Source organism: Streptomyces sp. NPDC054887 (assembly GCF_053610585.1).
Genome location: NZ_JBSGYQ010000009.1, coordinates 57,078 through 112,673 on the forward strand (window position 1 = coordinate 57,078; position 55,596 = coordinate 112,673).

Annotated in this window: 55 protein-coding genes and 2 riboswitches (2 of these 57 running past the window's edge); of the genes, 29 read left to right on the plus strand and 26 right to left on the minus strand. The window is 72.5% G+C overall.

Annotated elements, in window-relative coordinates; genetic code table 11:
• Both ACWGH0_RS07380 and ACWGH0_RS07385 read left to right on the plus strand, forming a co-directional pair.
• Positions 1-41, plus strand: partial view of a futalosine hydrolase gene (locus ACWGH0_RS07380; protein ID WP_453403185.1) — the final stretch only. Its footprint begins 628 nt before the window's first position; only the last 41 of its 669 coding nucleotides appear in the window; its start codon lies beyond the left edge, outside the window; its stop codon occupies positions 39-41.
• Positions 31-879: a 1,4-dihydroxy-6-naphthoate synthase gene (locus ACWGH0_RS07385; RefSeq protein WP_453403260.1), complete on the plus strand. Its 849-nt coding sequence runs from the start codon at positions 31-33 to the stop codon at positions 877-879. The genes ACWGH0_RS07380 and ACWGH0_RS07385 overlap by 11 nt, the downstream gene beginning before the upstream one ends.
• Before the next feature lie 21 nt (positions 880-900).
• On the opposite strand, the gene ACWGH0_RS07390 is transcribed toward ACWGH0_RS07385, so the two are convergent.
• Positions 901-1,284 carry a cold-shock protein gene (locus tag ACWGH0_RS07390; RefSeq protein ID WP_453403186.1) on the minus strand — a complete coding sequence of 128 codons (384 nt, stop codon included), beginning with the start codon at positions 1,282-1,284 and terminating at the stop codon, positions 901-903.
• Between the two features lie 190 nt (positions 1,285-1,474).
• On the opposite strand from ACWGH0_RS07390, the gene ACWGH0_RS07395 reads away from it, so the two are divergent.
• Positions 1,475-1,729, plus strand: coding sequence for a hypothetical protein (locus ACWGH0_RS07395; protein ID WP_453403187.1), 255 nt, complete (start codon positions 1,475-1,477; stop codon positions 1,727-1,729).
• Here ACWGH0_RS07395 and ACWGH0_RS07400 read toward each other — a convergent pair.
• Entirely contained in the window at positions 1,699-2,361 is a 663-nt protein-coding gene (locus ACWGH0_RS07400) for an HAD family hydrolase (protein ID WP_453403188.1), read from the minus strand. The two genes, ACWGH0_RS07395 and ACWGH0_RS07400, sit on opposite strands and share 31 nt — an antisense overlap.
• Positions 2,362-2,476: 115 nt before the next feature.
• Here ACWGH0_RS07400 and ACWGH0_RS07405 point away from each other — a divergent pair, with 115 nt between their 5' ends.
• From ACWGH0_RS07405 to ACWGH0_RS07420, 4 genes are read left to right on the plus strand one after another with little or no spacing between them, the layout of a single operon-like run.
• A complete protein-coding gene (locus ACWGH0_RS07405) occupies positions 2,477-3,502 on the plus strand; it encodes a FecCD family ABC transporter permease (RefSeq protein ID WP_453403189.1) in 1,026 nt (341 codons plus the stop codon).
• On the plus strand, positions 3,499-4,560 hold the full coding sequence (locus ACWGH0_RS07410; RefSeq protein ID WP_453403190.1) for a FecCD family ABC transporter permease: 1,062 nt from the start codon (positions 3,499-3,501) through the stop codon (positions 4,558-4,560). Before ACWGH0_RS07405 ends, ACWGH0_RS07410 begins: the two co-directional genes overlap by 4 nt.
• Entirely contained in the window at positions 4,557-5,465 is a 909-nt protein-coding gene (locus tag ACWGH0_RS07415) for an ABC transporter ATP-binding protein (protein ID WP_453403191.1), read from the plus strand. The genes ACWGH0_RS07410 and ACWGH0_RS07415 overlap by 4 nt, the downstream gene beginning before the upstream one ends.
• Positions 5,446-6,423 (plus strand): ABC transporter substrate-binding protein, encoded by a 978-nt coding sequence (locus ACWGH0_RS07420; protein ID WP_453403192.1) that lies wholly within the window; start codon positions 5,446-5,448, stop codon positions 6,421-6,423. Before ACWGH0_RS07415 ends, ACWGH0_RS07420 begins: the two co-directional genes overlap by 20 nt.
• A gap of 6 nt (positions 6,424-6,429) precedes the next feature.
• Here the strand turns inward: ACWGH0_RS07420 and ACWGH0_RS07425 are convergent, their stop codons facing one another.
• Positions 6,430-7,470, minus strand: coding sequence for a hypothetical protein (locus tag ACWGH0_RS07425; RefSeq protein ID WP_453403193.1), 1,041 nt, complete (start codon positions 7,468-7,470; stop codon positions 6,430-6,432).
• 70 nt (positions 7,471-7,540) lie between these two features.
• Between ACWGH0_RS07425 and ACWGH0_RS07430 the strand changes: the two genes are divergently transcribed.
• On the plus strand, positions 7,541-10,078 hold the full coding sequence (locus tag ACWGH0_RS07430; RefSeq protein WP_453403194.1) for a helicase-associated domain-containing protein: 2,538 nt from the start codon (positions 7,541-7,543) through the stop codon (positions 10,076-10,078).
• 85 nt (positions 10,079-10,163) lie between these two features.
• On the opposite strand, the gene ACWGH0_RS07435 is transcribed toward ACWGH0_RS07430, so the two are convergent.
• Positions 10,164-10,697 (minus strand): hypothetical protein, encoded by a 534-nt coding sequence (locus ACWGH0_RS07435; protein WP_453403195.1) that lies wholly within the window; start codon positions 10,695-10,697, stop codon positions 10,164-10,166.
• Positions 10,698-10,721: 24 nt separating this feature from the next.
• Positions 10,722-11,258 carry a VanZ family protein gene (locus tag ACWGH0_RS07440; RefSeq protein ID WP_453403196.1) on the minus strand — a complete coding sequence of 179 codons (537 nt, stop codon included), beginning with the start codon at positions 11,256-11,258 and terminating at the stop codon, positions 10,722-10,724.
• 103 nt (positions 11,259-11,361) lie between these two features.
• On the opposite strand from ACWGH0_RS07440, the gene ACWGH0_RS07445 reads away from it, so the two are divergent.
• Entirely contained in the window at positions 11,362-13,020 is a 1,659-nt protein-coding gene (locus ACWGH0_RS07445) for a DNA repair helicase XPB (protein WP_453403197.1), read from the plus strand.
• Positions 13,021-13,152: 132 nt separating this feature from the next.
• On the opposite strand, the gene ACWGH0_RS07450 is transcribed toward ACWGH0_RS07445, so the two are convergent.
• Together ACWGH0_RS07450 and ACWGH0_RS07455 are read right to left on the minus strand one after the other, a co-directional pair.
• Positions 13,153-14,529 (minus strand): glycosyltransferase 87 family protein, encoded by a 1,377-nt coding sequence (locus tag ACWGH0_RS07450; RefSeq protein WP_453403198.1) that lies wholly within the window; start codon positions 14,527-14,529, stop codon positions 13,153-13,155.
• A gap of 72 nt (positions 14,530-14,601) precedes the next feature.
• Positions 14,602-14,802, minus strand: a complete 201-nt coding sequence (locus tag ACWGH0_RS07455; protein WP_453403199.1) for a hypothetical protein — start codon at positions 14,800-14,802, stop codon at positions 14,602-14,604.
• Positions 14,803-15,303: 501 nt separating this feature from the next.
• Between ACWGH0_RS07455 and ACWGH0_RS07460 the strand changes: the two genes are divergently transcribed.
• Positions 15,304-17,334: a HelD family protein gene (locus ACWGH0_RS07460; RefSeq protein ID WP_453403261.1), complete on the plus strand. Its 2,031-nt coding sequence runs from the start codon at positions 15,304-15,306 to the stop codon at positions 17,332-17,334.
• 535 nt (positions 17,335-17,869) lie between these two features.
• Here the strand turns inward: ACWGH0_RS07460 and ACWGH0_RS07465 are convergent.
• Positions 17,870-18,565 (minus strand): copper homeostasis protein CutC, encoded by a 696-nt coding sequence (locus tag ACWGH0_RS07465; protein ID WP_453403200.1) that lies wholly within the window; start codon positions 18,563-18,565, stop codon positions 17,870-17,872.
• A gap of 298 nt (positions 18,566-18,863) precedes the next feature.
• Here ACWGH0_RS07465 and ACWGH0_RS07470 point away from each other — a divergent pair, with 298 nt between their 5' ends.
• The 3 genes from ACWGH0_RS07470 (at position 18,864) to ACWGH0_RS07480 (ending at position 23,257) form a co-directional block, all read left to right on the plus strand.
• Complete coding sequence (locus ACWGH0_RS07470) at positions 18,864-21,122, plus strand: heavy metal translocating P-type ATPase (RefSeq protein WP_453403262.1); 2,259 nt, start codon at positions 18,864-18,866, stop codon at positions 21,120-21,122.
• Positions 21,123-21,247: 125 nt separating this feature from the next.
• Complete coding sequence (locus ACWGH0_RS07475) at positions 21,248-21,913, plus strand: HD domain-containing protein (protein ID WP_453403201.1); 666 nt, start codon at positions 21,248-21,250, stop codon at positions 21,911-21,913.
• 123 nt (positions 21,914-22,036) lie between these two features.
• Positions 22,037-23,257, plus strand: a complete 1,221-nt coding sequence (locus ACWGH0_RS07480; protein WP_453403263.1) for a Cmx/CmrA family chloramphenicol efflux MFS transporter — start codon at positions 22,037-22,039, stop codon at positions 23,255-23,257.
• A gap of 77 nt (positions 23,258-23,334) precedes the next feature.
• Here the strand turns inward: ACWGH0_RS07480 and ACWGH0_RS07485 are convergent, their stop codons facing one another.
• Together ACWGH0_RS07485 and ACWGH0_RS07490 are read right to left on the minus strand one after the other, a co-directional pair.
• A complete protein-coding gene (locus ACWGH0_RS07485; RefSeq protein WP_453403202.1) occupies positions 23,335-23,601 on the minus strand; it encodes a DUF4031 domain-containing protein in 267 nt (88 codons plus the stop codon).
• Positions 23,598-23,957 (minus strand): hypothetical protein, encoded by a 360-nt coding sequence (locus tag ACWGH0_RS07490; RefSeq protein ID WP_453403203.1) that lies wholly within the window; start codon positions 23,955-23,957, stop codon positions 23,598-23,600. The genes ACWGH0_RS07485 and ACWGH0_RS07490 overlap by 4 nt, the downstream gene beginning before the upstream one ends.
• A gap of 192 nt (positions 23,958-24,149) precedes the next feature.
• On the opposite strand from ACWGH0_RS07490, the gene ACWGH0_RS07495 reads away from it, so the two are divergent.
• The 3 genes from ACWGH0_RS07495 (at position 24,150) to ACWGH0_RS07505 (ending at position 27,607) form a co-directional block, all read left to right on the plus strand.
• On the plus strand, positions 24,150-25,046 hold the full coding sequence (locus ACWGH0_RS07495; RefSeq protein ID WP_453403264.1) for a MurR/RpiR family transcriptional regulator: 897 nt from the start codon (positions 24,150-24,152) through the stop codon (positions 25,044-25,046).
• A 64-nt stretch (positions 25,047-25,110) separates the two neighbouring features.
• Positions 25,111-26,058 carry an N-acetylmuramic acid 6-phosphate etherase gene (gene murQ / locus ACWGH0_RS07500; RefSeq protein ID WP_453403204.1) on the plus strand — a complete coding sequence of 316 codons (948 nt, stop codon included), beginning with the start codon at positions 25,111-25,113 and terminating at the stop codon, positions 26,056-26,058.
• 40 nt (positions 26,059-26,098) lie between these two features.
• A complete protein-coding gene (locus ACWGH0_RS07505; RefSeq protein WP_453403205.1) occupies positions 26,099-27,607 on the plus strand; it encodes a PTS transporter subunit EIIC in 1,509 nt (502 codons plus the stop codon).
• Positions 27,608-27,682: 75 nt separating this feature from the next.
• Here the strand turns inward: ACWGH0_RS07505 and ACWGH0_RS07510 are convergent, their stop codons facing one another.
• Together ACWGH0_RS07510 and ACWGH0_RS07515 are read right to left on the minus strand one after the other, a co-directional pair.
• Positions 27,683-27,904, minus strand: a complete 222-nt coding sequence (locus tag ACWGH0_RS07510) for a hypothetical protein (RefSeq protein WP_453403206.1) — start codon at positions 27,902-27,904, stop codon at positions 27,683-27,685.
• Positions 27,901-28,116: a hypothetical protein gene (locus ACWGH0_RS07515; RefSeq protein WP_453403207.1), complete on the minus strand. Its 216-nt coding sequence runs from the start codon at positions 28,114-28,116 to the stop codon at positions 27,901-27,903. The genes ACWGH0_RS07510 and ACWGH0_RS07515 overlap by 4 nt, the downstream gene beginning before the upstream one ends.
• A gap of 115 nt (positions 28,117-28,231) precedes the next feature.
• On the opposite strand from ACWGH0_RS07515, the gene ACWGH0_RS07520 reads away from it, so the two are divergent.
• Together ACWGH0_RS07520 and ACWGH0_RS07525 are read left to right on the plus strand one after the other, a co-directional pair.
• Positions 28,232-29,071: a helix-turn-helix domain-containing protein gene (locus tag ACWGH0_RS07520; RefSeq protein WP_453403208.1), complete on the plus strand. Its 840-nt coding sequence runs from the start codon at positions 28,232-28,234 to the stop codon at positions 29,069-29,071.
• A complete protein-coding gene (locus ACWGH0_RS07525; protein ID WP_453403209.1) occupies positions 29,055-29,261 on the plus strand; it encodes a DUF397 domain-containing protein in 207 nt (68 codons plus the stop codon). The genes ACWGH0_RS07520 and ACWGH0_RS07525 overlap by 17 nt, the downstream gene beginning before the upstream one ends.
• A gap of 75 nt (positions 29,262-29,336) precedes the next feature.
• Here ACWGH0_RS07525 and ACWGH0_RS07530 read toward each other — a convergent pair whose 3' ends face one another.
• From ACWGH0_RS07530 to thrC, 5 genes are all read right to left on the minus strand, one after another.
• Positions 29,337-30,500: a S8 family peptidase gene (locus tag ACWGH0_RS07530; RefSeq protein ID WP_453403265.1), complete on the minus strand. Its 1,164-nt coding sequence runs from the start codon at positions 30,498-30,500 to the stop codon at positions 29,337-29,339.
• 195 nt (positions 30,501-30,695) lie between these two features.
• A complete protein-coding gene (groL, locus tag ACWGH0_RS07535) occupies positions 30,696-32,318 on the minus strand; it encodes a chaperonin GroEL (protein ID WP_453403210.1) in 1,623 nt (540 codons plus the stop codon).
• A gap of 314 nt (positions 32,319-32,632) precedes the next feature.
• Positions 32,633-32,836 carry a cold-shock protein gene (locus ACWGH0_RS07540; protein WP_005315736.1) on the minus strand — a complete coding sequence of 68 codons (204 nt, stop codon included), beginning with the start codon at positions 32,834-32,836 and terminating at the stop codon, positions 32,633-32,635.
• A 447-nt stretch (positions 32,837-33,283) separates the two neighbouring features.
• The gene (locus tag ACWGH0_RS07545) at positions 33,284-33,559 is read right to left on the minus strand and encodes a MoaD/ThiS family protein (protein WP_453403211.1); all 276 of its coding nucleotides are present in this window, start codon (positions 33,557-33,559) and stop codon (positions 33,284-33,286) included.
• A complete protein-coding gene (thrC, locus tag ACWGH0_RS07550) occupies positions 33,556-34,854 on the minus strand; it encodes a threonine synthase (RefSeq protein ID WP_453403212.1) in 1,299 nt (432 codons plus the stop codon). Before thrC ends, ACWGH0_RS07545 begins: the two co-directional genes overlap by 4 nt.
• A gap of 17 nt (positions 34,855-34,871) precedes the next feature.
• Positions 34,872-34,999: riboswitch (SAM riboswitch) on the minus strand.
• A gap of 175 nt (positions 35,000-35,174) precedes the next feature.
• On the opposite strand from thrC, the gene ACWGH0_RS07555 reads away from it, so the two are divergent.
• Together ACWGH0_RS07555 and ACWGH0_RS07560 are read left to right on the plus strand one after the other, a co-directional pair.
• Entirely contained in the window at positions 35,175-36,125 is a 951-nt protein-coding gene (locus ACWGH0_RS07555) for a glucosyl-3-phosphoglycerate synthase (protein ID WP_453403213.1), read from the plus strand.
• Between the two features lie 103 nt (positions 36,126-36,228).
• Positions 36,229-37,623: an alpha,alpha-trehalose-phosphate synthase (UDP-forming) gene (locus ACWGH0_RS07560; RefSeq protein WP_453403214.1), complete on the plus strand. Its 1,395-nt coding sequence runs from the start codon at positions 36,229-36,231 to the stop codon at positions 37,621-37,623.
• A gap of 762 nt (positions 37,624-38,385) precedes the next feature.
• Here ACWGH0_RS07560 and otsB read toward each other — a convergent pair.
• From otsB to ACWGH0_RS07575, 3 genes are all read right to left on the minus strand, one after another.
• Positions 38,386-39,249 carry a trehalose-phosphatase gene (gene otsB, locus ACWGH0_RS07565; protein ID WP_453403215.1) on the minus strand — a complete coding sequence of 288 codons (864 nt, stop codon included), beginning with the start codon at positions 39,247-39,249 and terminating at the stop codon, positions 38,386-38,388.
• 68 nt (positions 39,250-39,317) lie between these two features.
• Positions 39,318-39,593: a DUF3263 domain-containing protein gene (locus ACWGH0_RS07570; RefSeq protein WP_453403216.1), complete on the minus strand. Its 276-nt coding sequence runs from the start codon at positions 39,591-39,593 to the stop codon at positions 39,318-39,320.
• Between the two features lie 28 nt (positions 39,594-39,621).
• On the minus strand, positions 39,622-40,836 hold the full coding sequence (locus ACWGH0_RS07575) for an ABC transporter substrate-binding protein (RefSeq protein WP_453403217.1): 1,215 nt from the start codon (positions 40,834-40,836) through the stop codon (positions 39,622-39,624).
• Positions 40,837-41,078: 242 nt separating this feature from the next.
• Between ACWGH0_RS07575 and ACWGH0_RS07580 the strand changes: the two genes are divergently transcribed.
• The 4 genes from ACWGH0_RS07580 to ACWGH0_RS07595 all read left to right on the plus strand — a co-directional run bounded on the left by ACWGH0_RS07580 (position 41,079) and on the right by ACWGH0_RS07595 (position 45,163).
• On the plus strand, positions 41,079-42,047 hold the full coding sequence (locus ACWGH0_RS07580; protein WP_453403218.1) for an ROK family protein: 969 nt from the start codon (positions 41,079-41,081) through the stop codon (positions 42,045-42,047).
• On the plus strand, positions 42,047-43,192 hold the full coding sequence (gene nagA, locus ACWGH0_RS07585; protein WP_453403219.1) for an N-acetylglucosamine-6-phosphate deacetylase: 1,146 nt from the start codon (positions 42,047-42,049) through the stop codon (positions 43,190-43,192). The genes ACWGH0_RS07580 and nagA overlap by 1 nt, the downstream gene beginning before the upstream one ends.
• 158 nt (positions 43,193-43,350) lie before the next feature.
• Positions 43,351-44,277: a 1-phosphofructokinase family hexose kinase gene (locus ACWGH0_RS07590; protein WP_453403266.1), complete on the plus strand. Its 927-nt coding sequence runs from the start codon at positions 43,351-43,353 to the stop codon at positions 44,275-44,277.
• Between the two features lie 34 nt (positions 44,278-44,311).
• Complete coding sequence (locus tag ACWGH0_RS07595; protein WP_453403220.1) at positions 44,312-45,163, plus strand: class II fructose-bisphosphate aldolase; 852 nt, start codon at positions 44,312-44,314, stop codon at positions 45,161-45,163.
• Between the two features lie 18 nt (positions 45,164-45,181).
• Here the strand turns inward: ACWGH0_RS07595 and ACWGH0_RS07600 are convergent, their stop codons facing one another.
• Positions 45,182-46,171, minus strand: a complete 990-nt coding sequence (locus ACWGH0_RS07600; RefSeq protein ID WP_453403221.1) for a carbohydrate-binding protein — start codon at positions 46,169-46,171, stop codon at positions 45,182-45,184.
• Between the two features lie 110 nt (positions 46,172-46,281).
• Positions 46,282-47,949, minus strand: coding sequence for a diguanylate cyclase CdgB (gene cdgB / locus ACWGH0_RS07605; RefSeq protein WP_453403222.1), 1,668 nt, complete (start codon positions 47,947-47,949; stop codon positions 46,282-46,284).
• A 352-nt stretch (positions 47,950-48,301) separates the two neighbouring features.
• Here cdgB and ACWGH0_RS07610 point away from each other — a divergent pair, with 352 nt between their 5' ends.
• Positions 48,302-48,856, plus strand: a complete 555-nt coding sequence (locus tag ACWGH0_RS07610) for a flavin reductase family protein (RefSeq protein ID WP_453403223.1) — start codon at positions 48,302-48,304, stop codon at positions 48,854-48,856.
• A 151-nt stretch (positions 48,857-49,007) separates the two neighbouring features.
• On the opposite strand, the gene arfB is transcribed toward ACWGH0_RS07610, so the two are convergent.
• Positions 49,008-49,433, minus strand: a complete 426-nt coding sequence (gene arfB, locus ACWGH0_RS07615; RefSeq protein WP_453403224.1) for an alternative ribosome rescue aminoacyl-tRNA hydrolase ArfB — start codon at positions 49,431-49,433, stop codon at positions 49,008-49,010.
• A gap of 156 nt (positions 49,434-49,589) precedes the next feature.
• On the opposite strand from arfB, the gene ACWGH0_RS07620 reads away from it, so the two are divergent.
• Positions 49,590-50,165 (plus strand): TerD family protein, encoded by a 576-nt coding sequence (locus ACWGH0_RS07620; RefSeq protein ID WP_453403225.1) that lies wholly within the window; start codon positions 49,590-49,592, stop codon positions 50,163-50,165.
• Between the two features lie 1,445 nt (positions 50,166-51,610).
• On the opposite strand, the gene proP is transcribed toward ACWGH0_RS07620, so the two are convergent.
• Both proP and bcp read right to left on the minus strand, forming a co-directional pair.
• Positions 51,611-53,113 (minus strand): glycine betaine/L-proline transporter ProP, encoded by a 1,503-nt coding sequence (gene proP / locus ACWGH0_RS07625; protein WP_453403226.1) that lies wholly within the window; start codon positions 53,111-53,113, stop codon positions 51,611-51,613.
• A gap of 199 nt (positions 53,114-53,312) precedes the next feature.
• Entirely contained in the window at positions 53,313-53,789 is a 477-nt protein-coding gene (gene bcp, locus ACWGH0_RS07630; protein ID WP_453403227.1) for a thioredoxin-dependent thiol peroxidase, read from the minus strand.
• Positions 53,790-53,941: 152 nt separating this feature from the next.
• Between bcp and ACWGH0_RS07635 the strand changes: the two genes are divergently transcribed.
• From ACWGH0_RS07635 to ACWGH0_RS07645, 3 genes are all read left to right on the plus strand, one after another.
• Positions 53,942-54,262, plus strand: coding sequence for a DUF3618 domain-containing protein (locus ACWGH0_RS07635; RefSeq protein WP_453403228.1), 321 nt, complete (start codon positions 53,942-53,944; stop codon positions 54,260-54,262).
• Between the two features lie 49 nt (positions 54,263-54,311).
• Positions 54,312-54,647, plus strand: a complete 336-nt coding sequence (locus ACWGH0_RS07640) for a GroES family chaperonin (protein WP_028811655.1) — start codon at positions 54,312-54,314, stop codon at positions 54,645-54,647.
• A gap of 92 nt (positions 54,648-54,739) precedes the next feature.
• Positions 54,740-54,809: riboswitch (guanidine-III (ykkC-III) riboswitch) on the plus strand.
• Between the two features lie 44 nt (positions 54,810-54,853).
• Complete coding sequence (locus ACWGH0_RS07645; protein WP_015033851.1) at positions 54,854-55,174, plus strand: DMT family transporter; 321 nt, start codon at positions 54,854-54,856, stop codon at positions 55,172-55,174.
• A 19-nt stretch (positions 55,175-55,193) separates the two neighbouring features.
• On the opposite strand, the gene ACWGH0_RS07650 is transcribed toward ACWGH0_RS07645, so the two are convergent.
• A protein-coding gene (locus ACWGH0_RS07650) for a transglycosylase domain-containing protein (protein WP_453403229.1) crosses the window boundary here: on the minus strand, positions 55,194-55,596 show its end. It continues 2,081 nt past the right edge of the window; 403 of the gene's 2,484 nt are visible here — the last part of the coding sequence; its start codon lies off the right edge, out of view — the gene reads right to left on this strand; the stop codon is at positions 55,194-55,196.

Below are 55,596 nucleotides of genomic sequence, written 5' to 3' on the forward strand. Positions count from 1 at the left end.
TCGTGCCCGTACTGGAGGGTTGGGATGGAAATGACCGCTGAGACGCTGCAGATCGCCTACTCGCCCTGCCCCAACGACACCTTCGTCTTCGACGCCTGGGCGCACGGCCGCGTGCCGGGCGCGCCCCCGCTCGACGTGACGTTCGCGGACATCGACGTCACCAATGGGATGGCTGAGCGCGGGGAGTTCGACGTGCTCAAGGTCTCGTACGCCGTGCTGCCGTGGGTCCTCGGGGAGTACGCGCTGCTGCCGTGCGGCGGGGCCCTCGGCCGGGGCTGCGGACCGCTGGTGCTCACGCGCGAGCCGGGGCTCGACCTCACCGGCAGGCGGGTGGCCGTACCGAGCGAGCGCTCGACCGCGTACCTGCTGTTCCGGCTGTGGGCGGCGGACGTCGTGCCGGCCGGGGTCGGCGAGATCGTCGTCATGCCGTTCCACGAGATCATGCCCGCGGTGCGCGACGGCAGGGTCGACGCGGGGCTCGTCATCCACGAGGCGCGCTTCACCTATCAGGACTACGGGCTGCACTCCCTCGCCGACATGGGCGAGCACTGGGAGGACACGACCGGCCTGCCGATCCCGCTGGGCGCGATCATCGCCAAGCGCTCGCTGGGCCCGCAGCGGCTGCGGCAGCTCGCGGACGCGGCCCGCACGTCGGTGCGGATGGCATGGGACGACCCGCTGGTGTCGCGGCCGTACGTACGGGAGCACGCCCAGGAGATGGACCCGGCGGTGGCGGACCAGCACATCGGGCTCTACGTGAACGAGTTCACCGCCGACCTGGGCGAGAGCGGCTACGCGGCGGTGCGCGGGCTGCTCACACGTGCGGCTGCCGAGGGACTCGTTCCGCCCCTCGGCAGCGACGCGCTCGCGTTCGTCTAGGCCGCTCCGGGCGGCCGGCCCCTACACGTCCAGTTGGTCGGCCACCGCGCGCAGCAGGCCCGCGATCTTCGCGCCGGCCGCCTTCTCGGGGTAGCGGCCGCGCTCCAGGGCCGGGGTGATGTTCTCCAGGAGCGTCGTCAGGTCCTGAACGATCGACGCCAGTTCGTCGGGCTTGCGGCGCTGCGCGGCGGCGACGGACGGGGTCGGGTCGAGGATCGTCACGGTGAGCGCCTGGTCGCCGCGCTGGCCTGCCACGACGCCGAACTCGACGCGCTGGCCGGGCTTCAGGGCGTCGACTCCGGCAGGGAGCACCGACGAGTGAACGAAGACGTCGCCGCCGTCGTCGCGGGAGAGGAAGCCGAAGCCCTTCTCGCTGTTGAACCACTTGACCTTGCCGGTAGGCACCGTCTGTCCTCGTCCTCGTACTCGTCGGATCCCCGGCATGTTCCGCTCAAGCGTTCGGCCGGGGAAAACGGCTCTGGATAGCACTACAGCGGGTCTTCGGACCCGCCACCACCAAGGCTAATGGTCCAGGGGCTGGTGACAAGACGTCGCCGGGCTGTTCCTCCGGGCAGGGAACTACCCTGGCCCGGTGATGACTGAAACCCAATCGGCCGAGCCCGGCGCCGGTGACCGGCTGGTACGCGCCGGCGCGATCGTCTTCTTCGCCGGCGCGCTGGCCACACTGGTCACTGTGGCCCCGCTCTTCCTCGGTACGGAACCCTTCCCGCCGGTCGCCTACGCCGTGTGCATGCTGATGGGCGTCGGCTTCCTGATCGCCGCGGCCGGCGTGCTCCGGTCGATCGCCGCGCAGCGCCGTCAGGCGCGCTCGGCGGCGGCCTCCCGGTAGGAGGCCAGCCAGGCCGGGAAGGCCGTGAGGTCGTCCAGGACGACGTCGGCACCGGCTTCCCGCAGCTCAGCGGCGTCGCAGGGCCCTGTCGGCACGGCCACGGACAGGGCGCCCGCCGCCTTGGCGCCGCGTACGTCGCCGAGGTGGTCGCCGACGTACACCGACGCGCCGTGCTCGCGCAGCGCCTCCGCCTTGGCCTCCGCCCACAGCCAGCCGATGACCGCGTCCGGCTCGATGCCCAGGTGCGCGAGGTGCAGCTTGGCGTTCGGCTCGTGCTTGGCCGTCACGACGACGGCCCGGCCGCCCGCTGCCCGTACCGCGGCCACCGCCTCGCGGGCGCCCGGCAGCGCGGGAGTTGGCGTGATCGCGTACGTCGGGTAGATCTCGCGGTAGCGGTCGCCCATCTCCTGGATGCGGTCCTCGGGGAACCAGAACGCCAGTTCCCGCTCCAGCGGCGGGCCGAGCCGGGTGACCGCCAGGTCGGCGTCGATGTACGCACCGGTCTCGGCGGCGAGCGCCTCGTAGGCGGCCTTGATGCCGGGCCGGGAGTCGATGAGCGTCATGTCGAGGTCGAAGCCGACCGTCAGCGGGGGCGTCGGGGCGTTCTCGTTGTGCGTGGGCATGCACGCCATTGTGCCTGCGGGGCGCACCCCCACCCACCCGTACACTTAGCCAAGCCTTACCAACCCGGGCCTGGTCAGCCATGCCCTGCACAGCCCTGCCGGATCCCGGACGCGAAGGGGTCAGATGCGAGCCGCCACCGGCCCCACCGGACGCGCGCCGGTCGCCCGCCGCGTCGGCTGGACGGCCGCCGCCGTCGCGGCCCTGCTGGTGTCCGTGCTGCTGAGCCTCGCCGTCGGGGCGCGTGCCGTAGCGCCGGCCGAGGTCCTCGACGTACTGCTGCACGGCGGTGACAGCGACGCCGCCGAGGTCGTATGGACGATGAGGGTGCCGCGCACGCTCGTCGCCCTGATGGTCGGCGTGGCGCTGGCCCTCGCCGGAACGGCGCTCCAGGGCATCACGCGCAACCCCATCGCGGACCCCGGGATCCTCGGCATCAGCCAGGGCGCGTCGGTGGGCGTGGTGCTCGCCGTCGCGTTCGCCGGCGTCCACACGCTTTCGGGCTACGTGTGGTTCGCGTTCGCCGGCGCGGGTCTCGCCTCGGTCGCCGTGTACGCCGTCGCGGCGAGCGGGCGCGGCGGCGCGACGCCGGTGAAGCTCGCGCTCAGCGGCGCCGCGATCAACGCGCTGCTGGTGTCCGTGACGATGGCGGTCCTGACGACGAAGGCGGCGGCGCTCGACGAGTTCCGCTTCTGGCAGGTCGGGTCGGTCGCCGGGCGGGACGCGGAGATCGTCGGGCAGATCTGGCCGTTCCTGCTGGCCGGGGTGGTGCTCGTGCTGTCCGTGGCGCGCGGCCTCGACGCGCTGGCGCTGGGCGAGGACGTCGCCACGGGACTGGGGCAGAATGTCGCCGCCGTACGGATCGTCGGCGGCGTCGGCGCGACCGTCCTGACCGGCGCCGCGGTCGCCGCCGCCGGCCCCGTCGCCTTCGTCGGCCTCGCGGTCCCGCACATCGCGCGGGCGGTCGTCGGCGGCGACCACCGGTGGGTGCTGCCCATGGCCGCGCTGATCGGGCCCGTGATGCTGCTGGTCTCCGACGTGGCGGGGCGCGTGGTCTTCCCGCCGAGCGAGGTGCCGGCGGGCGTGATGACGGCCCTGATCGGCGTGCCGTTCCTGGTCGCGCTCGTACGACGGAAGGCGGTGCCGGCGTGACGGCGAGCAGTGCGGCCGGGGTGCGGCCCGCCGGTTACGCGGTCGTCCGCGCCGGGCGGGCGCGGTTCCTGCTCCACCGGCGGGCCGCCCTCGTCGCCGGCGCACTCGCCCTCGCGCTGGCCGGGGTGTGCGTCGCGTACCTCTGCGCCGGTGAGAGCTACGTCCCGCCCGCCGAGGTGCTGAAGGTGCTCTTCGGGCAGCCGTCGGCGGACGAGCTGGTCGTGGGGACCCTGCGGCTGCCCCGGATGACGGTGGGGCTGCTCGTCGGGGCCGCGTTCGGCGTCGCCGGGGCGCTGATCCAGACCGTCGCGCGCAACCCGCTCGCCAGCCCCGACATCATCGGCGTCAGCCAGGGCGCGAGCGCGCTCACGGTCGGGGCGACGACCTTCGGCGTCACCTCGTACGCCGTGCTGCCGTACGTGTCCGTGCTCGGCGGCGTCCTCGCCGCCGCGCTCGTGTACGCCTTCGCCTGGCGCGGCGGGCTGCACGCCACCCGGTTCGTGCTCATCGGCATCGGTTTCGCGATCGCGCTGCGTTCCGTCACCCACCTCTTCCTCACCAAGGGCGATCACCTCGTCGCCCAGCAGGCGCAGATCTGGATGACCGGCTCGCTCAACGGGCGCGGCTTTTACGAGGCGGCCCCGCTGGCGTGGGTGCTCATCCTGCTGCTGCCCGCCGTGGTGTGGGCGGCCCGCGCGCAGCGCTCCGTGTCGCTGGACGACGACACCGCGACGGGGCTCGGCGTGCGGCTGGGTCGGGTGCGGCTGGGTCTTGTGCTCACCGGCGTCGTGCTCGCCTCGGTGGCCACCGCGACCGCGGGCCCCGTGGATTTCGTGGCGCTGCTGGCGCCCCAGATCGCCCGCCGCGTCACCCGTACCGCGCAGATCCCGCTGCTGTGCTCGGCGCTGACGGGCGCTCTCGTCGTCGTGCTGGCGGACCTGGTGGCCCGGCGGGTGCTGTCGCCCACCGAACTGCCGGTGGGCGTGCTGACGGCGGCGGTCGGCGCCCCGTACCTGATCTGGCTCATCGTCAAGGGCTGTACTGGAGGCAAGGCGTGAGCAGGCTCACCGCGCGCGGACTGACGCTCGCCTACGAGGACCGCACGGTCGTGCACGACCTCGACCTGGCCGTGCCCGACGGCAGGGTGACCGTCATCGTGGGCCCCAACGCGTGCGGCAAGTCCACCACCCTGCGCGCGCTCGGCAGGCTGCTGAAGCCGAGGCGCGGGGCCGTGCTGCTCGACGGCGCGGAGCTGGCCAGGATCCCGACGAAGAAGATCGCTCAGACCATCGGTCTGCTTCCGCAGACCCCGGTCGCGCCCGAGGCCATCACCGTCGCCGACCTGGTCGCGCGCGGACGCCAGCCCCACCAGCACTGGTGGCAGCAGTGGTCCGACGAGGACGAGCGGGCGGTCACCGACGCCATGGCGCGTACGAACGTCACCGAGCTCGCGGAGCGGCCCGTCGACGCCCTGTCGGGCGGCCAGCGCCAGCGCGTGTGGATCGCGATGGCCCTCGCGCAGGAGACGGACCTGCTGCTTCTGGACGAGCCGACGACGTACCTCGACATCGCGCACCAGGTCGAGGTGCTCGACCTGGTGCGCCGGCTCAACCGGGACCGCGGCCGGACCGTCGTCGCCGTTCTCCACGACCTCAACCAGGCGGCCCGCTACGCCGATCACCTCGTGGCGATGAAGGAGGGCCGCGTCGTCGCCGAGGGGCACCCCGGCGACATCGTCACGGCGGATCTCGTGCGGGAGGTCTTCGGCCTCGCGTCGGTGGTCGTCCCGGACCCGGTGACCGGCTCCCCGCTGGTCGTCCCCGGCGCCCCGTGGACCCCGTCGGCCCCGGCCCAGCGCACCGCCCCCGAGTCCCCCGCCCGGTCCGCCGCGACACCTGCCGAGCCCGCCACCCCCTCCGGACGACCCGAAAGGCATCACCCCGATGACCGCAACCTTCCGTAGCCGCGGCCTCGCCGCCGGCTCCCTCGCCGTCTCCGCCGCCCTGGCGCTCACCGCCTGCGGGTCCGGCTCGGGCGACGCGGACAACGCGCCCGCCGGAGCGAAGACGCACACGGTCGAAACCGCCATGGGTGACGTGGAGGTCCCCGAGAGCCCGAAGCGTGTCGTCGTCCTCGACACCGCCGAGCTGGACTCCGCGATCACGCTGGGCGTGAAGCCGGTCGGCGCGACGCACACCGGGACCGAGTCCCGGTTCCTGAAGTATCTGCCCGAGGACAAGGTCGCCGGCATCAAGGACGTCGGCGAGATGACGAGCCCCAACCTGGAGGCCGTCGCCGCGCTGAAGCCCGACCTGATCCTCACCAGCAAGGTGCGCCACGCGGCCCTGTACGACGAGCTCAAGGCGCTCGCGCCGACGGTGATGACGGAGAACACCGGCTACCCCTGGAAGGAGAACTTCCAGGTCCACGCCGACGCGCTCGGCAAGAAGGCCGAGGCGAAGCGGATCGTCGCCGACTACACCGCCGACGCCCGCGAGGTCACCGACGCCATCGGCGGCAAGGACGAGGCCGCGAAGACCAAGGTGAACGTGGTGCGCTTCATCGAGGGCGCGGACATCCGCATCTACGGCAGGCAGAACTACATCGCGACGGTGCTGGCCGACGTGGGTCTCGGCCGCCCGGCGATCGCCGACAGGGCCGAGGACGGCTTCTCGTACGACGTGAGCCCCGAGAAGATCAACCTCGCGGGCGAGGACGCCGACGTCGTCTTCCACTCGACCTACGGCGACCCGAAGAAGGCGAAGGCGACGCGGACCCTCGGCAGCGGGCTGTGGAAGAACATGCCCGCCGCGAAGGCGGGCAAGGTCTTCGCCGTCGACGACGAGCTGTGGATCCAGGGCATCGGATACACCGCCGCCACCCGGATCCTCGACGAACTGCGCGGCCACCTCGCGCAGTAGCCGCCGCTACCGCCTCCGCGCCCGCCACAGCAGGTGGAGCGCGGAGGCGACGGCTGCCACCCGTACGACCACGGGCCACGTGCCGGACAGCGCCTCGTCCATCGCGTCCCGCGCGACCGGCTCGCCCCACCGGCCCTCGGTCCGGCCCCACAGCCACACCAGCGCGCCCGCCGCGACGACCCCCGGCAGGCCGAGCACCGCCCACTTCGCCTCGGCGCGGCTCATGCGCCGCGACGCGTACGCGAGGAGCCAACCACCCGCCAGGGCCAGCCAGTTGCCGAGCACCGCGCCGAGCACGAGCAGCGCGGCGGCGGCCGCGAGGAGCACGCTGAAGGGGGCCCGCGCCTCCTCGGCCGGCACGGCGGCGGGCGCCGGGGCGGTACGCCGCCACAGGCGCGGCAGAGCGCGGCGCAGGAGGCCCCGCTCCCTTGCGGGCGCCTGCTCGACTCCGTCCGCACCGGCGGCGGCGCCCTCCTCCTCCCCCTCGTCCGGCGCCGGGGGCGGCGGCCTGAGTATCTCCGGGACCTCGACCCCGCCGACGAACCCCGGCACGTCGACGCCCAGGCCGAACGGCCCCGGTTCCACACGCCACCAGTCGGGTTCGCTGCCCCGGGGCCCGAGTTCGTCGGTCCCGGCCAGGTGGGGCGGCGACGCCCCGGCGGGCCGGGGCACGGACTCCGGCCCGCTCGCGCGGTCCCGGGGACGGGGAATCCGCCCGCCGGCCTTCTTCGGCTTCGCGCGCTGCTCCGGCAGCACGACCGGCGTGCCCTTCTCCGTCCCGGCCGCCGGCCCGGCCTCGCCCACCGGCAAGGCCCCGCCCGACGCCGCACGCGCCACCAGTTCGTCCGGCGGCCCGATGCGGCCGAGGATGCGGCGCACCGCGGCGGGGGAGTCGGGCGTACCGAACCGGGCGCGCTGCCGGTCGATCTCGTCGCGCAGGCCGGCCACCAGCCGCATCCGCGCCGCCGAGGGCAGCTTGTGCTGCTGCGCCAGGTCTCCGACCCGGCTCAGATAGTCGTAGACGAGCTGATCGCTCTCGATCCCCACGCGTCGGTCCGTCCCTTGCCCTCCAACTGCCTGCACCGACGGTAGCGTCACACCGGCTACCGTGGGGCGGATGGGGACCGGCGAGCGCAACCAGGAGGCGCACGTGTCCGAAGGATCAGGCCCGACGCCACCACGCACGCTCGCGGAAGCCCTGCGCACCCGCGGCGACGCGTCCCTGGCCGCGCTGCTGCGCGCCCGGCCCGACCTGCTCTCGCCGGTGCCGAACGACCTCTCGCAGCTCGCGACGCGCGCGGCGACGCGCGCGTCGGTCGTCCGCGCCCTCGAACGGCTCGACCGGTTCACCCTGCAGACCGCCGAAGCCCTCGCGGTGGCCCCCGACCCGGCCCGGTACGAGTCCCTGCGCGCCCTGATGACCGGCGACGACGGTGACGCGGCCGTCGAGGCGGCGCTGCCGGCGGCCGTCGGGGCCCTCCGCGACCGGGCGCTGCTGTGGGGCGCCGACGACCGGCTCAGACTGGTGCGCACCGCCCGCGAGTTGCTGGCGCCCTCCCCCGCGCACCCGTCGCCCACCGGCCTCGGTCCGACCGTCGCGGAGGCCACCGCCGGGATGTCGCCGGGCCGGTGGCAGGAGACCCTGGCCGCCGCCGGACTGCCCCCCACGCACGACCCGGTGTCGGCGGTCACGGCGCTTGCGGAGCTCTTCAACGACCGCACCCGGATGTCCGCGCTGCTCGACACCGCCCCGCCCGAGGCACTGATGGTGCTGGAGCGGCTGGTGTGGGGGCCGCCGTACGGCGAGGTGACGCCGGACCCGGCGCCGCCCGTGCGGTGGCTGCGGGAGCGGGGGCTGCTGCTGCCGACGAGTCCCCGTACGGTCGTGCTCCCCCGCGAGGCCGCGCTGCACTTGCGCGCCGGGCGCGCGCACCGGGTGGCGGAGCCGGTGCCGCCCGCCGTCGAGCCGGCCCACGCGTACCGTCCACAGGTTGTGGACAGCACGGCGGCGGGACAGGCGTACACGGCGCTGGCCACCGTCGAGGAACTGCTGAAGGACTGGAACGAGGGCGGCCCGCCCGTCCTGCGTTCCGGCGGCCTGAGCGTCCGCGACCTCAAGCGGACCGCCGCCGCGCTCGACGTGCCCGAGCACACGGCCGCCTTCTGGGTCGAACTCGCCTACGCCGCGGGGCTGCTGGCCTCCGACGGCGAGGCCGCCGAGCGGTACGCCGCCACACCCGCGTACGACGAATGGCTCGACCTCCCGCCGCAGGACCGGTGGACCCGCCTCGCCGCCGCCTGGCTGCACGCCACCCGCACACCCGGCCTGGTCGGCGGCCAGGACACGAAGGGCCGGGTGCTCGCCGCGCTCGGCCCCGACCTGGACCGCTCGGCGGCCCCGGAGGTGCGCCGCCGCGTCCTCCAGCTCCTGGCGGAGCTGGCGCAGGGCGCGGCGCCGGCCCCCGAGCAGTTGCTGGCGCGGCTGCGGTGGGAGCGTCCGCTGCGCGGGGCCGCCCCGGCCACGGCGTCCGGCGCCGCCTCCGCCGGCGCGCCGGGCGACCTGCGCTCCCGTGTCGCGCTGTGGACGCTCACCGAGGCCGAACTCCTCGGCGTCACCGGGCGCGGGGCGCTCTCCTCCCACGGGCGCGCGCTGCTGGACGCCGGGCACCCGGCGGGCCACGGCCCCGGCGCCGAGGAGGCCGCCGCGGTGGCCCGCGCGGCCGCGCTGCTCGCGCCGCTGATCCCGGAGCCGCTGGACCACGTGCTCCTTCAGGCCGACCTCACGGCCGTGGCCCCGGGGCCGCTGCGACGGCCGCTCGCCGACATGCTGGACGTGCTCGCGGACGTGGAGTCGAAGGGCGGGGCGACGGTCTACCGCTTCACGCCCGCGTCCGTACGGCGCGCCCTCGACGCGGGCCGGGCCGCTTCGGACCTGCACGACTTCCTCGCCGAGCACAGCCGTACGCCCGTGCCGCAGCCGCTGAGCTACCTGATCGACGACGTGGCGAGGAAGCACGGGCATCTGCGGGTCGGGGCGGCGTCGGCGTACGTGCGGTGCGACGACGACGCGATGCTCGGCGAGATCCTCGCGGACAAGCGGTCGCAGGGTCTCGGCCTGCGGCGCCTCGCCCCGACCGTCCTGGCGGCGCAGAGCGATCCGGCGGCGCTGCTCGAAGGGCTGCGGGCCATGGGGTTCGCGCCGGCCGCCGAGTCGGCGGCCGGCGACGTGCTCATCACCCGCGCCCACGCCTACCGGACGCCGCCCCGCACCGCGCCCGTGCCGGTGCCCGAGGGGCCGCCGACGCCGGACGAGACGCTGCTGGGCGCGGCGCTGCGGGCGATCCGGGCGGGGGACATGGCGTCCACGGCGGTACGCAAGGAGGCCCCGGCGGCGGCCGCGGCCGGCGCGGCCCCGGGCGAGCTGCCGCGCACCACCGCCGCCGAGACCCTCGCGACGGTCCAGGCGGCGGCGCTGACGGGGTCGGCGGTGTGGATCGGGTACGTCAACGCGGACGGGGCGGCGAGCCAGCGCGTGATCGCCCCGGTACGGGTGGAGGGCGGCTTCGTCACGGCGTACGACCACACGGCGGACGAGGTCCGCACCTACCCCCTGCACCGCATCACGGGCGTGGCGGAACTGGCGGACAGCCCGTAACGGGGGCCCTTGACCGGCGGCGCGGGCTTGGCCACCGGATTCCGGTCGCCGTAGGACGGCGGCGGCCCGCCCGGCCGCCGACCGCTCAGCGGCGGCTGTCGGCCAGGCCCGTGTCCGGCGCCGCCGTCAGCGACGCCGACCAGGTGCCCTCGCCGTCGCACTCCTTGCCGTTGGGCCAGAACGGCTTCATGCGGGCCTTCGCCCTGTCCTTCATGATCACGCGCTCGCCGCCCGCCGAGGTGACGGAGAACCGTACGTCCAGCTCCTCGCCCTGTACGTCGTCGGGCGTAGGCAGGTGGATCCGCAGGCCGCCCGCATCAGTGGACGCCTCCGTACGCTCCTCGCACTCACCGTCGACGCACAGCCGCAGCACGACGGGCTCGGCGGCCGGTGCCGACTTCGTCGCCGTGGCGGCCTTCGTCGCCGTCGCTGCCTTCGTCCCCGTCGCGGCCTTCTCGCCGCCGTCCGGTGCGTACACCACGGTCACCCCCGGCACGCCGCCCATGAGCGTGCAGGCGCGGGGTGCGCCGATCGCACCACAGCCGGTGAGAGCCAGCGCCGTCAAAAGCGCGGCGGCGCCCCGCCCGGCCGTGGCCGCACCCGTCCCCCGCACCCTCACGTCGCCCCCTGGTCCGCCCGCCCGTCACCTGCCGGAGGGCACCGTATCCCCCTTCGCACGCGGCACGCGCTTCGCGTGCACCGCGCGGCCGATGCGGCGGCCGAGGACGAAGTAGCCGATGAGCGCGCCCGTCGTGTTGAGGATCACGTCGTCGACGTCGAACGCCCGGCCCTCCACGATCGCGCCCTGCGCCAGCTCCACCAGGACCATCACCACCACCGTGAGGGCCACCACCCGCAGCAGCCGCAGCGAGCGCGGCACCAGCACCGGCAGCAGCAGTCCGAACGGCATGCCGAGCAGCAGGTTGCCGCCGATCTGCTTGCACGCGGCGAGGAACGTGTAGTCCTCGGCGTACTGCCGCAGCGACGCGCCCGGCCGCAGGTTGGTCGTGACCAGCGCTTCCGACGCGTGCGACGGGGCCAGGGTCAGCCTCGCCAGTACGGCCGAGAAGAGCACGAGGCCGACGAAGGCCACGGCGACCGCGAGGGCGCGCAGCACCGCCCGCCCCCAGGAGCGTCGAGGCAGTCCCGCCGCGTCCACTTCTTCCGCTTCAGCTGTCATGGACACCCGCTTACCCCGACTCAGGACCCGTACCGCACGCGATGCTGCACACTGGACGTTTGGCCGTACGGGCCGATCTGCCGCAGAAAGGGCCGAAACACGCGTGAACGGACCCCTCATCGTCCAGAGCGACAAGACGCTGCTCCTCGAAGTCGACCACGAGCGCGCCGACGAGTGCCGTCGCGCCATCGCGCCCTTCGCCGAGCTGGAGCGCGCCCCCGAGCACATTCACACGTACCGGGTGACGCCCCTCGGCCTGTGGAACGCGCGGGCCGCCGGACATGACGCCGAGCAGGTCGTCGACGCGCTCGTCGAGTTCTCCCGGTACCCGGTCCCGCACGCGCTCCTCGTCGACGTCGCCGAGACGATGGCGCGGTACGGCCGCCTGACCCTCTCGAAGCACCCCGTGCACGGGCTCGTCCTCACCTCCACGGACCGCCCGGTGCTGGAGGAGATCCTGCGTTCGAAGAAGGTCCAGCCGCTGGTCGGCACCCGGATCGACGGCGACACGGTCGCCGTCCACCCCTCCGAGCGCGGCCAGATCAAGCAGACGCTGCTCAAGCTGGGCTGGCCCGCCGAGGACCTCGCCGGTTACGTCGACGGCGAGGCCCACCCGATCGACCTCGCGGAGGACGGCTGGGCGCTGCGCCCGTACCAGAAGCAGGCCGTCGAGGGCTTCTGGCACGGCGGCTCGGGCGTCGTGGTCCTGCCCTGCGGCGCGGGCAAGACGCTGGTCGGCGCGGGCGCGATGGCGCAGGCCAAGGCCACCACGCTGATCCTCGTCACCAACACCGTCTCGGCCCGCCAGTGGAAGCACGAGCTGGTGAAGCGGACGTCGCTGACCGAGGACGAGATCGGCGAGTACAGCGGTACGCGCAAGGAGATCCGGCCGGTCACCATCGCCACGTACCAGGTCCTGACGACGAAGCGGAAGGGCATCTACCCGCACCTGGAGCTGTTCGACTCCCGGGACTGGGGCCTGATCGTGTACGACGAGGTGCACCTGCTGCCCGCGCCCGTCTTCAAGTTCACGGCCGACCTCCAGGCGCGGCGCCGGCTCGGTCTGACGGCGACGCTCGTGCGCGAGGACGGCCGTGAGTCGGACGTGTTCTCGCTCATCGGACCGAAGCGTTTCGACGCGCCGTGGAAGGAGATCGAGGCGCAGGGCTACATCGCGCCCGCCGACTGCGTCGAGGTGCGCGTCAACCTCACCGACAGCGAGCGGCTCGCGTACGCCACGGCGGAGACCGAGGAGAAGTACCGCTTCTGTGCGACCACGGCGACGAAGCGGAAGGTGACGGAGGCGCTGGTACGCAAGTTCGCGGGCCAGCAGATCCTCGTCATCGGCCAGTACATCGACCAGCTCGACGAGCTGGGCGAGCACCTGGACGCCCCGGTGATCAAGGGTGAGACGTCCAACGCGCAGCGCGAGAAGCTCTTCGAGGCGTTCCGGCAGGGCGAGATCAGCGTCCTCGTCGTCTCCAAGGTCGCGAACTTCTCGATCGACCTGCCGGAGGCGACGGTCGCGATCCAGGTGTCGGGTACGTTCGGCTCCCGCCAGGAGGAGGCACAGCGCCTCGGCCGCGTGCTGCGGCCGAAGGCGGACGGGCACCAGGCGCACTTCTACTCGGTGGTCGCGCGCGACACGATCGACCAGGACTTCGCGGCGCACCGCCAGCGCTTCCTGGCCGAACAGGGCTACGCGTACCGGATCATGGACGCGGACGAGCTGATGGCGGGCGACGCCGACAGCGCGTCGTGACCGCGGGAGGGCGGGGGTCGGGGCGGGCTGCCCCGGCCTCCGCCCTTCGCTTTTCCGGCTGTACGGGGTGGGGGGCTCGGGGTGCGCGTGGGGCCTGTGGTCGCTGAGGGGCGGGTCGTACCGCCCCTGCCGTCAGAGGCCGGACCGGGCCTTCACGCCTGCGGGGCCGGCTGATCCGGCTGATCCGGTGGGGCCGGTTGATCCGGTGGGGCCGGTTGATCCGGTGGGGCCGGCTGGTTCGGTGGGGCCGGCTGGTTCGGTGGGGCCGCTGGGACCGCTGTGGCCGAAGACGTCGTCTCTGCCCCCGGGGCTCCCCGTCGGCAGTGGGCCGTGCGTACGGCCCGGCAGGGTGGTCCGGCGCCTGGCGCGCCCCGGCGCCGCCACCGCGTACGCCAGCAGGGCGAGGGCCAGGAGGGGGTACGGGGACGCCAGTGGCTGCTGCCACCAGGGAAGCCGGAGGTCCAGCGGGCCTTCGTGCGGAACCAGCCACAGCGAGCGGGCCAGGAAGACGACGGCCACCGCCGTGGCCGCCTTCCCCCGCCCCTCCGCCACGAGCACCGCGAGCAGCGGCACGCACCACACCCAGTGGTGCGTCCAGCTGATCGGTGACACCAGCAGCGCCGTCGCCGCCGTCGCCAGCACGCCCCACGTCTCGCCCCCCGCCCCCGCCGCCCGGCGCGCGGCCCACAGACCGGCCGCCGCGACGAGCACCGCGGCCGCCGACCACACCGCTCCCGGCTCGGGCTGGTGCATCAGACGGGCCAGCAGTCCTTGCAGCGACTGGTTGTCCACGATCCACGCCTTGCCGACCCGCCCGGTCTCGAAGAGGCGCCGGGTCCAGAAGTCGACGCTGGCGTGCGGGAGTACGAGCGCGCCGAGCAGTACCGTGCCGGTGAACGAGGCGACCGCGGTGAGCCCCGCGCGCACCCGGCCGGTCAGCAGCAGGTGGACGATGAAGATCGCGGGCGTGAGCTTCACGCCCGCCGCCACCCCCAGCGCGAACCCCTTGCCGAGGGCGTCGTCCGTACGGGTCAGGTCCCACAGGACGAGGCAGGCGAGGGCGAGATTGATCTGACCGAAAACGATCGTTTGGAAGACGGGTTCGAGCCACACGCCGAGGGCGGTGCCGGCGAGTACGAGCACGGGCCCGCCCCGGAGCCCGGCGAAGCGGCAGGAGAGGTGGACCAGGAGCGCGAGGAGCGCGGTGTTGCCGACGGCGAAGGCGACCTTGAGCGCGCCGAGCGGCAGCCAGGTCGTCGGCACGAAGAGGATGGCGGCGAACGGCGGGTAGGTGGCGGGCAGTTGCCACTGGGTGACGGTGAACCCGTACAGGTCGGTGCCGTTGGCGACGGCCGCGCCTTCCGCCCGGTAGACGAGGGTGTCGGCCATCGGGATGTGCTGGAGTACGCACAGCGTGGCCAGCGCGGCCAGCGAGACGGCGAGCAGGACGCCGACGGGCGTCCGGGCCGGTACGGCGAGTGATCGAGGTGTCACGCTGCGTTCGTCCACGGCCGCGACCCTAGTGGATCAGCGGACCCGGATCGGCTGCGCGGCGGCGGACGGCGGACGGGCGGGCGCGGATCAGCGGCGCCGTACGCCCGCCTCCTGCGCGTACTCCCCGAGGACGACCACGCTGAACGCGGCGCCCGCGAACACCTTGACGGCGTGCAGGACTTCGCCGATCCGAAGACCGGTCCGGGCGCCGCCCACGGTGGTGGCGCCGGGGGCCCGACCGGAGGGGCGAGGGGCGGAGGGGCCTGGGCTGAAGGTCAGTGAACTCATACCTCCATGATGAATTTCGGGCATTTCGCGCACAACGGTCTGGGGACTGAACTCCGGCCCACCCACCTCCTCCCGGGGACCTACCCCAAACCCGAGACAGCCTCGGGGCCGCCGACGGCCCCTCTCCGGGGCAGCGCCCCGGCGTCGGCACGACTGCGGCCCGCCTCTGCGGAAGCCGGGGCCCGCGCCCCGGCCCGCCCGCCGCGCCACTTCTCCGTGACCGCCCCGTAAATCCATTGGCCCGCGCCCCGCCCCCGCGAGTACACTCCCCGGTCTTCCCGCCTCCCTCTTCGGAGCGCCGCCGCCCGGACGGAAACCGGCCGGTCCACGCCGCGATCCCGCGTGATCGCACGCGAACCCCGCGACACCCACGTGAACCCCTCCGGAGGCAAGACCGTGCCCGCGCTCGATCCCGACCCGTCCCCCAGCGGCACCGCCCGCCCCGCCCCCTCCGCCCACGCCACCGACGGCTTCCCCGGCCCTCCCGGTTCTTCCGACCCCCTGAGCCGCGAACGCGCCCACCTCACCGCCTCGCGCGCCGCGCTGCGCGCCATGCGCGAGGACGCCGAGGCGCTCGACATCCGGGACGTCACCGCCAACTGGGTGAACGCCGTCGTCCTCGGCGCCCAGATCGAGGAACGCATCAAGTCGCTCGCGGACCTCTCCCACACCCCGCTCTTCTTCGGCCGCCTCGACTACCTCCACGTCGTCGGCGCCGAACAGGCCGAGGGCGCGGAGGGCGAGCGCTTCTACATCGGCCGCCGGCACGTCCACGACGCCGGGGGCGACCCCATGGTCATCGACTGGCGCGCCCCCGTCTCCCAGCCGTTCTACCGCGCGTCGAAGAAGGACCCGCTGGACGTCGGGCTGCGCCGCCGCTTCGGCTACACGGGCGGCGAACTCACGGCGTACGAGGACGAGCACCTCTCCGACCCGGCGGAGGCGGAGCAGACGAGCAAGCTGCTCCAGGCGGAGATCGAGCGCCCGCGCGTCGGTCCCATGCGGGACATCGTGGCGACGATCCAGCCGGAGCAGGACGAGATCGTACGGTCCGGTCTGTCCGGCAGCGTCTGCGTGCAGGGAGGCCCCGGCACCGGGAAGACGGCGGTGGGCCTGCACCGCGTGGCGTACCTCCTGTACGCGCACCGGGACCGGCTGGCCCGTACCGGCACGCTGGTCATCGGCCCCAACAAGTCCTTCCTCCACTACATCGAGCAGGTCCTGCCCGCGCTCGGCGAGCTGGAGGTGAAGCAGGCGACGGTGGACGACCTGGTGGCGGTGCACGGCGAGGTGCGGGGCACGGACGACGCGGAGGCGGCCGTCGTCAAGGGTGACGCGCGCATGGCGGAGGTGCTGCGCCGGGCCCTGCGCTCGCACGTCACCGCCGTACCCACGGAGCCGGTGGTCGTGGTGCGGGGTTCGCGCAGGTGGCGCGTCCCGGCGTACGAACTGGAGGAGATCGTCGGCGAGCTGCTGGCCCGCGACATCCGCTACGGGGCGGCGCACGACGCGCTGCCGCAGCGCATCGCGCACGCGGTGCTGGTCCGCATGGAGCAGGCCGGCGAGGCGCCGGACGACCGCGTGCAGGACGCCGTGGCGCGCAACGCGGCGGTGAAGGCCGCCGTCAAGGCGATCTGGCCGGCGGTGGACCCGGCGAAGCTCGTACTGCGGCTGCTCTCCGACGCGGAGTTCCTGGCGGAACACGCGCACGGGGTGCTTTCGGCGGAGGAGCAGAAGCGGATCCTGTGGGCGAAGCCGGCGCGGTCGGTGAAGACGGCGAAGTGGTCGGCGGCGGACGTGGTGCTGCTGGACGAGGCGGCGGACCTGATCTCGCGTACGCACTCGCTCGGGCACGTGGTGCTCGACGAGGCGCAGGACCTGTCGCCGATGCAGTACCGGGCGGTGGGACGCCGCTGCACGACGGGTTCGGCGACGGTACTGGGCGACCTCGCCCAGGGCACGACGCCGTGGGCGACGTCGAGCTGGGCGGAGGCCCTGCGGCACCTGGGCAAGCCGGAGGCGGCGGTCGAGGAGCTGACGGCGGGCTTCCGCGTGCCGCGCGACGTCATCGCGTACGCGTCGAGGCTGCTGCCGGAGATCTCACCCGGGCTGGCGCCGGTGTCGTCCGTACGGGAGAGCGCGGGGGCGCTGGCGGTACGGCGGGTGGACGCGGACGGCCTCTGCGACGCGGTGGTGGCGGCGTGCGCCGAGGCGCTGCACAACGAGGGCTCGACGGGCCTGATCGCGGCGGACGCGCGCATCGGGGAACTGGCGGAGGCCCTCACGGCGGCGGGCCACGCGTACCTCTCCCCCGGCGAGGAGACGACCGCGGAGTCCCGCCTGACGCTGGTGCCGGCGTCGCTGGCGAAGGGCCTGGAGTACGACTACGTGGTACTGGACGAGCCGGCCGCGGTGGTCGCGGGCGAGCCGGACGAACGAACGGGCCTGCGCCGCCTGTACGTGTCCCTGACCCGAGCGGTCTCGGGCCTGACGGTGGTCCACACAACCCCACTCCCGCCCGCCCTGACCTGAGCCGCCCTGCCGCGATCAAGCTGCCACGACCTGGCCGGCCTGCGGCGCCCCGACCGCGCCGGCCTGGGCCGGGCTGGTTTCGCGCGGGCTGGGCCGGGCTGACCGCACCCCGCCCTGCCTGACCTGGCCGCCCAGCACCATCAAGCCCGTCCGGCGCTTGAGGACACGCCCGCAGGGCGTCCAGGACCCGGGAAGCGCCCTCCCCCACCCACCAGCCCGTCCGGCGCTTGAGGACACGCCCGCAGGGCATCCGGGGCCCGGGCAGCGCCCTCCGTCACCCACCAGCCCGTCCGGCGCTTGAGGACCGGGGCCCGGGGCGGCGCCCCGGTTCGGGAAGGGGCGGGTCGGGGAAAGCCCCGCGCAGCGGACCCGCACCCGCACCGCCCCGGGCAGCCGACCCGCCCCGCACCCGCACCGCCCGCAGCGCACCGGCACCGCACCGCAGCCGCACCGCGAAGCGCACCCGCGCCGCCCCGCGCATCGGACCCGCACCACCGCCCCGCACCGGCCCCGGCACCGCACAGACCCCCCGCGCCTACCCGTCCAGCACCCCCCGCCACCCCCGCACCGCCTCCGCGGAAACCGGCGCCCCCCAGCCCCCCGGCCGCGCCGCGCCCCCGATGTGGAACGCGTCGATCCCGGCCGCCCGCAGCGCCGGAAGGTGGTCCAGGCGCAGCCCCCCGCCGACCAGCAGTTGCGGCGCGTACCCCGGCGCGCCCCGCCGCCCGGCCTCCGCCTCCGCCACCAGCACCGGCAGCCCCGCGTCCACGCCCTCCGCCGCACCGGCGGTCAGGTAGGTGTCCAGGCCCGGCAGCTCCGCCAGCCGCTTGCGCAGCGCGTCACGGTCCGCCGCCCGGTCGATCGCCCGGTGGAACGTCCACCGGCACCCTTCGATCTCCGCGACCACCCGCTCGACCGTGACGAGGTCCGGATTGCCGTCCGCATCGAGGAAGCCGAGTACGAACTCGTCCGCCCCCTCCGCGAGCAACCCCCGCGTCACCCGCACCAGTTCGTCGACGTCCCCGGCGAGGAACCCGTCCGCCAGCCGCAGCATCACACGCAGCGGAATGTCCACCGCCGCCCGGATCCGTCCGAAGGTCTCGCGGGACGGAGTCAGACCGTCCGCCGCCATGTCGGTGACCAGCTCCAGCCGGTCCGCACCTCCGGACCGGGCGGCGACCGCGTCCTGCGCGTCGAGGGCGATCACCTCCAGGACTGCACGGTTGTTCATGGAACCCCATTCCTCGGGAAAACGGCGACTACAGGTCTAGTCCAATATCCACCCTAGAGCCCCCACCTCCTCGACGCATCAACAAGTCGCGGCAACCACGCCACCCTCACGCCTTGCGCACACCCGCACCCGGGGGTATACATGACCCGAGAAGATACCCCCCTGGGGTATATACAGCCGATGGACCCCGTCACCCGGAGGAGCCCCCGTGCCCAGCACGCCCGCCACCGCCACCGCCACCACAACCGCCACCACGACGTCCACCCCCGCAACCCAGGTCGAGCTCCTCATCGGCGGCATGACCTGCGCCTCCTGCGCCGCCCGCATCGAGAAGAAGCTGAACCGGATGGACGGCGTGGAGGCCACCGTCAACTACGCCACGGAGAAGGCGAAGGTCGCCTACCGCGGCGAGGACGTCTCCGTGCAGGACCTGATCGCCACAGTGGAGGCCACCGGCTACACCGCCGAGCCGCCGCCCCCCGTACGCACGGACCCCCCACCGGGCGGCACCGGCGGGACCACCGCCCGAACGACCGGACCCGGCACCCGGGCCGAGGCCGACGAGGACGCCGACGCCCTGCGCCCGCTCCGGCAGCGCCTGATCACCGCGACCGTCCTCGCCGTTCCGGTCGTCGCGATGGCCATGGTCCCCGCCCTCCAGATCGAGTTCTGGCAGTGGCTGTCGCTGACCCTGACCGCCCCCGTCGTGACGTACGCCGCCTGGCCCTTCCACCGCGCCGCGTGGACCAACGCGCGGCACGGCGCGGCCACCATGGACACCCTGATCTCGGTCGGCACGTCGGCCGCGTTCCTGTGGTCGCTGTGGGCGCTGTTCTTCGGCACGGCCGGCACCCCCGGCATGACGCACCCGTTCGAGCTGACCGTCGCGCGCGGCGACGGCGCCGGGAACATCTACCTGGAGGCGGCGGCCGGCGTCACCGCGTTCATACTCGCCGGGCGCTACTTCGAGGCGCGCTCCAAGCGCAAGGCGGGCGCGGCCCTGAAGGCACTCCTGGAACTGGGGGCCAAGAGCGTGACCGTACTGCGCGACGGCGGCCGGGAGGAGACGGTCCCCACCGCCGACCTGGCCGTCGGCGACCGCTTCCTGGTCCGCCCGGGCGAAAAGGTCGCCACCGACGGCACCGTTGTCGAAGGCACCTCCGCCGTCGACGCCGCCCTGCTCACCGGCGAGTCCGTGCCGGTCGAGGTCGCCCCCGGCGACGCCGTCACCGGCGCCACGCTCAACGCCGGCGGCCGCCTGGTCGTCGAGGCCACCCGGGTCGGCGCCGACACCCAGCTCGCCCGCATGGCCAAGCTCGTGGAGGACGCCCAGAACGGCAAGGCGTCCGCCCAGCGCCTGGCCGACCGGATCTCCGCCGTCTTCGTCCCCGTCGTCATCGCCCTGGCACTCGGCACACTCGGCTTCTGGCTCGGCACCGGCGCCGGCCTGACCGCCGCGTTCACCGCCGCCGTGGCCGTGCTGATCATCGCCTGCCCCTGCGCGCTGGGCCTGGCCACCCCGACCGCCCTCATGGTCGGCACCGGCCGCGGCGCCCAGCTCGGCATCCTGATCAAGGGCCCCGAGGTACTGGAGACCACCCGCAGGGCCGACACGATCGTCCTCGACAAGACCGGCACGGTGACCACCGGCCGGATGACCCTGCTCGCCGTCCACACCACCGCGTCGACGGACGAGAAGGAGGTACTCCGCCTGGCGGGCGCCCTGGAGCACGCGTCCGAGCACCCGATCGCCCGGGCCGTGGCCGCCGGAGCCGTCGAGCGGACGGGCGGCCCCCTGCCCACCCCCGAGGACTTCGCGAACGTACCCGGGCTCGGTGTGCAGGGCGTCGTCGAGGGCCACGCGGTCCTGGTCGGCCGCACCCGGCTGCTGGCCGACTGGGCGATGGAGCTGCCCGCCGGACTCGAACGGGCCCGGGCCGAGGCCGAGGCGGCGGGCCGCACCGCGATCGCGGTGGCCTGGGACGGCGAGGCACGCGCGGTCCTGGAGGTGGCGGACGCGGTCAAGGAGACCAGCGCGGAGGCGATCGGCCGGCTGCGCGCGCTGGGCCTGACACCGATCCTGCTGACCGGCGACAACAGGGCCGTGGCCGAGTCCGTGGCCCGCGAGGTGGGCATCGACGAGGTCTTCGCGGAGGTCATGCCCGAGGACAAGGTGGACGTCGTCAAGCGGCTCCAGGCCGAGGGGCGCAGCGTCGCCATGGTCGGTGACGGCGTCAACGACGCCGCCGCCCTCGCGCAGGCCGACCTCGGCCTCGCCATGGGCACGGGCACCGACGCCGCCATCGAGGCGGGCGACCTGACGCTCGTACGGGGCGACCTCCTCGCGGCGGCCGACGCGATCCGCCTGTCGCGCAGGACGCTGGGCACCATCAGGTCCAACCTCTTCTGGGCCTTCGCCTACAACGTCGCCGCCCTCCCCCTGGCCGCCGCCGGCCTCCTCAACCCGATGATCGCCGGAGCGGCCATGGCCTTCTCCTCCGTCTTCGTCGTCGGCAACTCGCTGCGCCTGCGCGGCTTCAAGGCCGCCGGCGCCTGACCGGACCGCCCCTGTGCCAAGCCGGTCGCGCTCCGGCCCGGCACAGGGGCGGACGCACGCGTACGGGCCGCCGGATCCGGGAGACCGCCGGGAGCGGCGGCCGGCGTCGCGGCAGAATGAAGCCCATGAACGCCACGGCCGCCACCCCGCCGCACCCCGCGCACGACGACCTGGTCCGCCGCTGGCTGGACACCCTGCCGGCCGGCGGCGAGCTGTCCGCCGACCCCCGCCCGTACGCCGAGAACCTCCTCGCCCGCTGGGCCGAACCCCAGCGGCGCTACCACCGCACCGACCACCTGGTGGCAGTCCTCGGCCACCTCGACACACTGGCCGGCCACGCCGACGACCCGGCCGCCGTGCGCCTCGCCGCCTGGTTCCACGACGCCGTGTACCGCCCCGACCGCTCCGAGAACGAGGAGCGCAGCGCCCTGCTCGCCGAGCGCGCCCTGGCCGAGCTCGGTCTCGACGCGGCCCGCACCGCCGAGGTCGCCCGCCTGGTGCGCCTCACCGCCACCCACGACCCCGCCCCCGGGGACACCAACGGCGAGGCGCTCTGCGACGCGGACCTGGCGATCCTGGCCGCCGCCCCCGAGCCGTACGCCGCCTACGCGGCGGCGGTCCGCGAGGAGTACGGCTTCGTGCCCGACGACGCGTTCCGCGAGGGGCGCGCGGCGGTCCTGCGGCAGCTCCTGGGCCTGCCCGCGCTGTTCCGTACGCCGCACGGGCGGACGGAGTGGGAGGCGCGGGCACGCCAGAACCTGTCCACGGAGCTGGACCTGCTCACCGTCTGAGCGGCACGACCGGCCCGACGCCGGGCCCCGTGTCCGCCCCGCGCCCGGACCCGCCCGGGAATGCCACCCGCCCCCGCGGTGTTCTCCCCTGTCATGCCTGCCTCTGCCGACCGACGCTCCCGCATGCCCCTCGCCGTCTACATACTCGGCCTGGCGGTCTTCGCCCTCGGCACCAGCGAGTTCATGCTGTCCGGGCTGCTCCCGCCGATCGCCGCCGACATGGACGTCTCGATCCCGCGAGCCGGGCTGCTGATCTCGGCCTTCGCCATCGGCATGGTGATCGGCGCGCCCCTGCTGGCCGTCGCCACCCTGCGTCTCCCCCGCCGTACGACCCTGATCACCCTGATCACGGTGTTCGGCCTCGGTCAGGTCGCCGGCGCGCTGGCGCCCTCGTACGAGCTGCTGTTCGCCTCGCGCGTGGTGAGCGCCTTCGCGTGCGCCGGGTTCTGGGCGGTGGGCGCGGCGGTCGCCATCGCCATGGTGCCGGTGAACGCGCGGGCGCGGGCGATGGCCGTCATGATCGGCGGGCTGAGCATCGCGAACGTGCTGGGCGTCCCGGCCGGGGCGTTCCTCGGCGAGCACCTCGGCTGGCGCTCGGCGTTCTGGGCGGTGGGCGCGGCCTCCGCGCTCGCCCTGGTGGGCGTCGTGACGTCGATCCCCCGCATCCCGCTGCCGGAGCGGAAGCCGCGCCTCGGGAAGGAGCTGGCGATCTACCGCGACGGCCAGGTCTGGCTCGCCATCACGATCACGGCGCTCGCGGCGGGCGGCGTGTTCTGCGCGTTCAGCTACCTCGCGCCGCTGCTCACGGACGTGGCGGGGCTGGAAGCGGGCTGGGTGCCCACCGTCCTGGCGCTGTTCGGCATCGGCGCGCTGGTGGGTACGACGGTGGGCGGCCGGGTCGCGGACGCGCACCTCTTCGGCGTACTGATCAGCGGCATCGCGGCGTCGACGGTGTTCCTCGTCGTACTGGCCCTCTTCGCGTCCGGCCCGGTGGTGGCCGTGGCGCTGTCGTTCCTGCTCGGCCTCTCGGCGTTCTACACGGCGCCCGCGCTCAACGCCCGCATGTTCAACGTCGCGGGCGCGGCCCCGACCCTGGCGGGGGCGACGACGACGGCGGCGTTCAACCTGGGCAACACGGGCGGGCCGTGGCTGGGCGGCACCGTCATCGACTCGGGCTTCGGCTTCGCGTCCACGGCGTGGGCGGGCGCGGCGATGACCGTGCTGGCGCTGGTGGCGGTGGTCCTCTCACTGCGGCTTCAGCGGTCCCGCTCCCGTCTGGTGGCGTCCTCGGCGTCCACACCGGCACCGGCCGCCCAGGAGCCCGTGCCCACCGAACGCGGCTGACGCCGGTTCCGCCCACCCACGCCGGGGCGGGCTGCCGGACACCGGGGCGGCCGTCCCTGGCTGATCCGGCGCCGCCCCTACGCCGACCGCCCCTTGGGCCGCCGCAGCCCCGCCTCCGTCAGCCGGCGTACGAGCTCCTTGGAGCCCACCTCCACGGCCCCGGCCGCCACCGCGTCCGCGTACCGCACGTCCGGCACGTCGTAGTGGTCCCGCTCGAACGCCTTCGGCGGACAGCCGATCGACGCCGCGAACGCGTGCAGTTCCTCGAACGAGACGTCGCTCACCAGGTGCGACCACATCCGGCCGTGCCCCGGCCACGTCGGCGGGTCGATGTACACCGTCACCGCAGGCCGCCGACGGGCGCCACGATCACGGACGCCTTCGCGCACACCCAGTGCGGATCCGGCCCCAGCTCCGGTGCGACCTCCAGCGCGTGCGGCTCCACGTCCGTGCACACCGGGCAGATCGGCCACCGGCCGTACTTCTCCAGCAGCGCGTCCTGCACGTCCTGGGCGATCAGCCCCGTCACGTACGCCGCGCCCTCGGGCCACTGCTCCACCCACCACCGCCGGTGCACGACCGCGTCCTCCACCATCGACACGACGTCCGCCTGCGCCACCTCCCGGGCCGCGAGGTCCGCCATGACCAGGGCGCGGGCGGCGTGCAACGCCTGCTCCACGGGGGAGGGAATGGGATCCATGCAGCCATTGTCGCGCGCCCTGCCCCGGCCGCCGCGAACCACGTCCGCCGTCCCGCCCACCAGGGGTTGACGGCCCTCACCGGTCGAAAATATCTTTCACTCGTGACCAATCCCGTGAAGGAAAGTTTCACCGCGACCGCCCGCGCCGCCGCCCCGCCGGCCCCCGCCGCCCTCGCGGCCAAGGTCCGCACCCTGGCCGCCGCCCCGCCGGCCCCCGCCGCCCTCGCGGCCAAGGTCCGCACCCTGGCCCCCTCCATGACCCGCTCCATGCAGCGCGTCGCGGAAGCCGTCGCCGCCGACCCGGCCGGGTGCGCCGCCCTCACGGTCACCGGCCTGGCGGAACTCACGGGCACCAGCGAGGCGACCGTCGTCCGCACCGCCCGCCTGCTGGGCTACCCCGGCTACCGCGACCTGCGCCTCGCGCTCGCCGGGCTCGCCGCCCAGCAGCAGTCCGGCCGCGCGCCCTCCGTGACCGCCGACATCGCCGTCGACGACCCGATCGCCGACGTTGTGGCCAAGCTGGCGTACGACGAGCAGCAGACCCTCGCCGACACCGCCGCCGGTCTGGACACCGTCCAGCTCGGCGCGGCCGTCACCGCCCTCGCCACCGCCCGCCGCATCGACATCTACGGCGTCGGCGCCTCCTCCCTCGTCGGCATGGACCTCGCCCAGAAACTGCTGCGCATCGGCCTCATCGCGCACGCCCACGCCGACCCGCACCTCGCCGTCACCAACGCCGTCCAGCTCCGCGCCGGCGACGTGGCGATAGCCATCACGCACTCCGGCTCGACCGGCGACGCCATCGAGCCGCTGCGGGTCGCCTTCGACCGGGGGGCCACCACGGTCGCGATCACCGGCCGCCCCGACGGGCCCGTGTCGCAGTACGCCGACCACGTCCTCACCACGTCGACCGCCCGCGAGAGCGAACTGCGCCCGGCCGCCATGTCCAGCCGTACGAGCCAGCTCCTCGTCGTGGACTGCCTGTTCATAGGCGTCGCCCAGCGCACGTACGAGACGGCGGCGCCCGCCCTCGCCGCCTCCTACGAGGCCCTCGCCCACCGTCACGCTCCGCGCGGCGGCAGCCGCTGACCGCCGGGGTCAAGAACCCCGGCACGGATCCGCAGCAGTACGACGAGAAAGAGCCGCACTCCCCATGACCTCCACCTCCCGCCCGTACGGCGAACTGCGCGCCCAGCTCGCCACCCTCACCACCGAGGCGTTCCGCCCCGAGCTCGCCGACATCGACCGGCTCCCGACCGCCGAGATCGCCCGGATCATGAACGGCGAGGACCGTTCCGTCCCCGAGGCCGTCGCCGCCCGGCTCCCCGAGATCGCCGCCGCCATCGACGCCACCGCCGCGCGCATGGCCCGCGGCGGCCGTCTCGTCTACGCGGGCGCCGGCACGGCGGGACGGCTCGGCGTACTGGACGCCAGCGAGTGTCCGCCGACCTTCAACACCGACCCGTCCCAGGTCGTCGGCCTGATCGCCGGCGGCCCCACCGCGATGATCAAGGCGGTCGAGGGCGCGGAGGACTCGAAGGAGCTGGCGGCGGCCGACCTCGACGCACTGGGCCTGACCCCGGACGACACCGTCGTCGGCATCTCCGCCTCCGGCCGCACCCCGTACGCGATCGGCGCCGTCGAGCACGCCCGGCGCACCGGCGCCCTCACCATCGGCCTGTCCAGCAACGAGGACAGCGCGCTGGGAGCCGCCGCCGAGCACCGCCTGGAGATCGTCGTCGGCCCCGAGCTCCTGACCGGCTCGACCCGCCTCAAGGCGGGCACCGCCCAGAAGCTCGTCCTCAACATGCTCTCGACGATCACCATGATCCGGCTGGGCAAGACGTACGGGAACCTCATGGTCGACGTACGCGCCTCCAACGAGAAGCTGCACGCCCGCTCCCGCCGCATCGTCGCGCTCGCCACCGGTGCGCAGGACACGGAGATCGAGGCCGCCCTCACCGCCACCGACGGCGAGGTGAAGAACGCCATCCTGGTGCTCCTCGGGTCGGTCGACGGCCCCACCGCCGCCCGCCTTCTCGGCGAAGCGGGCGGCCACTTGCGCGTGGCGCTGCGGGCCGCCGCCGCCCGTACCGCCTGAACTGGGGGGACCACCCCCGCACAGCAAGGCACCACGCACCATGACAGAGAACAAGAACCGCGCCACCGCCGCCGCGATCCTTCCGCTCGTCGGAGGCGCGGGGAACGTCACCTCCATCGCCCACTGCATGACCCGCCTCCGGCTGGGCCTGCGCGACCGCTCCCTCGTCCAGGACGAACGCCTGGCGGCCCTGCCCGCCGTCCTGGGCGTGGTGGAGGACACCACCTACCAGATCGTCCTCGGCCCCGGCACGGTCGCCCGGGTCACCCCGGAGTTCGAGGCCCTCGTCGAGGAGGAACGCGCGGGCGCCGCGCCCGCCCCCCTCACCGCCGGCGAACTCGCCGACCGGGGCGCCGCCCTGCGGGCCGAACAGAAGACGCGCAACGCCACCCCGTTCAAGCTCTTCCTGCGCAGGATCGCGAACATCTTCGTCCCGCTGATCCCCGCCCTCATCGGCTGCGGCGTCATCGCCGGCTTCAACGGCCTGCTGGTCAACCTCGGCCTGCTCCCCGCCGTCACCCCCGCGCTCGCCGCGATCGCCACCGGCTTCATGGCCCTGATCGCCGTCTTCGTCGGCCTCAACACCGCGAAGGAGTTCGGCGGCACCCCCATCCTGGGCGGCGCGGTCGCCGCGATCATCGTCTTCCCGGGCGTCGCGAAGGCCGACGCGTTCGGCCAGCCGCTCTCGCCCGGCCAGGGCGGAGTGCTCGGCGCGCTCGGCGCGGCGGTGCTCGCGGTGTACGTCGAGAAGTGGTGCCGCCGGTGGGTCCCCGAAGCCCTGGACGTCCTGGTGACGCCCACCCTCACCGTCCTGGTCTCGGGCCTCGTCACCGTCTTCGGCCTGATGTTCGTGGCCGGCGAGGTCGCCTCCGCCATCGGCCACTTCGCCGACTGGCTGCTGTCCACCGGCGGCGCGGCGGCCGGCTTCGTGCTCGGCGGACTCTTCCTGCCCCTCGTCATGCTCGGTCTGCACCAGGCCCTCATCCCGATCCACACCACCCTCATCGAGCAGCAGGGCTTCACCGTCCTGCTCCCGATCCTCGCCATGGCCGGCGCGGGCCAGGTCGGCGCGGCCTTCGCGGTGTACGTCCGCCTCCCCCGCAACGGATCCGTCCGACGCACCATCAAGTCCGCGCTCCCCGCCGGTTTCCTCGGCGTGGGCGAACCCCTCATCTACGGCGTCTCGCTGCCCCTCGGCCGCCCGTTCGTCACCGCCTGCGTCGGCGGCGCGTTCGGCGGCGGTTTCGTCGGCCTGTTCAACCAGCTCGGGGACTCCTTCGGCTCCACCGCCATCGGCCCGTCCGGCTGGGCCCTGTTCCCCCTCCTGGCCGGAAACCAGGGCATGGGCGTGATGGTCGCCGTGTACGCCGGCGGACTGGCCGTCGGTTACGCCGCCGGGTTCCTGGCCACGTACTTCTTCGGCTTCAGCCGGCAGATGCTGACCGACCTGAACGCCGACGACCCCGCCGGCGGCCTGATCGCAGCCTCCGGGACACCGGCCCCGCCGCCCTCTCCGGGCGCCTCCGAGAAGGCGCCCGCCGCACTCTGACCCCACCGCCTCACCGAGACCGCGAGCGCCCGATGGCGGCACCCCGCACGGGGTGCTGCCGTCGTGCGCCACGCCTCACGGCAGCCGGCCCTCCGCGTTGATCTCTCTCACGCGGGCTCTCAGCACCTCACCGAGCGCGACCGGCCGCACGTCCTGCGGCGGACAGTCCCACTCCTTGCCGCCGCCGGGCGGTCGTAGCTGTACGTAAGTGCCCACCCGGCCCATGACCCGGCCCACCCGCCCGTCCCGGACGTCCACCGCGTACGCTCCCGCCTCCGGCGGTTCCCCCTCCGTCATGCCTTCAGCGCCTGGAGTACGGCGGCGAGCCGCAGCGCGGTGTCCAGATTGCAACGCCCCAGGTCCACCAGGGGATACCGGGCGTCGCTGGCCAGCGACACCACGTCCACCCGCAGCGACGGCAGCGTCACCTCCACCACCCCGAGCCCCTTCCGCAACTGGGCCACCACTTCTTCCGCGGCCCGCAGCCGCTCCGGCGATCGCACCACCATGTCCAGGCACCTCCACACGCTGAGTGTTCGCTTTCCTCACACAGAGTGGCCGATCCGGCACTACCGTGGGGCAGAAGGCCGCCCAACAACCCCATATGTACGACAGGGAGTTGCCATGCCCGGTCCAAAGGACCTCGATCCGTCGTCCTCTCCACGCGCGCTGCTGGGCGCGGAACTGCGCCACGCGCGCGAGAAAGTGGGCCTCACTCAGGAGGAACTCGGCCAGCCGCTCTTCGTCAGTGGCTCGTTCATCGGCCAACTGGAGGCGGGCACTCGTCGGATGATGCCGGAGTACGCCGTGAAGATAGACGAGATCCTGGAGACGGGCGGATTCTTCGCGCGGAACTGCCGGGCGGCCACAAAGTCGAAGTACCCGGACCACTTCGCCGAGGCGGCCGAGGCAGAGGCGATCGCGACGGCGATCAAGGAGTACGCGCCGCTGCTCATCCCCGGCCTGTTGCAGACGGAGCCGTACGCGAGGGCGATCTTCCGCGCGTACCAGCCGACGGCGACGGAAGAGGTGATCGACGGCCTCGTGGCGGCGCGGCTGGAGCGCGCCCACCTGCTGGACGACCCAACAAAGCCGCTGTTGTGGGTGGTTCTGGACGAGGCGGTGCTGCGGCGGACGGTGGGCGAGCGGGCGGAGATGGCGGGGGCGCTGCACCATGTGGCGGCTGTGGCTCGCCGCCACAGGGCCATTGTCCAGGTGTTGCCCTTCGCCGCAGGCGGTCATGCGGCCATGGGTGGGGCCCTCAAGCTGATGACCTTTGAAGACGCACCCCCACTCGCCTATCTGCAGGGGCCCGGAGCCGGCCAGTTAGAGGATGACCCGGCCACGGTCGCTCGCCATCAACTGGCCTACGATCTGGTTGCGGCCATCGCACTGTCGCCCAAGGACTCCCTGGCCCTGATCGCATCAGTGGCGGAGGATTATGGCCATGAAGAGCAGCCCTGAGTACGACCTGAGCGCGGCAACCTGGCACAAGTCCAGCTACAGCGACGGCAGCGGCGGCGACTGCCTGGAGGTCTCCGACAGCGACCCCCGCATCGTCCCCGTCCGGGACTCCAAGAACCCCGCCGGCCCGGCTCTCGTCTTCCCGGCCGCCGCCTGGTCCGCCTTCGTCGGCGGTCTCAAGCGGCGGTAGACGCAACCGCACGCACGACGACGCCTGCCCTCCACCCCGAGCCGGGGGTGGAGGGCAGGCTGCCACCGCAGGAGGTCAGAGACCGCCTGTGAACAGGAGTTTGTCGGGAGTGCCCGGGGTGACGCCCGACAGGACGTTCTTGGTGGACGTGGTGTCGAGCCAGGCGGCGATCTCCTCCGTCGTGGCCGCGGGGTTGGTGCTGTTGTAGAGCAGGGCGGTGCCGGCCACGTGGGGAGAGGCCATGGACGTACCGTTCAGGGCGACGCTGCCGCCGCCGAGTCTGGCCGAGACGATCTCGGTGCCCGGCGCGTAGAGCTCCACGCAGGTGCCGTGGTTGGAGAACGGGGCCTCCGCGTCCGCGCGGTCGGACGCGGCTACGGTGACCACCCGTTCGGCGGATGCCGGGGAGACGGTGCAGGCGTCCTTCGAGTCGTTGCCCGCCGCCATGACCGGCAGGACACCGCTGTTCGCAAGGGCGTCGGCGGCGTTGTTCACCAGCTCCGACTTGGGGCCGCCGAGCGACGCGTTGAGGACCGCCGGCCGCTCGGGGTCCCGTGCCGCGTGGGAGGCCGCCCATTCGAGGCCGGCGACGACCGTGGCGTTGCTGCCGTTGCCCTCGCAGTCGATGACGCGGACGCTGTAGAGCTGCGCACGGCGTGCCACGCCGTACGTCGCGCCTGCCACCGTGCCCGCGACATGGGTGCCGTGCCCCTGGCAGTCCGCCCCGAAGCGCCCCTCGCCCTGGAACGCGTCGAAGCCGAACCGCGCACGGCCGCCGAACTCGGCGTGGTGGTAGTCGATGCCGGTGTCGAGGATGTACGCGACCCCTCCGGCGCCGGTGGCGGCGGCGGTGAACTGGTTGTCGAGCGGCAGGGCGCGCTGGTCGATCCGGTCGAGCCCCCAGGAGGCGGCGGGTCCCTTCACGGTGACCTTGGCGTCCTGCTCCACGGCCGCCACGTGCGGATCGGCCCGTACGAGCTTCAGTTGGGCGTCGGTGAGCTTGGCGGCGAAGCCGTGCATGACCTTGGTGAAACTGAACAGCGGTGTCACGCCCGCCTGGCTCGCCACTTTGGCGACGTCGGACGCGGGTTTCGTTTCGACGAGGTACTGACCCGGGACGGCCTGGTCCACGAGTCTGAGCGGCGCGGGCGTGGAGCGGTCGGGCTCCGTCGCGGAGGCGGACAACGGTCCTACGGTCGCCAGGACAGCCGCGGCGGCGGCCGCGAGGGCGATCCTCATGGAATTCGGCATGGTCACGATGGCACCATGCAGAAACGATCAAGCGCAATCACTCGCCGTGGTGGTTTGAATACATTCAGTAAGTGCACCGAAGTGGGTGAACGCGGAAACGCCCGAAGGCGGCACCCCCGCAGTGGGAGTGCCGCCCTCGGTCGCGTACGCGGTACGGCGAATGGAGCCGCTGATCCTCGCGGATCAGAAGTCCATGTCACCGCCCGGCATGCCGCCACCGGCAGGCGCGGACGACTTCTCCGGCTTGTCGGCGATGACGGCCTCGGTGGTGAGGAACAGCGCGGCGATGGACGCGGCGTTCTGGAGCGCGGAACGCGTGACCTTCGCCGGGTCGATGATGCCCTCGGCGATCATGTCGACGTACTCGCCGGTCGCGGCGTTCAGACCGTGGCCGACGGCCAGGTTGCGCACCTTCTCGACGACGACGCCACCCTCGAGACCACCGTTGACGGCGATCTGCTTGAGCGGGGCCTCCAGCGCGAGCTTCACGGCGTTGGCGCCGGTCGCCTCGTCGCCCGAGAGCTCGAGCTTCTCGAAGACGGCCGTGGCCTGGAGCAGAGCCACGCCACCACCGGCGACGATGCCCTCCTCGACGGCGGCCTTGGCGTTGCGCACCGCGTCCTCGATGCGGTGCTTGCGCTCCTTGAGCTCGACCTCGGTGGCGGCACCGGCCTTGATGACGGCCACGCCGCCGGCCAGCTTCGCCAGGCGCTCCTGGAGCTTCTCGCGGTCGTAGTCCGAGTCGGAGTTCTCGATCTCGGCACGGATCTGGTTGACGCGGCCCTGGACCTGGTCGCTGTCACCGGCGCCGTCGACGATCGTCGTCTCGTCCTTGGTGATGACGACCTTGCGGGCGCGGCCGAGCAGGTCGAGACCGGCGTTCTCCAGCTTGAGGCCGACCTCCTCGGAGATGACGGTGCCACCGGTGAGGATGGCGATGTCGCCGAGCATGGCCTTGCGGCGGTCACCGAAGCCCGGAGCCTTGACGGCGACGGACTTGAAGGTGCCACGGATCTTGTTGACGACGAGCGTGGACAGCGCCTCGCCCTCGACGTCCTCCGCGATGATCAGCAGCGGCTTGCCCGACTGCATGACCTTCTCCAGCAGCGGAAGGAGGTCCTTCACGTTGGAGATCTTGGAGTTGACGATCAGGATGTACGGGTCGTCGAGCGACGACTCCATGCGCTCCATGTCGGTGGCGAAGTACGCCGAGATGTAGCCCTTGTCGAAGCGCATGCCCTCGGTGAGCTCAAGCTCGAGACCGAAGGTCTGCGACTCCTCGACGGTGATGACGCCTTCCTTGCCGACCTTGTCCATCGCCTCGGCGATGAGCTCGCCGATCTGGGTGTCGGCGGCGGAGATGGAAGCCGTGGAAGCGATCTGCTCCTTGGTCTCCACGTCCTTGGCCTGCTCGAGCAGAGCGGCGGAGACGGCCTCGACGGCCTTCTCGATACCGCGCTTGAGGGCCATCGGGTTGGCGCCGGCGGCGACGTTGCGCAGGCCCTCGCGGACCAGAGCCTGGGCGAGGACGGTCGCGGTCGTCGTACCGTCACCGGCGACGTCGTCGGTCTTCTTCGCGACTTCCTTGACCAGCTCGGCGCCGATCTTCTCGTACGGGTCCTCGAGCTCGATCTCCTTGGCGATGGAAACACCATCGTTGGTGATCGTGGGGGCGCCCCACTTCTTCTCGAGGACGACGTTGCGGCCCTTGGGGCCGAGGGTGACCTTGACGGCGTCGGCGAGCTGGTTCATCCCGCGCTCGAGACCGCGCCGTGCCTCCTCGTCGAACGCGATGATCTTGGCCATGTGAAGTGGTCCTCCCGGACTGGGGTGGATTCTCCGGACCGAGTGGCGCCCGCGACGGACGGCCAGCCTGCCTGGTGGTTTTCCTTGTCCCACCAGGCCTGCGGGCCTCACCGGCCCGGTCCTTCTGTCACTCTCACTGGGAGAGTGCTAACAGTGCTACCGCCAATGATTAGCACTCGACCCCTTCGAGTGCAAGCGTCTCCCTCGGATGTGGACAGACGTCCGGAGCGGCCCGGCACGCAGGAAGGGCCTGTACCCGGTGCGGGGTACAGACCCTTCATGCGTGAGTGCGTCGGTGGCCGTTCGCGCCGAGATCAGACGGCGAGCTTGACCATGTCCGCCTGCGGACCCTTCTGGCCCTGCGAGATCTCGAATTCGACTCGCTGACCTTCTTCAAGGGTGCGGTACCCGTCCATCTGGATCGCGCTGTAGTGGACGAAAACATCCGCACCACCGTCGACCGCGATGAAGCCGTACCCCTTCTCCGCGTTGAACCACTTGACGGTGCCCTGAGCCATGCCTAACTCCCCTATTACTGGCCCTTGCACAGGACCGCACTTCGCGGGCCCTGGGTCAGACTCCTCCGCCCTCCGACAGGAGAGGGCGTGCGCCGGAACGCGTCGACCGCCGCTGAATGTATCTGCCCAACTGCCCTCTGCAACAGGTCAATCCGACGAGAAATCTGGGCATGGGGGAACGCGCGAAAGCGAATAATTCTCAGGTTTCCCGGGCAAGTCGGTCCGGACAAGTCGCACATGGGCGGGCAATTCGGTCCGGTACTTTGACTGCTTCTCACCGCGCGGGGCCGCATTCTCATATGCGTCCGGCACAGGCGGCGGAGGGGGCTTCCCCAACTGTACCGCGCTCAACCATGCAGAATTGCCCCCTCCGCTTTCTGTGGCGGAGGGGGCAATGAACGTGCGGAGAGGCGTGCGGGGCAATATCAGCCACTCACACGACCGAAATCAGCCTCCGGCGACGGCCGGAATGATCGAAACGCCGGCGCCGTCGGGCGTGGCGGTCTCCAGACCCTGCTCGAAGCGCACGTCGTCGTCGTTGACGTACACGTTCACGAAGCGGCGCAGCTTGCCCTGGTCGTCCAGCACACGGGCCGCGATGCCGGCGTGGTTCTTCTCCAGGTCGGCGATGACGTCGGCGAGGGTCGCCCCCTCGGCCGCGACCTCGGCCTTGCCGTCCGTGTACGTACGAAGGATGGTCGGGATGCGGACGTTGACACTCATGCGAGGCCAGCCTCTCGGAAAGAGTCCAGGTTGGGGCGGATGACGGCGGACTGGCCCGTCGTCGGGGCCACCGCCTCAAGGGTCTTCAGGCCGTCGCCCGTGTTGAGCACGACGGTGGTGAGGGTCGGGTCCAGCAGGCCGGCCTCGATGAGCTTCTTCGTCACGCCGACGGTCACGCCGCCCGCGGTCTCCGCGAAGATGCCCTCCGTCTCGGCCAGCAGCTTGATGGAGTCCACGACCTGCTCGTCGTTGACGTCCTCGACCGCGCCGCCCGTGCGCCGGGCGATGTCCAGCACGTACGGGCCGTCGGCCGGGTTGCCGATCGCGAGGGACTTGGCGATCGTGTTCGGCTTCTGCGGCCGTACGACGTCGTGCCCGGCCTTGAAGGCCGTCGACACCGGCGAGCAGCCCTCGGCCTGGGCGCCGAAGATCTTGTACGGCTTGTCCTCGACCAGCCCCAGGGCGATGAGCTCCTTCAGACCCTTGTCGATCTTCGTGAGCTGCGAGCCCGAGGCGATCGGGATGACGAGCTGGTCCGGCAGCCGCCAGCCGAGCTGCTCGCAGATCTCGTACGCCAGGGTCTTGGAGCCCTCGCCGTAGTACGGGCGCAGGTTGACGTTGACGAAGCCCCAGCCCTCGCCCAGCGGGTCGCCGATGAGCTCCGAGCAGAAGCGGTTGACGTCGTCGTAGTTGCCCTCGATGCCGACCAGCTCGCCGCCGTAGACGGAGGCCATGACGACCTTGCCCTGCTCCAGGTCGTGCGGGATGAACACGCACGAGCGGAAACCGGCCCGCGCGGCGGCGGCGCCGACCGCGCCGGCGAGGTTGCCGGTGGAGGAGCAGGAGAGCGTCGTGAAGCCGAACGCGCGGGCGGCCTCGACGGCGATCGCGACGACACGGTCCTTGAAGGAGTGCGTCGGGTTGCCGGAGTCGTCCTTCACGTACAGAGCACCGGTGACGCCCAGCTCGCGGGCCAGGTTGTCGGCCTTGACGAGCTTGGTGAAGCCCGGGTTCAGACTCGGCTTGCCGGCCACGTCGGCGGGCACGGGCAGCAGGGGCGCGTACCGCCAGATGTTGTCCGGTCCGGCCTCGATCTGCTTGCGCAGGCGCTCCGGGTCACCGAGCGGCAGCTCGTAGGCGACTTCGAGCGGGCCGAAACAGGAAGAACACGCGAAGATGGGACCGAGTTCGAATCGTTCTCCGCACTCGCGGCAGGAAAGCGCGGTGGCGGGGCCCAGGTCGACGGGCAGGGAATTCGTGGTGCTTGCATCGGCTTCAGCAGACTGCACAGCCATGGTGGCGAGGCCCTTTCTCCTCATCTTCCCCACGGCGCGTTTCGCCGTGAGACGGAATTGGCACCGTCCCCACCGTTACCTCGCGGTCGGCGGAATGGTTGCCGGGACTTCAACGGGCCGTTCCCTCAGTCCCTCTGGATGAGCGCTGTGGCGCCGGATCTGGACCCGGCGCGTTTGTCCCGCGGGCCCCCCGAGATGCGAGGGTCCTCCGCGTTGTTCAAGACTGTAACCGAACCCCCGGACGGTTGAGACAGTCGTCCGCACCGCGAGATGGATCACAGGACGAGCCGCGCCAGGCTCGCCGGACGAGGGAGAAGGCCGTGCTGGAAGAGGTGGAGCGCTGGCTTGACCTGCGGTCCTGGTCGACCGCAGACCGGCCGCTGGACCTGCTGCTGGCGGCCAAGACGCGACGCGGGCACACCGTGAGCGTGGTGCTGCCCGCCCTGGACGAGGAGGAGACCGTCGGCGACATCGTCGCGGCGATACGCCACGAACTGATGGAGGCCGTCCCGCTGGTCGACGAACTCGTCGTACTGGACTCCGGCTCCAAGGACCGGACGGCCCAGGTGGCGACCGCGGCGGGCGCGCGGGTCGTCCACCGCGACGCCGTACTCACCCGAATACCGGCACTGCCCGGCAAGGGCGAGGTGCTGTGGCGGTCGCTCTTCGTCACCGACGGTGACATCGTGTGCTTCATCGACTCGGACCTGAAGGACTTCTCCGCCTCCTTCGTGTCCGGCATCGTCGGGCCGCTGCTGACCGACCCCGACGTGCACTTCGTCAAGGCGATGTACGACCGGCCGCTGGGCGAAGCCACAGGTCAGGGCGGTCGGGTCACCGAGCTGGTCGCGCGTCCCATCCTCAACCTGCACTGGCCGCAGCTGGCCGGGTTCGTCCAGCCGCTGGGTGGCGAGTACGCCGTACGCCGCTCGCTGCTCGAACGCCTGCCCTTCCCGGTCGGTTACGGAGTGGAACTGGGCCTCCTCGTCGACTCCCTCCACACGGTCGGCCTCGACGCACTGGCCCAGGTCGACGTCGGGGTGCGCAAGCACCGCCACCAGGACGGGCAGGCGCTCGGGCGGATGGCCGCCACGATCTACCGGACGGCCCAGCTCCGCCTCTCGCGCGGCAACATCGTGCGGCCGGCGCTGACACAGTTCGAGCGGGGCGCGGACGGGGTCGGCTTCGTACCGCGGACGCACCCGGTCGACACGGAGGAGCGGCCGCCGATGTGCGAGATCGCGGAGTACGCGACGCGGCGGGTGGCGTGAGGGCGGCGCACTCCCCCGGTGCCGGGAGTGGCGTGGTGGCCACTGTGGCCGGTGTGAGCCGTACGCACGTTTGAGGGGTATCCGGACGGGCTAGGTTCGGCACATGGTCTCCGAGCGCGCTGCACAGGTTCTCGTCGCTTCCAACCGCGGCCCGGTTTCGTACACCCTCCGTGACGACGGCACGCTCGCCGCCAAGCGCGGCGGCGGCGGCCTCGTCTCCGGTCTCTCCGCCATCGGGTCGGACGCCGACTCCCTGTGGGTCTGCTCGGCCCTCGGGGACGGCGACCGGGAGGCCGTGCGGCGCGGGACGGGCACGGCCGGCGTACGGATGCTCGACATCGACGCCGGGACGCACGCGGACGCGTACAACGGCATCGCGAACTCCGTGCTGTGGTTCGTCCACCACATGCTGTACCAGACGCCGCTGGAGCCGGTCTTCGACGCGGAGTTCCGGCGGCAGTGGGCGGCGTACGAGACGTACAACCGCGCCTTCGCCGACGCGCTGGCGGCCGAGGCCGCTCCGGGGGCGGCGGTGCTGGTGCAGGACTACCACCTGTGCCTGGTGCCCGGCATGCTGGGCGAGCTGCGGCCCGACCTGCGGATCGGCCACTTCACGCACACGCCGTGGGCGCCGGTCGACTACTTCCGCCTGCTGCCGGACGACATCGCGCGGCAGCTCCTGCGGGGGCTGCTCGGCGCGGACCGGGTCGCGTTCCTGACCCGGCGCTGGGCTGACGCGTTCGCCGCGTGCGCGGTGGACGTGCTGGGCGCGGACGCCCTCGACGGCACGGCCGTCTCGGTGCACGGCCTCGGCGCGGACGCGGACTTCCTGCGGGAGCGGGCGCACCAGGAGGACGTCGGCGAGTGGCTGGTCCGGCTGCGGGAACGGGTCGGGGACGGGCGCCGCACGATCGTCCGGGTGGACCGCACCGAACTCTCCAAGAACATCGTCCGCGGCCTGCTCGCGTACCGGCGGCTGCTCGCGGACCGGCCCGAGTGGCGGGGCCGCGTCGTGCACATCGCGTTCGCCTACCCGTCGCGGCAGGACCTCGCGGTGTACCGCGACTACACGGCCCAGGTGCGGCGGCTCGCGGACGAGATCAACGCGGAGTACGGGACGGACGACTGGGAGCCCGTCCTGATGGAGCTGGACGACGACTTCGGGCGGTCGCTGGCGGCGTACCGGATGGCCGACGTGGCGCTGGTGAACCCGATCCGGGACGGCATGAACCTCGTGGCCAAGGAGATGCCGGTCGTCTCCGACGCGGGGTGCGCGCTGGTGCTGTCGCGGGAGGCGGGGGCGTACGAGGAGCTCGGCGCGGACGCGATCGTCGTCAACCCGTACGACGTGACGGCCACGGCGGACGCGCTGCACGAGGCGCTGACGATGGAACCGACGGAACGCGCGGAACGCACGAAGCGCCTGGCGGCGGCGGCCACCGCGCTGCCCCCCACGGCGTGGTTCCTGACCCAACTCGACGCGCTGACGTCGTCTTAGGCGGGGCGGGGTTTCGGGGGCGCTGTGCCGGTTTCGGCGGCGCCGGGCTTCTCGCCTGCCGGAGGCGGGCTCCGGGGGCGGTGCCGCGCCGGAGCGTCTCCTCGGGCGCCGAACCTTGAGCGCCCCCGCACGACCCCACCAGCCACCGTGACCAGTCCTGCCCCGCCCGGGCCGCGCTCTGTGGGCCGGCTTCGGGGGCGGTGCCGCGCCGGGGCGTCTCCTCGGGCGCCGAACCTTCGGCCACCGCTGCGAACCGTTCGGCACGGTTGCGTTCGACACCCTGCGGGGAGCGCCCCCGCACGACCCCACCAGCCACCGTGACCAGTCCTGCCCCGCCGGGGCCGGGGTCTGTGGGCCGGCTTCGGGGGCGGTGCCGCGCCGGGGCGTCTCCTCGGGCGCCGAACCTTCGGCCAACGCTGCGAACCGTTCGGCACCGTTGCGTTCGACACCCTGCGGGGAGCGCCCCCGCACGACCCCACCAGCCACCGTGACCACTTCGGCCGCGCCGGGGCCGCCCGGTACACCGCCGGGGTGGAGGGGCGAGACCGGGCAAGTCCGGTCCGCCGGGGGCGTGCGCCAGCCCCGCGACCCGGGTTGCACCAACCAGCCCGTCCGGCGCTTGAGGACACGCCCGCAGGGCGTCGGGGGCCGGGGGCCTGCCCCCGGTTCGGGAAGGGGCGGGGTGGGGAAGGCCCCGCGCAGCGGGAGGGGCGGGGCCTTCCTCGGGGGCCGCCCCGCGCAGCGGGGGGCCGGCCCCGGGGGTCAGTCGCGGGGGGACGTCGTGGCGAGGGCGGACAGGAGGGCGACCACTCCCGCGGGGCCGTCCACGACGAGGTCCGCGCGGTCGGCCAGCGCCGGAACCTCCGTGCCGCTGCACACCAGCAGCCCCGGAACCCCCTCCGTCCGCAGCTTCTCCACCGCCGAGAACGCGGCGATGTCGCCCAGGTCGTCCCCCGCGTACAGCACCGACTCCGCCCCGACCTCCCGCACGTACTCCGCGAGCGCCACGCCCTTGTCGACGCCGGGCGGGCGCAGTTCCAGTACCAGGCGGCCGGGTTCGACGATCAGGCCGTGGCGGGCCGCGAGTTCGCCGAGCGGCGCCCGCAGGGACTCGAAGGCCCGTACCGGGTCCTCCGCGCGGCGCGTGTGCACGGCGACGGCCTGCCCCTTCTCCTCGATCCACGAGCCGCGCCACGCGCCGATGCCGTCGAGGAAGCCGGGGAGTTCGGCGCGGGCGGCCTGGACGCCGGGGTGGGGCGCGGGGGCGTGCACGGTGCCGCTGACCGCGTCCCAGCGCTCGGCGCCGTAGTGGCCGAGTACGACGAGGTGTTCGAGGCCCGGCACCCCGGCGAAGCCGCCGTAGCGGACCGCCACGCCGGCCGGGCGGCCGGTGATCACGGCGACGGAGCGGACGTTCGGCGCGAGCGCGGCGAGCGCCGGAACCGCGCCGGGGTGGGCCCGGGACTGCGCCGGGTCGGGAACGATGTCGGCGAGGGTGCCGTCGAAGTCGATGGCGATCAGCGCCCGGTCCGGCGCGGCCAGCAGCGCGGCGAGGCCGTCACGGCCGGCGGGCGTCGCGGGTGTGAACCGGGTCGGCAAGGAGTGCGGTTGCGGTTGGCTGCCCATGCCCCCTGACCCTACCGGCGGCCGTCCGGCTCGGCACGGGCCGGTGGGCCGGGCCGCCGGCCACCGCCTCAGCGGCGCTCGCGGCGTGCGTCGCGGACCCGGCGCAGGCGGTTGACCGTGACGGGGTCGTGGGCGAGGGCGCGGGGGTCGTCCAGCAGGATGTTGAGGAGCTGGTAGTAGCGCGTCGGCGAGATGCCGAGCTGTTCGCGGATCGCCCGCTCCTTCGCCCCCGGCCCCGGCCACGACCGCCGCTCGACGCCCAGCACGGCGCGGTCCCGCTCGCACAGCCCGGCGTCGGGCGTGCCGGGCCGGTCCGCGTCGGGCTCGTCCGGGGCGTAAGGCATATCAGCAGTCTAGAGCGGGGCGGAAACGCTACTCGGCGTTCTCCAGCGTCGACGCCTCGCGGCCGATCGACCCGAGCGTCCCGGCCGGGTCGCCGTCGGGGCCGACGACCGAGCCGATCTGCTTCTTGACGCTCTCGCTGACCTTCGCCCACGAGGTCTTGCCGACCGGGTAGAGCGTCGAGCCGGGCAGCGCTTCGAGGAAGGGCCACAGGTCCTTGTGCGCCGGGTCGTCGGCCATCGCCTCGGAGGCGGAGACGGTGACGGGCAGCAGGTCGTACTCGTCGGCGAACTTCAGGACGTTCTCGTCGCTGTAGGCGAAGTCGAGGAACTTGCCGATCTGACGGGCGTGGCCGTTCTGCTTGAAGCCCATCATCCAGTCCGCGACGCCCATGCTCGACGGCGCCTTGCCCTTGGGCCCGGGCAGCGGCACCATGCCGACCTTGACGCCCTTGCGCTTGGCCTGCTGGAGCAGCGAGGGGTGGCCGTTGAGCATGCCGACCTCGCCGTTCGCGAACGCCGTGAAGGCGGGCTTGCGGTCGAGCTTGCCGGGGGCGACGGGCCCGGTCAGTCCCTCGCCGACGAGGGTGTTCTTCAGCCAGCTGAAGGCTTCGACGTTCTGGTCGGAGTCGATCATGTACGTGCCGACCGAGTCGGTGTACCCGCCGCCGTTGCTGAGCATCCACATCATGGTCTCGGCCTGCGCCTCCTCGTTGCCGAGGGGCAGCGCGAACGGGTACTTCACGCCGCGCGCCTTGAGCGCCTTCGCCGCGGTCTCGATCCCGTCCCACGTCTTGGGGGGTTCGAGGCCGGCCTGGGTGAAGAGCTTCTCGTTGTAGAAGAGCAGGCGGGTGCTCGCGACGAACGGCAGGCCGTACGAGACCCGGCCGACCTCGCCGGCCTCGGCCAGCGGGGCGAGCATGTTGGCCTGGACGGGTATGGAGAGCAGCTCGTCGACCGAGTAGAGCTTGTCGTCGGCCGCGTAGTCGGAGTACGCGCCGATCTGGGCGATGTCGGGGGCCTTGCCGGCCTTCACCATCTCGGCGACCTCGCGGTCGACGTCCTTCCAGTCGTAGATGGTGACGTCGACCTTGATGCCCTCGTTGTCGGCCTCGAAGGCTTCGGCGACCCCGTCCCAGTAGAGCTTGGTGCTGTCGCCGCCCTCGGGGTCGTAGTCCGCCGCGACCAGCTTGAGCGTGACGTCACCGCCGTCCGAGTTGGAGCAACCCGCCAGGGCCACTGTCATGCCCAGTGCCACCACTGTCGCGGTCAGACCCAAGAAACGCCGGTGCACAGCTCTTTCCCACCCGAATTCGTTGCCCTACACATCCGTATGAGCTGCGATTTTCCCCCAATGCGCGCGACGAGGTCTACACCAGTGCGGTCTCACTTGTGCAACACCCGTCAACCGCAGCGCGACGACCAGGTGACGGAACGGTACGCGAGTGGACTAGACCTTTCCCGGGTCTACGCGCGAGACTGTTCCTTGTGAAACACGTCATCGCCCTCGATGTGGGCGGCACCGGGATGAAGGCCGCGCTGGTCGGCGCGGACGGCGCACTGTTGCACGAGGCCCGCCGGGCCACCGGCAGGGAGCGGGGGCCCGGGGCCGTCGTCGAGACGATCACCGGCTTCGCCGCCGAGCTGCGCGCGTACGGCGAGGAGCGGTACGGCGAGAGCGCCTCGGCCGCCGGGGTGGCCGTGCCCGGCATCGTCGACGCCGAGAACGGGATCGCGGTGTACGCCGCCAACCTGGGCTGGCGGGACGTGCCGATGCGCGCGCTGCTCAGCGAGAAGCTGCACGGCGTGCCGGTGGCCCTGGGCCACGACGTACGCACCGGCGGCCTGGCCGAGGGGCGGATCGGGGCGGGCCGGGGCGCGGACCGGTTCCTGTTCGTACCGCTCGGGACCGGGATCGCCGGCGCCATCGGCATCAACGGCGTGATCGAGTCCGGCGCCCACGGCTACGCCGGCGAGATCGGGCACATCGTCGTACGTCCGGGCGGCCCCGTGTGCGGCTGCGGCCAGCGCGGCTGCCTGGAGCGCCTGGCGTCCGCGTCCGCCGTGTCCGCCGCCTGGGCCGCCGCCTCCGGCGACCCGGACGCCGACGCCGCCGACTGCGCGAAGGCTGTTGAGTCGGGCGACCCCCGGGCGCGCGAGGTCTGGCTGGACGCCGTCGGCGCGCTCGCCGACGGGCTGGTCACCGCGCTCACCCTGCTGGACCCGCGCACCCTGATCATCGGTGGCGGACTCGCCGAGGCCGGGGAAACCTTGTTCACACCCCTGCGGGCGGCCGTCGCGGAACGCGTCACGTTCCAGAAGCTGCCCCTCATCGTTCCGGCGGCCCTCGGGGACACCGCCGGATGCCTGGGCGCGGGGCTCCTCGCCTGGGACCTTCTCGCCACCGAAACTGCGGATCCCACGCACACAGAAGAAGCCACGGAGGTATCCGCCTGATGGCCGGACGCGCTGCAAGCAAGGTTCTCTCCGGGGCCCGGGTGGTGCTGCCGACCGGGACGGTGGAGAACGGCCGGGTCATCGTCGAGGGGGAGCGCATCGCGGGCGCCGCCCCGGCGGACGCTCCGTCGCTGGACCTCTCCGGCCACTGGATCGTGCCGGGCTTCGTCGACATGCACGTGCACGGCGGGGGCGGGGCGTCGTTCACCTCCGGCACCGCCGAGGACGTGCTCAGGGGCGTACGGACGCACCGCGAGCACGGCACCACCACCATCGCCGCATCCACCGTGACCGGCGAGATGGACGTGCTCGCCCGGCAGGCCGCGCTCCTGTCCGAACTGGTCCAGCAGGGCGACCTGGCCGGCATCCACTTCGAGGGCCCCTTCATCTCGCCGTGCCGCAAGGGCGCGCACAGCGAGGACCTGCTGCGCGACCCCGACCCGGCGGAGGTGCGCAAGCTGATCGACGCCGCGCACGGCACGGCGAAGATGGTCACGCTGGCGACCGAGCTGCCCGGCGGCATCGACTCCGTACGGCTGCTCGCCGAGCACGGCGTGATCGCCGCGATCGGCCACACGGACGCGACGTACGAGCAGACCGTCGAGGCCGTCGAGGCGGGCGCGACCGTCGCCACGCACCTCTACAACGCGATGCCCGCACTCGGGCACCGCACGCCGGGACCGATCGCCGCGCTCCTGGAGGACGAGCGGATCACCGTCGAGCTGATCAACGACGGCACGCACCTGCACCCGGCCGCGCTGGAGCTGGCGTACCACCGGGCGGGCCCGGACCGGGTCGCCTTCATCACGGACGCGATGGACGCGGCGGGCTTCGGCGACGGCATGTACGACCTCGGGCCGCTCGCCGTCGAGGTCAGGGACGGGGTCGCGCGCCTCGTCGACGGCGGCTCGATCGCGGGCTCCACGCTCACGCTCGACACGGCCTTCAAGCGGGCCGTGACCGTCGACCGGCTCCCGGTCGAGGACGTCGTACGCTCCATCTCGGCCAACCCCGCCCGCCTGCTCGGCGTCGACGACAGGGTCGGCTCGCTGGAGCCCGGCAAGGACGCGGACCTGGTGGTGCTGGACGCGGACTTCACCCTCAAGGGCGTGATGCGCAGGGGCGCCTGGGTGGTTGAACCCTAAGTAACCCCAAGTGGGATGATTTCACCATCAGTTGATATCAAAGCGACACGGAGCGGTTGGCCCGGGACCCTGGGCCAACCGCTTTCTTTTTGGCATGATCACCCCGACGGATCCAGGGCACGGAGCCTTGCGGGCGGTCTTCTACGGGGGTGACACGGGTGATCCTGACGGTCACGCTGAACACCGCGCTCGACCTCACCTACCGCGTCCCCGCCCTCACCCCGCACGCGTCCCACCGGGTGACCGACGTCGCCGAACGCCCCGGCGGCAAGGGCCTCAACGTGGCCCGCGTACTGGCGGCCCTCGGCCACGACACGGTCGTCACCGGCTTGGCGGGCGGCCCGTCCGGCGCCGTGGTCCGCGACCTGCTGGCCCCCCTCGGCCCCGTCGACCGGCTCGTCCCGATCGCCGGCCACACCCGCCGCACCATCGCCGTCGTCGACGCGGCCGGCGGCGACACGACCCAGCTCAACGAGCCGGGACCGGCGGTCACGCCCGAGGAGTGGGCCGCCTTCCTCACCACGTACGCCGAACTCCTGCCCGCCGCGCGGGCGGTGGCCCTCTGCGGCAGCCTGCCCCCCGGCATCCACGTCGGGGCGTACGCCGAACTGATCCGCCGCGCCCGCGCCGCCGGCGTGCCCGTACTCCTCGACACCAGCGGCGAGCCCCTGCGAAGGGGCCTCGCCGCCCGCCCGGACCTCGTCAAGCCCAACGCCGACGAACTCGCGCAGGTCACCGGCTCCCGCGACCCCCTGCGCGCCGCCCACGACGCCCGCCGCCGGGGCGCGCACACCGTGGTCGCCTCGCTCGGCCCGGACGGCCTGCTCGCCGCCGGGCCCGAGGGCCTGTGGCAGGCGGCCCCGCCCGCGCGCGTGAAGGGCAACCCGACGGGCGCGGGCGACTCGGCGGTGGCCGGGCTGCTCTCCGGGCTGGTCGAGGGACTGCCCTGGCCCCGCCGCCTGGCGCGCGCGGTGGCGCTGTCGGCCGCGACCGTGGCGGCCCCCGCGGCGGGCGAGTTCGACGTCACGACGTACGAAGACCTGCTGGCGCGGGTCGAAGTCACCGAACACGCCACGGCGGCGTGACCGAGCACTCCCACCACCAGCACCTGGGGACCGCATGCCACTCGTCAGCACCGGTGAACTCGTTCTCGCCGCCCGGGAGTCGGGCCACGGCGTAGCCGCCTTCAACGTGATCACGCTGGAGCACGCCGAGGCGATCGCGGCCGGCGCGGAGCGGGCGGGCGCACCGGCCGTCCTCCAGATCTCCGAGAACGCGGTGAAGTTCCACGGCGGCGACCTCACCGCCGTCGCGGCGGCGGCGACGGCCGTCGCCCGCGCCTCCTCCGCCCCGCTCGCCCTGCACCTCGACCACGTGGAGTCGGTCGAACTGCTGCGCGCGGCGCACCCGGCGGGCTTCAGCTCGGCCATGTTCGACGCCTCGAAGCTGTCGTACGGCGACAACGTGAAGGCCACCGCCGAAGCGGTCCGCTGGGGCCACGAGCGCGGCATCTGGATCGAGGCGGAGCTGGGGAAGGTCGGCGGCAAGGAGGGCGAGGCCCCGCTCGACGCCCACGCGCCCGGCGTACGGACGGACCCCGCGGAGGCGGCGGCCTACGTGGCCGACACGGGCGTGGACGCCCTCGCCGTGGCCGTCGGCTCCTCGCACGCGATGACGGACCGGACGGCGGCCCTCGACCACGGCCTGATCGCCGCCCTGCGGGACGCCGTACCGGTCCCGCTGGTCCTGCACGGCTCGTCGGGCGTTCCGGACGAGGAGATCCGGCGGGCCCTCGCGGCCGGCATGGTCAAGATCAACGTCGGCACGGCCCTGAACACGGCCTTCACCGGCGCGGTACGGGAGTACCTGGGCGCGCACCCGGCGACGGTCGACCCCAGGAAGTACCTCGTCCCGGCTCGCGAGGCGATGACCGGGACGGTGGCACACTTCCTGGGCCTGATGGGCCGCTAGCGGCTCAGGCGCCGGAGGTCACTGGACGTGACCGGCCTTGAGCTCCAGCCGGTCGAGGTTGGCCTCGCACTGGTCGCCCTCGCCGCAGGAGATCACGAAGGTGTTCTCGCCCTCGGTGAGGTTGACGAACGCGAAGGTGTTGGTCCAGCCCTTGTCCCAGGCGCCTTCCTCGGCGTGGGCGAAGTTCTTCATGTTCAGCCCGCCGCCGTGCGGCTTCCCGTTGACGGTCAGCGAGGTCTTCGCGTCCTTGCCGGGCACGCCGTAGTCGATCGACAGCGTGTACGCGCCGGCCTTCGGCACCTTCACCGTCCAGGTCGCCGAGGCGCCCGGCGTGTTCAGCGGCACGTACGCGCCGCTCGACGACCGCGCGCCGGGGATCGTCTTGTCCGTGGAGAGACCGGGCGAGAGCTGGAGCAGCGCCGCGTCCTTCTTGGGCAGCGCCGCCGCCGGCTTCTCCGGCTTCTTGGCCGGCCCGTCACTCGGCTTGACGCTCTGCCCCGCCGACGAACCGCCGCCGCCGGTGTCACCGGCCTGCACGTTCTTGTCCTTGTTGTCACTGGTCATCAGAGCGATGCCGATGCCTATGACGACGACAGCGACGACCGCGAGCGCGCCGATCAGCAGGCCCTTGGTGTTGGGGCCGCCACCGCGCCCGCCGACCCCGCCGGAGTGCGAGTGCGTCGCCACCGGCCGGGTGGGCGCGCCGCCGGGCTGGGTCTCGGGGGCCGCGTAGTGGGCGTTGGGCCGGCCGTACGCCTGCTGCGGGGGCACCTGCTGCCCGTACTGCTGCTGGTACTGGCCGTGCTGCTGCTGCCCGTACTGCCGCTCGCCGACCGTACGCACCTGGTTGTACGACGTTCTGGGCACCCCGGGCTGCGAGGCCGGACCCGGGTAGCCGTAGCCGCCCGAGCCGGGCGGGACTGCGCCCGCCGCCTGCCCGTCCTCGTAGAGGTAGCCGAACGGATCGTCGTCCTCAGGCGTGCTCGTGCCGTTGTTCGCGGCAGTCATCCCTGGTCACTCCTCACCATGTTCGCCAGCCGTCGCCGACCCGGCGAGCCTACCCCGAACGGGCAACCCGAAGGTTTGGCGAAGACCACAGTGCGGTAGTGAGGGGTCTCTCAGCCCGCGCGCCTGTGAACCTTGGCGCGGGAGCGCTTTTCCACGTACATCCGCTGGTCAGCGGACTGCAACACCTCGTCCGCCGACATCCCGCAGCTCGCCCAGCCGATGCCGAAGCTCGCTCCGACGCGGACCGCCCTGCCGTCGACCCTGATGGGCGGAATGATGGCGTTTCGCAAGCGTACGGCCAGGTCGGCGGCGTCCGCGCTGCCGAGACCGTCGGCGAGAACGACGAATTCGTCACCTCCGAGTCGCGCGACCGTGTCACCGTCCCGCACGCACGTCGTCAGACGGCGGGCGACCTCGATCAGCACGGCGTCCCCGGTGTGGTGCCCGAAGCGGTCGTTGATCGACTTGAAGCCGTCCAGGTCGCAGAAGAGGACCGCGAGCCCCTTCGTTCCGTCGTCGACGCCGCCGCCCTGGCCCGCGCCCTCCGAGGTGGGCGCGACCATGTGCACGTGGTGGTCGAAGGAGCCCGCGTCGGTGTGCGGGTTGTAGTCGAAGTCGTGCTCGGGCACCGCCGCCGCGGACGGTTCGCCGTACGCCGCGTCCAGCGCCTCCACCGCCGTCGCCCGCACCGAGTGCGGCCGGCGGCACAGCCGGGCGGCGAGGCGGGAGCGCAGTTCGGCGCTGTTGGGCAGGCCGGTGAGCGAGTCGTGCGAGGCGCGGTGGGCCAGGTGCAGCTCGTGGCGCTTGCGCTCCTCGATGTCCTCGACGTGGGTGAGGAGGAAGCGCGGCCCGTCGGTGGTGTCCGCGACGACGGAGTTGCGCAGCGACACCCAGACGTACGTCCCGTCACGGCGCGCCAGCCGCAGCTCGGCCCGGCCGCCCTCGGCCGACGTACGCAGCAGGGTGCCGATGTCCTCGGGGTGGACGAGGTCGGCGAACGAGTAGCGGCGCATGGCGGAGGCGGGGCGGCCCAGCAGACGGCACAGCGCGTCGTTCGTCCGCAGCAGCCTGCCGTGCTGGTCGCCGCCCATCTCGGCGATGGCCATGCCGCTGGGGGCGTATTCGAAAGCCTGACGGAAGGATTCCTCACTGGCGCGCAGCGCCTGCTGCTCGCGCTCCAGGCGGACCAGCGCGCGCTGCATGTTTGCGCGGAGCCGGGCGTTGCTGATCGCAATGGCCGCCTGGGACGCGTACATCTGGAGCGCCTCCTGGCCCCAGGCCCCGGGGTGCCGGCCGTTGCGCGGCCGGTCGACGGAGATGACGCCGAGAAGCTCCTGGCCGCCGCCCGACGCGTACATCGGGGCGTACAGGCGGTCGTGCGGATGCCACTCGTCGGCGAAACGCGGCTCGGGACCTTCGGTGTGCCACTGCGGCACGTCGTCGTCGAGCAGGACCCAGCCCTCGGTGTGCGGGATGAAGTGCAGGTCACCCCATGCCTCGCCCATGGACAGGCGGCGCTCCCAGGAGGCGCGGGAGCCGACGCGGCCGGTGATCAGGGCCTCGGCGGCCGGGTTGCCCGCGAAGGCCGCTATGACCAGGTCACCGTCGGGCTGGACGAGGTTCACGCAGGCCAGCTCGTACCCCAGACCGGCGACGACTCCGTCGGCAACGGCCTGCAAGGTGTCGGCCAGGCTGGTGGCCCGATTCAGGTCGGCGACGACCTGATGCAGCTGCCGCAGCGTCGCCAGGCGGACGTAGGGCTCGGACTCGGCCTCCATGTGTTCGCTCTCCCCGAGACCTCGACAGCAACTCCAGGATTCTCAATCGCCGCACTTGTTGCAGTATCACGGCCACTGAATCACAGCGAGCTGCCCACCCGGTACACAGGGTCAGCAATTACCCGCCTCTGTGACTCAAGTCACGTCAGAGGGTGAACGGCCGCATGAGGTGGGTGGGAGCGCTCCATCCGTTTTTTGAACGCAAACCGCAAATCCGGACGGCCTGCCAGCAGGTAGGCACCCATGAGGTACCCATGCGTCGGTCGTTCGGCAGTCCTAGGTCCGAATGGCGATCGTACTGGTCCCCATGCCCGATGGTGGCGCCCGAAGGGCCGGGCATAGCGTGGGCTGCGTGTTCCCTACGACTTCCTCCCGGTCCCCTGCCCCGATCCCCCATGCTGAGGGGGTGAGCAGCGAAGAGTTCCGGGCCGCCATGTCCCGCTTCACGGCGGGCGTGACCCTCGTGACCGCGCACGACCCGGACAGCGGCGCGCGCGGCGAGGACGTCGGCATGACGGCGACGGCCTTCATGTCGGTCTCCCTTGACCCGCCGCTGGTGATGGTGAGCGTACGGAACGGCTCCCGCATGGACGACCTGCTCGCGGAGCAGCCGCTGTGGGCCGTCTCACTCCTGTCGGACAGTCAGCGGCACATCGCCGGGCGCTTCGCCATGAAGGGCCGGCTGAGCGACCACCTGCTGTTCCAGGACGTACCCCACACCCGCGGCACCACCTCCGGCGCCCCGCTGATCGGGGGCGCGCTGGCGGTGGTGGAGTGCCGGACGGAGCAGCGGGTGGAGGCGGGCGACCACACCCTGGTCATCGGCCGCGTACTCGAGGTGTCCCTCCCGAACCCGGACGGCGGCCCACTGGCGTACTTCAGGGGCCGGTACCGGCACCTGTCGTAACGACGGGGCCGCGTGCGTGCACGCGCACCGGGGCGCTCACACAGAAGCCCTCACCCAGAAGCACTCAGAGGCCCTCACCCGGAGGCCCTTACCCAGAGGCCCTCATCCGCAGGCCCTCACCCAGCTCCGCGCGAACGGCCGTCCCGAACCCTCAGTCCCAACCACCCGAACGGCCGCGCTTCGTCTCGCTGCGCGCCTTCTTGTTGCGCAGGCGCCGCTCGTTGATGCCGCGGGGGATCTTCTTCGCCCTGCGCGGCTTGGGCGGCGGGGCCGTCGCCTCGGCGAGCAGGGCCGCCATGCGCACGAGAGCGGTCTCGCGGTTGCGCCACTGGGAACGGTGCTCGGACGACCGTACGGAGATGACGCCGCCCACCAGCCGCGAGGAGAGCCGCTCCAGGGCGCGCTCCTTCCACACAGGAGGCAGCGCCTCCGTCCTCGCCAGGTCGAAGCGCAGTTCGACCTGGGAGTCGGTGGTGTTGACGTGCTGGCCGCCGGGTCCGGAGGACCTGGAGAAACGCCACGTCAGCTCTGCCTCCGGCAGGGAGACAGCACCGCGAATGACATGAGGCCCGGACATGCGTCCAATGATCCCGCGCCGGAGGGCGTTACGTCACGCACTTTTCCCGTGGGGAGTGGAACCCGGCAGCGGCCTGTCGGCGTTAGAGGGGGTGACGGTAGCTTCGGACCTCACGGTCCGACCGGCCCGCACACTTTCAAGGAAGAGGACATCCCGATGGCTGTAAGTCTGTCCAAGGGCGGCAACGTCTCGCTTACGAAGGAGGCCCCTGGCCTGACCGCGGTCACCGTGGGCCTCGGCTGGGACGTCCGCACGACCACCGGTACCGACTTCGACCTCGACGCCTCCGCGATCGCGGTCAACCAGACCGGCAAGGTCTACTCCGACGGACACTTCGTCTTCTTCAACAACAAGGCGACGCCGGACCAGACCATCGTCCACACCGGTGACAACCGCAGTGGCGAGGGCGCGGGCGACGACGAGGCGATCAACGTCAACCTGGCGGCCCTGCCGGCCGACATCGACAAGATCGTCTTCCCGGTCTCCATCTACGACGCGGTGACCCGCAGCCAGAACTTCGGCCAGGTGCGCAACGCGTACATCCGCATCGTCAACCAGGCCGGCGGCGCCGAGATCGCCCGTTACGACCTCAGCGAGGACGCCGCGACCGAGACCGCGATGATCTTCGGCGAGCTCTACCGCAACGGCGCGGAGTGGAAGTTCCGCGCCGTCGGCCAGGGCTACGCGTCGGGCCTCACGGGCATCGCGTCGGACTTCGGCGTAAACGTCTGACGGACCGCCGATCCGATGGCGAGTTGACGGCTGATTGACCGTTGACGGTCGACTGACGGTTGACGGTTGACTGACGGTTGACGGTTGACGGGCGGTTGACGGTGATTCGCGGTTGACGGTGACTGGCGGGTCGACGGTCTGTTGGCCATGAGCAGGGCCCCGGCTGCGGCCGGGGCCCTGCTGCGTTGCACGCAACGGGCCACGGGATCACGTGGGCGGGGGTGGGGGGCGACGGGGGTGGGGTGACGGGCGGCGGGGGAGGTAGCGACCCACGGGCCGTTACGCACACATGGCGAGCCAGACCGATACAGATGTGACTTCTGAGGCCGGTGTGGTGTTCCTACACGCCAAGTGTTGAGTTCGTCCCATCCCGTGCCTCATAGCCGCCTACTTGGCAGGCAGCACGGCCTAATCGTGCGCGGGAACATGGGGACGACTGCCCCCCGAGGGCGCAAGCACCTAAGCGCCCAAAGGCCGGACGATTGGAAGGCCCGACAGTTCGGGTTCGACGGTTCGACGCTTCGAGCGGGCTCGACGGCGGTCGCAGCCGTGCCGGACAAGCCCCGATCCCGGCCCACATGTGACCGCATGTGATGGGCCCGCCCCCATACGCCCAATGGGCGGGTGGGTTCGTTCGTGCCCGCTGGCGCGAGCACGAACGAACCCACCCGTAAGCCCGCCAGCACGCGCCACGTGCCTAACAGGCGGCAGCACCCACCGGAACGTTCTCCCGGGACGAACTCCACACATGGCGTCCCCGCACCGCAGAACTAAGCCCCGAAAGGGACGTACGGGCTGCATGCCGTCACCATCTGCGGGTTTCGTTTCATCGCTCCCTCCCGGCAGGCGGCACCAAGTGCACCCACGGCTCCCCCGACAGACAACACGTGTCGGCGAACTGGCTGACGGACCGGCACCACTAACCCGACGGACAACACCCGCCAGCCGACCGGCTCGACGGGCACGACCCGTGCTACCGGCACCAGGCAACGGGCTGCGCTGCTCAACCGGTCACCGTTCACCGGTCACCGCTCATCGCCCAGGTCGGCCACCCACCACCATGGGACCTCACCTCGGATCGGAAATGCGGTGTCGCACCAGCGGCCGTCGCCGCACCCGCCGAGACAGGGGCCGCACCACCCCAGAACCGGCCGCGCACCCCACCCACACACCCGACAGCCACCAAACCCACACCCGCCACCCTCCCCGCTCCCGTGCCGGGCGTTTTTCTTGGGCCGTCCCCTGTTCAAGCGTCAGCGGTGGGCCGGGGTGGTGGGTCAAGGGTGGAGCGCAGCGAAATCGCCGCAGGCGACGCGACGCAGGAGCGCCCTTGACGCACCACCCCGGCCCACCGACCATCGAGCGCTCAGGACGGCCCGAGAACCACCCCCCAGAAGCGACGAGTGGTTCGCCCTCGCCCCACCCCGCCCCCAACACCCCGCCCCTCAGAAGCTCGGCTCGCGCGTGCGGGACTCTACGAGTTCTGCGGCTTCCTCCTTCGTTTCCACCGACGGCGGGGAGCCCGCCAACGGCCGCTGGGCCGTTTCCTTCATGCAGGCCACCGCGATGACGCCGATGAGCGCCGCCGCCATCGCGTAGTACGCCGGCATGAGGTTGTTGCCGGTGAGGCTGATGAGGCCGGTGATGACCAGGGGGGTCGTGCCGCCGAAGAGGGAGGCGGAGAGGTTGTAGCCGACCGACAGGGAGCCGTACCTGACGTTCGTCGGGAACAGGGCCGGGAGCGCCGCCGACATCGTGCCGAGCAGGCACACCAGGGACAGGCCGAGCATCAGCATGCCCGCCGTGATCGCTGGGATGCTGCCCTGCTTGATGAGGAGGAAGGAGGGGAGCGAGAGGAAGAAGAAGCCGAGCATGCCCGTCATCAGCAGTGGCTTGCGGCCGAAGCGGTCGTTCAGGCGGCCGACCTGGCTGATGACCGCCATCAGGCAGACCATCGTGGCGAGCAGGATCAGCAGACCGTGGGTTTCGCTGTAGCCGAGCTCGTCGGAGAGGTACGTCGGCATGTACGAGAGCAGCATGTAGTCGGTGACGTTGTACGCGCCGACGAGGGCGATGCACAGGATCAGCGTCGGCCAGTACTGCCGGAAGATCTTCGCGAGGTCGCCCTTGGTGGTGCTCTCCACCGTGTCGGCGGCCTCGGACGCGCGGACGTTTCCGTTCTCCAGTTTCTGGAAGGCCGGGGTCTCGTCGAGCCGCAGCCGCAGGTAGAGGCCGACGAGGCCGAGCGGGCCGGCGACCAGGAACGGGATGCGCCAGCCCCACGCCTCCATGGCGTCGGAGCCGAGCCAGGCGGTCAGCGCGGTCACGAGCCCGGCTGCGCCGGTGTAGCCGGCGAGCGTGCCGAATTCGAGGAAGCTGCCGAAGAAACCGCGGCGCTTGTCGGGGGCGTACTCGGCGATGAACGTCGATGCGCCGCCATACTCGCCGCCGGTCGAGAAGCCCTGCACGAGCCGGAAGAGGATCAGGAGGACCGGCGCCCAGAAGCCGATCGTCGCGTACGAGGGGATCAGGCCGATGGCGAAGGTGCCGACGGCCATCAGGATCATCGTCAGCGCGAGGACCTTCTTGCGGCCCAGCCGGTCGCCCATGGGGCCGAACACCATGCCGCCGAGGGGGCGTACCAGGAATGCCACGGCGAAGGTGGCGAAGGAGGAGAGGAGCTGGGCCGTGTCGTTCCCGGAAGGGAAGAAGACGTGGCCGATCGTCACCGCCAGGTAGCTGTAGATGCCGAAGTCGAACCACTCCATGGCGTTGCCGAGCGAGGCCGCCTTGACCGCTCGCTTGACCGCCGCCTCGTCGGTGATCGTGATGTCCGAGCGGCGCAGCGGTGGGTTCTTGCGTCTTCTGGCGGCCCGGAAGAGGGTGTGGTGGCGCTTGAGCGCTGCGGGATCGGCTCCGTGGTCGGGGCCGGGGCCGGTGGCCGCCATGGCAGGTTCCTTTCCTTGGACGCGTTTCCATGTCCAAGTGGAACCTCTGCCTTGTATTTGTAGCTGCAAACCAAGGTCCCTGGTTCCGGGACCTTGGTCACAGTGGCTCGGGGCTGGGGCCCCCGGTTGACCCCCGGACGCCGCCGTACGAAGCCGTACGAGCCGGGGGACGCCGCCCCGCCCGGACGTCTCCGCCGGGTCAGGCGGCCGGGATGTTCAGGTCCTTGATGATCTTCGCTACGTGGCCGGTCGCCTTCACGTTGTAGAGGGCCCGCTCCACCTTGCCGTCCTCGTCCACGACGATCGTGGAGCGGATCACGCCGGTGACCGTCTTGCCGTACAGCTTCTTCTCGCCGAAGGCGCCGTACGCCGTGAGGACCTCCTTGGAGGGGTCGCCGACCAGCGTGACCTTGAGGTCCTCCTTGTCGCGGAACTTCGCGAGCTTCTCCGGCTTGTCCGGGGACACGCCGATGACGTCGTACCCGGCGCCCGCCAGCAGCTCCAGGTTGTCGGTGAAGTCGCACGCCTGCTTGGTGCAGCCGGGGGTGAGGGCGGCGGGGTAGAAGTAGACGATGACCTTGCGGCCCTTGTGGGCGGCGAGGGAGACCTCGGTTCCGTCGGCGTCGGGCAGGGTGAAGTCGGGGGCGGTGTCGCCGGGCTGGAGTCGCTCGCTCATCGGTCTCGGTCTCCTCGTGCGGGGTGGTGCGGGTGGTCGTGCGGATACGGTCCCGAGCGTAATGGGGGTGCCGTGGGGTAGGGGACGGGCCGAACTGACAGACTGTCGATGAAGGACTACCGGATTCGGCCCACGACCACGGAGGCAGCGCAGTGTCGGATGCCAGGACCCCTGCGCAGATCGAGGCGGACATCAAGAGCCGGCGTGACCGGCTGGCGGTCACCCTCGACGAGATCGGGGTGCGGCTGCACCCGAAGACGATCGTCGGCGACGCGAAGGCCAGGGTCGCTTCGACCGTGGACCAGACCGCGGGCCGGGCGTTCGTCGCGGTGAACCGGACGGTGTCCGACGTGAAGGCGCAGTTCGTGGACGAGGACGGCTCGCCGCGTCTGGAGAGGGTCGTTCCGGTGGCGCTGGTGGCTGTGGGGCTCGTGGGGCTGCTGGCCCTGTCCACGCGGCGCAAGCGCGGCTGACGTCGCGGCCGATGGCGGGCGCGGGCGCGGGGACAGGTAGGTTCGGGGCGTGAGCGAGAACACCACGCACGACAAGCTGCCCATCCGGATGCTGCACGACCGGGTGCTGGTCAGGTCGGACAGCCCGGAAGGCGAGCGCCGCTCGGGCGGCGGCATCCTGATCCCGGCGACCGCCGCGGTCGGCAAGCGGCTGGCCTGGGCCGAAGTGGTCGCGGTCGGCCAGAACGTACGGACCGTGGAGCCGGGCGACCGGGTGCTGTACGACCCGGAGGACCGGGCGGAGGTCGAGGTGCGCGGCATCCCGTACGTGCTGATGCGCGAGCGCGATCTGCACGCGGTGGCCTCCGAGCGGGTCTCGGAGGACTCGACCGGCCTGTATCTGTAGCGGTTCGCGGTTGTAGCCCTCTGTAGCGACACAACGGGGGAGGGAAAGGGCCGGTAGGGCCGGTGATCCGGGTCGCCGGTCCTTTTCGCTGCCCTTTGCTATGTTGGGAAGCACCCCGACGAGACGCGCCGTACCGGGTTGTCAACGCAAAGACGACGCATCCCGATGTACCGCTGTTTTCGCGTTTCGTTTCGGAGGTGCCCGTCGTGGCCTGGGTTCTGCTTGTCGTCGCCGGTCTGCTCGAGGTCGGCTGGTCGATCGGGATGAAGTACACCGACGGTTTCACGAGGCTGTGGCCCAGTGTGTTCACGGGCGCGGGGATCGTCGCGAGCATGCTGCTGCTGTCGCAGGCCGCCAAGACGCTGCCGATCGGTACGGCGTACGGCGTGTGGGTGGGCATCGGCGCGGCCGGTGCGGCGGTGCTCGGCATGGTGGTGCTCGGTGAGCCGGCCACCGCCGCCCGGATCTTCTTCGTGTGTCTGCTGCTGGTCGCCGTGGTGGGGTTGAAGGCGACCTCGGGGCATTAGGCGTCGCCCGGTGGCGGCGTCAGGTCCGGCCGCGTGAGCCGTTCAGCAGGCCGTCGCCGGGCGGGGCGGTGGTCCCGCCGGTGTCGGCGCCGCCGTCGGTGCCTCCGGTGTCCGTCGCTCCGCCGTCCGTCGTTCCGCCGGTGCCGCCGTCGGTTCCGCCGGTGCCGTCCGTGCCGCCGGTGTCGGTCGTGCCGCCCGTGTCGGTGGGTCCGCCGTCCGTGCCGCCGGTTTCGGTGGGGCCGCCGTCCGTGCCGGGGGTTCCGGTGGTGCCTCCGGTGTCGGTGGTGCCGCCGGTGTCCTGGCCGCCGGTCGTGGGGCCGCCCGTCGGGCCGTCCGGGGTCTCGTCGGCCGGCGGCTCGGGGGACTGCTCGGGCTCGCCGGTCCCCGGCTGCTCGGACGACGGCGGGGCCGACTCCTCCGAC

Coding starts and splice junctions, on each gene's coding strand:
- ACWGH0_RS07475 (WP_453403201.1), top strand. CDS start 21,248: ATGAACGCCACGGCCGCCACCCCGCCGCACCCCGCGCACGACGACCTG.
- groL (WP_453403210.1), bottom strand. CDS start 32,318: ATGGCCAAGATCATCGCGTTCGACGAGGAGGCACGGCGCGGTCTCGAG.
- nagA (WP_453403219.1), top strand. CDS start 42,047: ATGGCCGGACGCGCTGCAAGCAAGGTTCTCTCCGGGGCCCGGGTGGTG.
- ACWGH0_RS07510 (WP_453403206.1), bottom strand. CDS start 27,904: ATGACGGAGGGGGAACCGCCGGAGGCGGGAGCGTACGCGGTGGACGTC.
- ACWGH0_RS07545 (WP_453403211.1), bottom strand. CDS start 33,559: ATGAGTGTCAACGTCCGCATCCCGACCATCCTTCGTACGTACACGGAC.
- ACWGH0_RS07420 (WP_453403192.1), top strand. CDS start 5,446: ATGACCGCAACCTTCCGTAGCCGCGGCCTCGCCGCCGGCTCCCTCGCC.
- ACWGH0_RS07405 (WP_453403189.1), top strand. CDS start 2,477: ATGCGAGCCGCCACCGGCCCCACCGGACGCGCGCCGGTCGCCCGCCGC.
- ACWGH0_RS07430 (WP_453403194.1), top strand. CDS start 7,541: ATGGGGACCGGCGAGCGCAACCAGGAGGCGCACGTGTCCGAAGGATCA.
- ACWGH0_RS07400 (WP_453403188.1), bottom strand. CDS start 2,361: ATGGCGTGCATGCCCACGCACAACGAGAACGCCCCGACGCCCCCGCTG.
- ACWGH0_RS07480 (WP_453403263.1), top strand. CDS start 22,037: ATGCCCCTCGCCGTCTACATACTCGGCCTGGCGGTCTTCGCCCTCGGC.
- ACWGH0_RS07455 (WP_453403199.1), bottom strand. CDS start 14,802: ATGAGTTCACTGACCTTCAGCCCAGGCCCCTCCGCCCCTCGCCCCTCC.
- ACWGH0_RS07465 (WP_453403200.1), bottom strand. CDS start 18,565: ATGAACAACCGTGCAGTCCTGGAGGTGATCGCCCTCGACGCGCAGGAC.
- ACWGH0_RS07540 (WP_005315736.1), bottom strand. CDS start 32,836: ATGGCTCAGGGCACCGTCAAGTGGTTCAACGCGGAGAAGGGGTACGGC.
- ACWGH0_RS07470 (WP_453403262.1), top strand. CDS start 18,864: ATGACCTGCGCCTCCTGCGCCGCCCGCATCGAGAAGAAGCTGAACCGG.
- ACWGH0_RS07490 (WP_453403203.1), bottom strand. CDS start 23,957: ATGGATCCCATTCCCTCCCCCGTGGAGCAGGCGTTGCACGCCGCCCGC.
- ACWGH0_RS07560 (WP_453403214.1), top strand. CDS start 36,229: ATGGTCTCCGAGCGCGCTGCACAGGTTCTCGTCGCTTCCAACCGCGGC.
- ACWGH0_RS07440 (WP_453403196.1), bottom strand. CDS start 11,258: ATGACAGCTGAAGCGGAAGAAGTGGACGCGGCGGGACTGCCTCGACGC.
- arfB (WP_453403224.1), bottom strand. CDS start 49,433: ATGTCCGGGCCTCATGTCATTCGCGGTGCTGTCTCCCTGCCGGAGGCA.
- ACWGH0_RS07505 (WP_453403205.1), top strand. CDS start 26,099: ATGACAGAGAACAAGAACCGCGCCACCGCCGCCGCGATCCTTCCGCTC.
- ACWGH0_RS07530 (WP_453403265.1), bottom strand. CDS start 30,500: ATGAGGATCGCCCTCGCGGCCGCCGCCGCGGCTGTCCTGGCGACCGTA.
- ACWGH0_RS07595 (WP_453403220.1), top strand. CDS start 44,312: ATGCCACTCGTCAGCACCGGTGAACTCGTTCTCGCCGCCCGGGAGTCG.
- ACWGH0_RS07525 (WP_453403209.1), top strand. CDS start 29,055: ATGAAGAGCAGCCCTGAGTACGACCTGAGCGCGGCAACCTGGCACAAG.
- ACWGH0_RS07575 (WP_453403217.1), bottom strand. CDS start 40,836: ATGACAGTGGCCCTGGCGGGTTGCTCCAACTCGGACGGCGGTGACGTC.
- ACWGH0_RS07395 (WP_453403187.1), top strand. CDS start 1,475: ATGACTGAAACCCAATCGGCCGAGCCCGGCGCCGGTGACCGGCTGGTA.
- proP (WP_453403226.1), bottom strand. CDS start 53,113: ATGGCGGCCACCGGCCCCGGCCCCGACCACGGAGCCGATCCCGCAGCG.
- ACWGH0_RS07570 (WP_453403216.1), bottom strand. CDS start 39,593: ATGCCTTACGCCCCGGACGAGCCCGACGCGGACCGGCCCGGCACGCCC.
- murQ (WP_453403204.1), top strand. CDS start 25,111: ATGACCTCCACCTCCCGCCCGTACGGCGAACTGCGCGCCCAGCTCGCC.
- ACWGH0_RS07385 (WP_453403260.1), top strand. CDS start 31: ATGACCGCTGAGACGCTGCAGATCGCCTACTCGCCCTGCCCCAACGAC.
- cdgB (WP_453403222.1), bottom strand. CDS start 47,949: ATGGAGGCCGAGTCCGAGCCCTACGTCCGCCTGGCGACGCTGCGGCAG.
- ACWGH0_RS07515 (WP_453403207.1), bottom strand. CDS start 28,116: ATGGTGGTGCGATCGCCGGAGCGGCTGCGGGCCGCGGAAGAAGTGGTG.
- otsB (WP_453403215.1), bottom strand. CDS start 39,249: ATGGGCAGCCAACCGCAACCGCACTCCTTGCCGACCCGGTTCACACCC.
- thrC (WP_453403212.1), bottom strand. CDS start 34,854: ATGGCTGTGCAGTCTGCTGAAGCCGATGCAAGCACCACGAATTCCCTG.
- ACWGH0_RS07620 (WP_453403225.1), top strand. CDS start 49,590: ATGGCTGTAAGTCTGTCCAAGGGCGGCAACGTCTCGCTTACGAAGGAG.
- ACWGH0_RS07520 (WP_453403208.1), top strand. CDS start 28,232: ATGCCCGGTCCAAAGGACCTCGATCCGTCGTCCTCTCCACGCGCGCTG.
- ACWGH0_RS07600 (WP_453403221.1), bottom strand. CDS start 46,171: ATGACTGCCGCGAACAACGGCACGAGCACGCCTGAGGACGACGATCCG.
- bcp (WP_453403227.1), bottom strand. CDS start 53,789: ATGAGCGAGCGACTCCAGCCCGGCGACACCGCCCCCGACTTCACCCTG.